The sequence below is a fragment of the Pseudoalteromonas sp. CR1 genome, assembly GCF_019392235.1.
Classification (GTDB): domain Bacteria; phylum Pseudomonadota; class Gammaproteobacteria; order Enterobacterales; family Alteromonadaceae; genus Pseudoalteromonas.
Map to the genome: position 1 here is coordinate 1 of NZ_JAHXRM010000001.1, position 56,598 is coordinate 56,598.

At 39.4% G+C, this 56,598-nt stretch carries 59 protein-coding genes, 1 tRNA gene and 1 other RNA gene (1 of these 61 only partly in view); 33 read left to right on the plus strand and 28 right to left on the minus strand.

The genetic code is table 11. The features are described from left to right. Positions 1-165: 165 nt before the first annotated feature. Positions 166-241: transfer RNA gene (locus KZZ04_RS00005), tRNA-Gly, on the plus strand. A gap of 232 nt (positions 242-473) precedes the next feature. Here KZZ04_RS00005 and KZZ04_RS00010 read toward each other — a convergent pair. The 3 genes from KZZ04_RS00010 to KZZ04_RS00020 form a co-directional block, all read right to left on the minus strand. Beyond that, positions 474-902 (minus strand): secondary thiamine-phosphate synthase enzyme YjbQ, encoded by a 429-nt coding sequence (locus KZZ04_RS00010; RefSeq protein WP_058403267.1) that lies wholly within the window; start codon positions 900-902, stop codon positions 474-476. Next, positions 899-1,366, minus strand: a complete 468-nt coding sequence (locus tag KZZ04_RS00015) for a chemotaxis protein CheX (RefSeq protein ID WP_058403266.1) — start codon at positions 1,364-1,366, stop codon at positions 899-901. The genes KZZ04_RS00010 and KZZ04_RS00015 overlap by 4 nt, the downstream gene beginning before the upstream one ends. A gap of 73 nt (positions 1,367-1,439) precedes the next feature. Beyond that, on the minus strand, positions 1,440-1,877 hold the full coding sequence (locus KZZ04_RS00020; RefSeq protein WP_058403334.1) for a transcriptional repressor: 438 nt from the start codon (positions 1,875-1,877) through the stop codon (positions 1,440-1,442). Between the two features lie 94 nt (positions 1,878-1,971). On the opposite strand from KZZ04_RS00020, the gene KZZ04_RS00025 reads away from it, so the two are divergent. From KZZ04_RS00025 to KZZ04_RS00060, 8 genes are all read left to right on the plus strand, one after another. Further along, the gene (locus KZZ04_RS00025; RefSeq protein ID WP_058403265.1) at positions 1,972-2,592 is read left to right on the plus strand and encodes a MarC family protein; all 621 of its coding nucleotides are present in this window, start codon (positions 1,972-1,974) and stop codon (positions 2,590-2,592) included. A gap of 135 nt (positions 2,593-2,727) precedes the next feature. Continuing rightward, positions 2,728-3,660, plus strand: a complete 933-nt coding sequence (gene dusA, locus KZZ04_RS00030; RefSeq protein ID WP_249310765.1) for a tRNA dihydrouridine(20/20a) synthase DusA — start codon at positions 2,728-2,730, stop codon at positions 3,658-3,660. 242 nt (positions 3,661-3,902) lie between these two features. Continuing rightward, a complete protein-coding gene (locus tag KZZ04_RS00035) occupies positions 3,903-4,583 on the plus strand; it encodes a PspA/IM30 family protein (RefSeq protein WP_219421325.1) in 681 nt (226 codons plus the stop codon). A gap of 8 nt (positions 4,584-4,591) precedes the next feature. Further along, a complete protein-coding gene (locus tag KZZ04_RS00040; RefSeq protein ID WP_219421326.1) occupies positions 4,592-4,807 on the plus strand; it encodes a PspC domain-containing protein in 216 nt (71 codons plus the stop codon). A gap of 1 nt (position 4,808) precedes the next feature. Beyond that, on the plus strand, positions 4,809-5,135 hold the full coding sequence (locus KZZ04_RS00045; protein WP_219421327.1) for a hypothetical protein: 327 nt from the start codon (positions 4,809-4,811) through the stop codon (positions 5,133-5,135). A 78-nt stretch (positions 5,136-5,213) separates the two neighbouring features. Further along, positions 5,214-5,723: a copper chaperone PCu(A)C gene (locus KZZ04_RS00050; RefSeq protein ID WP_219421732.1), complete on the plus strand. Its 510-nt coding sequence runs from the start codon at positions 5,214-5,216 to the stop codon at positions 5,721-5,723. Between the two features lie 8 nt (positions 5,724-5,731). Continuing rightward, positions 5,732-6,718: a DUF2333 family protein gene (locus tag KZZ04_RS00055; protein ID WP_058403261.1), complete on the plus strand. Its 987-nt coding sequence runs from the start codon at positions 5,732-5,734 to the stop codon at positions 6,716-6,718. Between the two features lie 3 nt (positions 6,719-6,721). Next, the gene (locus KZZ04_RS00060) at positions 6,722-7,492 is read left to right on the plus strand and encodes a TIGR04219 family outer membrane beta-barrel protein (protein WP_219421328.1); all 771 of its coding nucleotides are present in this window, start codon (positions 6,722-6,724) and stop codon (positions 7,490-7,492) included. Positions 7,493-7,525: 33 nt separating this feature from the next. Here KZZ04_RS00060 and KZZ04_RS00065 read toward each other — a convergent pair whose 3' ends face one another. Together KZZ04_RS00065 and KZZ04_RS00070 are read right to left on the minus strand one after the other, a co-directional pair. Next, positions 7,526-8,413, minus strand: a complete 888-nt coding sequence (locus KZZ04_RS00065; RefSeq protein ID WP_219421329.1) for a TIGR03899 family protein — start codon at positions 8,411-8,413, stop codon at positions 7,526-7,528. Continuing rightward, positions 8,382-8,963 carry an SRPBCC family protein gene (locus tag KZZ04_RS00070; RefSeq protein WP_138529552.1) on the minus strand — a complete coding sequence of 194 codons (582 nt, stop codon included), beginning with the start codon at positions 8,961-8,963 and terminating at the stop codon, positions 8,382-8,384. Before KZZ04_RS00070 ends, KZZ04_RS00065 begins: the two co-directional genes overlap by 32 nt. A 151-nt stretch (positions 8,964-9,114) precedes the next feature. On the opposite strand from KZZ04_RS00070, the gene KZZ04_RS00075 reads away from it, so the two are divergent. Beyond that, positions 9,115-11,310, plus strand: coding sequence for an EAL domain-containing protein (locus KZZ04_RS00075; RefSeq protein WP_219421330.1), 2,196 nt, complete (start codon positions 9,115-9,117; stop codon positions 11,308-11,310). Between the two features lie 107 nt (positions 11,311-11,417). Further along, positions 11,418-13,604, plus strand: a complete 2,187-nt coding sequence (locus KZZ04_RS00080; RefSeq protein WP_058403256.1) for a YgiQ family radical SAM protein — start codon at positions 11,418-11,420, stop codon at positions 13,602-13,604. Positions 13,605-13,672: 68 nt separating this feature from the next. On the opposite strand, the gene mgtE is transcribed toward KZZ04_RS00080, so the two are convergent. The 12 genes from mgtE to KZZ04_RS00140 all read right to left on the minus strand — a co-directional run bounded on the left by mgtE (position 13,673) and on the right by KZZ04_RS00140 (position 22,956). After that, a complete protein-coding gene (gene mgtE, locus KZZ04_RS00085; RefSeq protein WP_058403255.1) occupies positions 13,673-15,031 on the minus strand; it encodes a magnesium transporter in 1,359 nt (452 codons plus the stop codon). Positions 15,032-15,140: 109 nt separating this feature from the next. After that, positions 15,141-15,413 carry an HPr family phosphocarrier protein gene (locus KZZ04_RS00090; protein ID WP_219421331.1) on the minus strand — a complete coding sequence of 91 codons (273 nt, stop codon included), beginning with the start codon at positions 15,411-15,413 and terminating at the stop codon, positions 15,141-15,143. A gap of 43 nt (positions 15,414-15,456) precedes the next feature. Continuing rightward, positions 15,457-16,302: an RNase adapter RapZ gene (gene rapZ / locus KZZ04_RS00095; protein WP_058403253.1), complete on the minus strand. Its 846-nt coding sequence runs from the start codon at positions 16,300-16,302 to the stop codon at positions 15,457-15,459. 19 nt (positions 16,303-16,321) lie between these two features. Further along, positions 16,322-16,774 (minus strand): PTS IIA-like nitrogen regulatory protein PtsN, encoded by a 453-nt coding sequence (ptsN, locus tag KZZ04_RS00100; protein ID WP_058551044.1) that lies wholly within the window; start codon positions 16,772-16,774, stop codon positions 16,322-16,324. Between the two features lie 4 nt (positions 16,775-16,778). After that, on the minus strand, positions 16,779-17,066 hold the full coding sequence (gene hpf / locus KZZ04_RS00105) for a ribosome hibernation promoting factor (RefSeq protein ID WP_006792096.1): 288 nt from the start codon (positions 17,064-17,066) through the stop codon (positions 16,779-16,781). Positions 17,067-17,092: 26 nt separating this feature from the next. Beyond that, positions 17,093-18,592, minus strand: coding sequence for an RNA polymerase factor sigma-54 (locus tag KZZ04_RS00110; RefSeq protein WP_058403252.1), 1,500 nt, complete (start codon positions 18,590-18,592; stop codon positions 17,093-17,095). Between the two features lie 69 nt (positions 18,593-18,661). Further along, positions 18,662-19,387 carry an LPS export ABC transporter ATP-binding protein gene (gene lptB, locus KZZ04_RS00115; RefSeq protein WP_058403251.1) on the minus strand — a complete coding sequence of 242 codons (726 nt, stop codon included), beginning with the start codon at positions 19,385-19,387 and terminating at the stop codon, positions 18,662-18,664. Continuing rightward, a complete protein-coding gene (lptA, locus tag KZZ04_RS00120; protein ID WP_219421332.1) occupies positions 19,384-19,920 on the minus strand; it encodes a lipopolysaccharide transport periplasmic protein LptA in 537 nt (178 codons plus the stop codon). The genes lptB and lptA overlap by 4 nt, the downstream gene beginning before the upstream one ends. Beyond that, positions 19,910-20,464 (minus strand): LPS export ABC transporter periplasmic protein LptC, encoded by a 555-nt coding sequence (gene lptC / locus KZZ04_RS00125; protein ID WP_058403249.1) that lies wholly within the window; start codon positions 20,462-20,464, stop codon positions 19,910-19,912. Before lptC ends, lptA begins: the two co-directional genes overlap by 11 nt. Continuing rightward, complete coding sequence (kdsC, locus tag KZZ04_RS00130; RefSeq protein WP_219421333.1) at positions 20,461-21,012, minus strand: 3-deoxy-manno-octulosonate-8-phosphatase KdsC; 552 nt, start codon at positions 21,010-21,012, stop codon at positions 20,461-20,463. The genes lptC and kdsC overlap by 4 nt, the downstream gene beginning before the upstream one ends. Continuing rightward, on the minus strand, positions 21,013-21,984 hold the full coding sequence (locus KZZ04_RS00135; protein WP_219421334.1) for a KpsF/GutQ family sugar-phosphate isomerase: 972 nt from the start codon (positions 21,982-21,984) through the stop codon (positions 21,013-21,015). A gap of 3 nt (positions 21,985-21,987) precedes the next feature. Continuing rightward, positions 21,988-22,956, minus strand: coding sequence for a calcium/sodium antiporter (locus KZZ04_RS00140; RefSeq protein ID WP_219421733.1), 969 nt, complete (start codon positions 22,954-22,956; stop codon positions 21,988-21,990). Positions 22,957-23,329: 373 nt separating this feature from the next. Here KZZ04_RS00140 and KZZ04_RS00145 point away from each other — a divergent pair, with 373 nt between their 5' ends. Genes KZZ04_RS00145 through murA form a run of 7 tightly spaced genes read left to right on the plus strand, consistent with a single transcriptional unit; the run spans position 23,330 to position 27,995 of the window. Then, positions 23,330-24,145 carry an ATP-binding cassette domain-containing protein gene (locus KZZ04_RS00145; RefSeq protein ID WP_074210176.1) on the plus strand — a complete coding sequence of 272 codons (816 nt, stop codon included), beginning with the start codon at positions 23,330-23,332 and terminating at the stop codon, positions 24,143-24,145. Beyond that, positions 24,145-24,924 (plus strand): lipid asymmetry maintenance ABC transporter permease subunit MlaE, encoded by a 780-nt coding sequence (gene mlaE, locus KZZ04_RS00150; RefSeq protein WP_006792105.1) that lies wholly within the window; start codon positions 24,145-24,147, stop codon positions 24,922-24,924. The genes KZZ04_RS00145 and mlaE overlap by 1 nt, the downstream gene beginning before the upstream one ends. Positions 24,925-24,938: 14 nt before the next feature. Continuing rightward, positions 24,939-25,487, plus strand: a complete 549-nt coding sequence (gene mlaD / locus KZZ04_RS00155) for an outer membrane lipid asymmetry maintenance protein MlaD (protein WP_006792106.1) — start codon at positions 24,939-24,941, stop codon at positions 25,485-25,487. A 5-nt stretch (positions 25,488-25,492) separates the two neighbouring features. Beyond that, complete coding sequence (locus tag KZZ04_RS00160) at positions 25,493-26,173, plus strand: phospholipid-binding protein MlaC (RefSeq protein ID WP_219421335.1); 681 nt, start codon at positions 25,493-25,495, stop codon at positions 26,171-26,173. After that, entirely contained in the window at positions 26,166-26,459 is a 294-nt protein-coding gene (locus tag KZZ04_RS00165; RefSeq protein ID WP_058403244.1) for a lipid asymmetry maintenance protein MlaB, read from the plus strand. The genes KZZ04_RS00160 and KZZ04_RS00165 overlap by 8 nt, the downstream gene beginning before the upstream one ends. 5 nt (positions 26,460-26,464) lie before the next feature. Next, positions 26,465-26,722 carry a BolA family protein gene (locus KZZ04_RS00170; protein WP_006792109.1) on the plus strand — a complete coding sequence of 86 codons (258 nt, stop codon included), beginning with the start codon at positions 26,465-26,467 and terminating at the stop codon, positions 26,720-26,722. Positions 26,723-26,735: 13 nt separating this feature from the next. Beyond that, positions 26,736-27,995, plus strand: a complete 1,260-nt coding sequence (gene murA / locus KZZ04_RS00175) for a UDP-N-acetylglucosamine 1-carboxyvinyltransferase (RefSeq protein ID WP_219421336.1) — start codon at positions 26,736-26,738, stop codon at positions 27,993-27,995. Between the two features lie 43 nt (positions 27,996-28,038). On the opposite strand, the gene KZZ04_RS00180 is transcribed toward murA, so the two are convergent. Continuing rightward, positions 28,039-28,995, minus strand: coding sequence for a trypsin-like peptidase domain-containing protein (locus KZZ04_RS00180; RefSeq protein ID WP_257903510.1), 957 nt, complete (start codon positions 28,993-28,995; stop codon positions 28,039-28,041). On the opposite strand from KZZ04_RS00180, the gene KZZ04_RS21105 reads away from it, so the two are divergent. After that, a complete protein-coding gene (locus KZZ04_RS21105) occupies positions 28,910-29,239 on the plus strand; it encodes a hypothetical protein (RefSeq protein ID WP_257903527.1) in 330 nt (109 codons plus the stop codon). The genes KZZ04_RS00180 and KZZ04_RS21105 overlap by 86 nt on opposite strands. Here the strand turns inward: KZZ04_RS21105 and KZZ04_RS00185 are convergent. Next, positions 29,223-30,575 (minus strand): DegQ family serine endoprotease, encoded by a 1,353-nt coding sequence (locus tag KZZ04_RS00185; RefSeq protein WP_219421337.1) that lies wholly within the window; start codon positions 30,573-30,575, stop codon positions 29,223-29,225. The two genes, KZZ04_RS21105 and KZZ04_RS00185, sit on opposite strands and share 17 nt — an antisense overlap. Before the next feature lie 131 nt (positions 30,576-30,706). After that, a complete protein-coding gene (locus KZZ04_RS00190) occupies positions 30,707-31,150 on the minus strand; it encodes a YhcB family protein (protein WP_219421338.1) in 444 nt (147 codons plus the stop codon). 133 nt (positions 31,151-31,283) lie between these two features. Here KZZ04_RS00190 and zapE point away from each other — a divergent pair, with 133 nt between their 5' ends. The 8 genes from zapE (at position 31,284) to KZZ04_RS00230 (ending at position 37,788) form a co-directional block, all read left to right on the plus strand. Beyond that, entirely contained in the window at positions 31,284-32,372 is a 1,089-nt protein-coding gene (gene zapE, locus KZZ04_RS00195; RefSeq protein WP_219421339.1) for a cell division protein ZapE, read from the plus strand. Positions 32,373-32,642: 270 nt separating this feature from the next. After that, positions 32,643-33,071 (plus strand): 50S ribosomal protein L13, encoded by a 429-nt coding sequence (gene rplM, locus KZZ04_RS00200; protein WP_002957960.1) that lies wholly within the window; start codon positions 32,643-32,645, stop codon positions 33,069-33,071. Positions 33,072-33,079: 8 nt separating this feature from the next. Next, positions 33,080-33,472: a 30S ribosomal protein S9 gene (gene rpsI / locus KZZ04_RS00205; RefSeq protein ID WP_086007041.1), complete on the plus strand. Its 393-nt coding sequence runs from the start codon at positions 33,080-33,082 to the stop codon at positions 33,470-33,472. Between the two features lie 580 nt (positions 33,473-34,052). Next, on the plus strand, positions 34,053-34,643 hold the full coding sequence (gene petA / locus KZZ04_RS00210; protein WP_006792117.1) for a ubiquinol-cytochrome c reductase iron-sulfur subunit: 591 nt from the start codon (positions 34,053-34,055) through the stop codon (positions 34,641-34,643). Next, positions 34,643-35,908, plus strand: a complete 1,266-nt coding sequence (locus tag KZZ04_RS00215) for a cytochrome b N-terminal domain-containing protein (RefSeq protein WP_006792118.1) — start codon at positions 34,643-34,645, stop codon at positions 35,906-35,908. Before petA ends, KZZ04_RS00215 begins: the two co-directional genes overlap by 1 nt. Further along, a complete protein-coding gene (locus tag KZZ04_RS00220) occupies positions 35,905-36,648 on the plus strand; it encodes a cytochrome c1 (RefSeq protein WP_219421340.1) in 744 nt (247 codons plus the stop codon). The genes KZZ04_RS00215 and KZZ04_RS00220 overlap by 4 nt, the downstream gene beginning before the upstream one ends. Positions 36,649-36,727: 79 nt before the next feature. Next, the gene (sspA, locus tag KZZ04_RS00225) at positions 36,728-37,354 is read left to right on the plus strand and encodes a stringent starvation protein SspA (protein ID WP_006792120.1); all 627 of its coding nucleotides are present in this window, start codon (positions 36,728-36,730) and stop codon (positions 37,352-37,354) included. Next, the gene (locus KZZ04_RS00230; protein ID WP_219421341.1) at positions 37,354-37,788 is read left to right on the plus strand and encodes a ClpXP protease specificity-enhancing factor; all 435 of its coding nucleotides are present in this window, start codon (positions 37,354-37,356) and stop codon (positions 37,786-37,788) included. Before sspA ends, KZZ04_RS00230 begins: the two co-directional genes overlap by 1 nt. Positions 37,789-37,849: 61 nt before the next feature. Here KZZ04_RS00230 and dolP read toward each other — a convergent pair whose 3' ends face one another. From dolP to KZZ04_RS00250, 4 genes are read right to left on the minus strand one after another with little or no spacing between them, the layout of a single operon-like run. After that, the gene (dolP, locus tag KZZ04_RS00235) at positions 37,850-38,419 is read right to left on the minus strand and encodes a division/outer membrane stress-associated lipid-binding lipoprotein (protein WP_219421342.1); all 570 of its coding nucleotides are present in this window, start codon (positions 38,417-38,419) and stop codon (positions 37,850-37,852) included. After that, entirely contained in the window at positions 38,412-39,005 is a 594-nt protein-coding gene (locus KZZ04_RS00240) for an SIS domain-containing protein (RefSeq protein ID WP_058550706.1), read from the minus strand. Before KZZ04_RS00240 ends, dolP begins: the two co-directional genes overlap by 8 nt. A gap of 25 nt (positions 39,006-39,030) precedes the next feature. Beyond that, positions 39,031-39,402 (minus strand): YraN family protein, encoded by a 372-nt coding sequence (locus KZZ04_RS00245; RefSeq protein ID WP_219421343.1) that lies wholly within the window; start codon positions 39,400-39,402, stop codon positions 39,031-39,033. Between the two features lie 24 nt (positions 39,403-39,426). Next, positions 39,427-41,304 (minus strand): penicillin-binding protein activator, encoded by a 1,878-nt coding sequence (locus tag KZZ04_RS00250; RefSeq protein WP_219421344.1) that lies wholly within the window; start codon positions 41,302-41,304, stop codon positions 39,427-39,429. A gap of 61 nt (positions 41,305-41,365) precedes the next feature. Between KZZ04_RS00250 and rsmI the strand changes: the two genes are divergently transcribed. The 3 genes from rsmI (at position 41,366) to KZZ04_RS00265 (ending at position 44,720) form a co-directional block, all read left to right on the plus strand. Continuing rightward, positions 41,366-42,223, plus strand: a complete 858-nt coding sequence (gene rsmI / locus KZZ04_RS00255) for a 16S rRNA (cytidine(1402)-2'-O)-methyltransferase (RefSeq protein WP_219421345.1) — start codon at positions 41,366-41,368, stop codon at positions 42,221-42,223. A 41-nt stretch (positions 42,224-42,264) separates the two neighbouring features. After that, positions 42,265-42,628: RNase P RNA component class A (gene rnpB / locus KZZ04_RS00260), an RNA gene on the plus strand. Between the two features lie 124 nt (positions 42,629-42,752). Beyond that, the gene (locus KZZ04_RS00265; RefSeq protein WP_219421346.1) at positions 42,753-44,720 is read left to right on the plus strand and encodes a site-specific integrase; all 1,968 of its coding nucleotides are present in this window, start codon (positions 42,753-42,755) and stop codon (positions 44,718-44,720) included. Positions 44,721-44,737: 17 nt separating this feature from the next. Here KZZ04_RS00265 and KZZ04_RS00270 read toward each other — a convergent pair whose 3' ends face one another. Then, positions 44,738-45,274: a hypothetical protein gene (locus KZZ04_RS00270; protein WP_008468387.1), complete on the minus strand. Its 537-nt coding sequence runs from the start codon at positions 45,272-45,274 to the stop codon at positions 44,738-44,740. Between the two features lie 462 nt (positions 45,275-45,736). Here KZZ04_RS00270 and KZZ04_RS00275 point away from each other — a divergent pair, with 462 nt between their 5' ends. Continuing rightward, complete coding sequence (locus tag KZZ04_RS00275) at positions 45,737-46,912, plus strand: hypothetical protein (protein WP_219421347.1); 1,176 nt, start codon at positions 45,737-45,739, stop codon at positions 46,910-46,912. A gap of 200 nt (positions 46,913-47,112) precedes the next feature. On the opposite strand, the gene KZZ04_RS00280 is transcribed toward KZZ04_RS00275, so the two are convergent. The 3 genes from KZZ04_RS00280 to KZZ04_RS00290 are packed head-to-tail and all read right to left on the minus strand — an operon-like array spanning position 47,113 to position 53,102. Then, on the minus strand, positions 47,113-48,366 hold the full coding sequence (locus KZZ04_RS00280; protein ID WP_219421348.1) for a GIY-YIG nuclease family protein: 1,254 nt from the start codon (positions 48,364-48,366) through the stop codon (positions 47,113-47,115). Positions 48,367-48,370: 4 nt separating this feature from the next. Continuing rightward, positions 48,371-50,395, minus strand: coding sequence for a DEAD/DEAH box helicase (locus tag KZZ04_RS00285; protein ID WP_219421349.1), 2,025 nt, complete (start codon positions 50,393-50,395; stop codon positions 48,371-48,373). A gap of 28 nt (positions 50,396-50,423) precedes the next feature. Next, positions 50,424-53,102, minus strand: a complete 2,679-nt coding sequence (locus KZZ04_RS00290; RefSeq protein ID WP_219421350.1) for a DNA methyltransferase — start codon at positions 53,100-53,102, stop codon at positions 50,424-50,426. Between the two features lie 607 nt (positions 53,103-53,709). Here KZZ04_RS00290 and KZZ04_RS00295 point away from each other — a divergent pair. After that, positions 53,710-54,606 carry a site-specific integrase gene (locus KZZ04_RS00295; protein WP_219421351.1) on the plus strand — a complete coding sequence of 299 codons (897 nt, stop codon included), beginning with the start codon at positions 53,710-53,712 and terminating at the stop codon, positions 54,604-54,606. Beyond that, positions 54,603-56,598: the 5' portion of an AAA family ATPase gene (locus tag KZZ04_RS00300; protein WP_219421352.1), read on the plus strand. 17 nt of this gene lie beyond the right edge of the window; 1,996 of the gene's 2,013 nt are visible here — the first part of the coding sequence; it begins with the start codon at positions 54,603-54,605; the stop codon falls past the right edge of the window. Before KZZ04_RS00295 ends, KZZ04_RS00300 begins: the two co-directional genes overlap by 4 nt.

A 56,598-nucleotide genomic window follows, 5' to 3' on the forward strand; every position in this document is an offset into this window, starting at 1 on the left:
CGGTACTAGCTCAGTTGGTAGAGCGCGACCTTGCCAAGGTCGAGGTCACGAGTTCGAGCCTCGTGTACCGCTCCAATTTCTAACCAAAAAATTTAGTTAAAATATAAAATACGTTGCTAGAATGTTGAACGCGACCCAACGTAAAATAACTAAAGAAGTAAAAATGCGGTACTAGCTCAGTTGGTAGAGCGCGACCTTGCCAAGGTCGAGGTCACGAGTTCGAGCCTCGTGTACCGCTCCAATACTTTATCCCTTCAAAATATCTATATTAAAAATCATAAATTATAATTCAAACCTTTATTATCTAATTTTTTCTTATTTGTAATATTCAGCATTCAGGCTTTGGTTATTTGAAGCTATCACTTTTCGCGCAGAGCCAGCTTTGCATTAATAAAGCGATATTTTATTATGAGGTCGTATAGTTGAAGCAAGTGGGGTTGATACTTTTTGACTGAGAAGTGTTGAAACTTCAGTTAAAACAGCTCGCCTTGAATAGTCGCTATAATGCGCCTTGCACCGCCAGCATCGCGGTGCTCGCCTAAATAAATACCCTGCCAAGTCCCTAATGCTAAGTATCCATTTGAAATAGGAATACTTAACGCACAACCAAGTGTACTTGTTTTTATGTGGGCAGGCATATCGTCATCGCCTTCATAGTCATGGCGGTAATAAGGTTGTCGCTCAGGTACAAATTTATCGAAGTGACTTTCCATATCCATACGCACAGTCGGATCGGCGTTTTCATTTATAGTCAGGCTTGCCGATGTGTGTTGGATAAATAAATGCAATAAACCTACTTTATAGTGGGCAATTTCGGAGAGATTATTTAAAACGTCGTTATCAATTAAATGGAAACCTCGAGGACGAGGTTTCAATGTGATTGTTTTTTGCTGCCAGCTCATAGCTTGTCGAAACTAACTTCTATATTTGCAGTGCCAGCGTCGCTGCTAAATGGCATTATGATTTTTTTGCCTTGGCTCTTATGCGTTATTGTATGGCCTGCACCCGATACAACAATAGGTGTTGCCATATCGAAATCAAATCCTTTTTCACCTAATAAATTTTTAGCACCACCGGTAACCATGTTGGTGATTTCACCCACCATGTCAGTTACTTCTTCGTTGATAGAGTTAGGGCGCTCGCCTAGCATGCGTTCCATAATTGTCAGTGCCAAGCTTTCATCAAATGTAATTGAAAACGAGCCACGAGTCTGCGGGCCAACCATGCCAATTAAACCAGATACATCCCCACACGCGACCTCGTCAGTTTTAATGCGTGGTTTACCAGGTTTTAATTGTGTTTGTGCCATTGTGCTTAACACATTGATTAATGATGATAAGAAAGGGTTGATAAACTCTACATTCATACTGAATACTCTTAAATTTGTGCTATTAAATGGCTACAACTTACTAGTATAGCCATTAAGAATTATTTTGTTTTTATAAAGCTCTACAAGATTCACATTTACCATGTGCTTCTATTGTTTGCCCTGTTACTACAAACCCACTTTCAGCCGCTAAGTTATTTAGTTCATGAGAAATAACGGTAGAGTGCAGTTCTTTAACAAACCCGCAATTATCGCAAATAAGTAATTGTACCGGATGAATATGATCAAAATGATGACACAACATAAATGCGTTAGTGCTTTCAATTTTATGGATAAATCCCAGTTCGGCTAAAAAATCCAACGCGCGGTAAATAGTGGCTGGTTTAGCACCCGATTCGGTTACTTTTAATTGTTCCAGTAGGTCATAGGCGCCTACACCACCTTGTGCACTGGCTAATAAGCGAAATACTTTTTCACGGATAGGCGTAAAACGAGCGCCACGGTTGTCACATACTTGCTTAGCTTTACTAACTAGTGATTCTATATTCATCATTCTCTTATCCTTACGCTACCGTGATATACTAACATACTGTGTTGTAGTTGCAGTGTTTTTATTAGGCGATTTTTAGTCAGGAAAACTCGAAATGAACGAATTATTAGCCATTTTTATCTTCTTTTTTGCGGTAATAGACCCAATAGGCACTGTACCTGTATTTATAGCTGTGACCCGAGGGGAGGATGATAAATTTAAGCGCAAGGTCATCTTCAAGGCCGTTGGGGTATCGGCTATTGTGCTGCTATTTTTTGTTGTCGCTGGTGAGCTTTTATTAAATGCGATTGAAATTCCATTGTCGGCTTTTCAGATAGCGGGCGGCATAGTACTGCTGCTTTTTGCACTGTCGATGATATTTGGTGAGAGCAAACCCGAAACTGAAATAAAAAGCGTACGAGACAGCACTGAAACAGCCATCTTTCCTTTAGCTATTCCTTCAATTGCAAGCCCTGGTGCGATGTTGGGTGCCGTGCTTATGACGCGAAATGAAGAGTTTACCTGGATTGAGCAACTTATGACGTCGTCGATGATGCTTGCCGTATTAGCCCTAGTACTCATATTACTTTTACTTGCAACGCATGTGCATAAAGTAATTGGCGATAGCGGCGCTAGTATAATAAGTAGAATAATGGGACTTATTTTAAGCTCTGTAGCAGTTACTAATATTTTAAACGGTATAGCGCATTACTTTGGCTTGCAGGTATATAGCTAATATTGCCGCTAGTGGGGGTTTTGTGTAAAATGCGCCTCCCTTAATTGCTTTGCTTTTATACCCACTTGGGTTTTACATTTGGATGAACATATTTTGGATAAACCAACTTTAAACAGACGCTTTTCTGTCGCGCCAATGCTTGATTGGACTGACCGTCATTGCCGTACTTTTCATCGCAAAATGACAAAGCACACCGTGTTGTATACAGAAATGATTACCACAGGTGCTATTTTATTTGGTCGTGGTGATTATTTACACTTTAATCAGCACGAGGGACCCGTTGCATTGCAATTAGGTGGCTCTGATCCTCAAGCATTGGCAAAATGCGCAAAGCTTGCCGGTGAGCGTGGTTATGATGAAATTAATCTAAATGTAGGCTGCCCATCAGATCGCGTTCAAAATGGTCGCTTTGGTGCGTGTTTAATGGCCGAGCCTGAATTGGTTGCACAGTGCGTTGCGGCGATGAAAAGTGAAGTTGCAATTCCTGTTACTGTTAAAACGCGTATTGGGATAGACGAGCAAGACTCGTATGAGTTTTTATGTGCGTTAATTGAAGCAAGCCATAAAGTAGGCTGTGATGATTTTATTATCCATGCGCGTAAAGCATGGTTAAATGGCTTAAGCCCTAAAGAAAACCGTGAAGTTCCACCTCTTGATTACCCCCGAGTTTATCAACTTAAAAAAGACTATCCGCAACTCGATTTAAGTATTAATGGCGGCGTTAAAACGATTGAACAAAGCCTTGAGCATCTTCACTATATTGACGGTGTTATGGTTGGGCGCGAAGCCTATAGTAATCCGTTTATGCTTAATGAGGTTGATGAAAAAATTTATGGTGATGTAGTTAATACGCAAACCCGCCATGATGTGGTTCGCTCTATGTATGATTACATTGAAGAAGAAATGCGATTAGGCGCTAATTTTTGGCATGTTGCACGTCATATGTTGGGTATTTTTCAGGGGCAACCTGGTGCGCGTGGCTTTAGACGTCATCTTTCAGAAAACGGCCATGGTAAGCAGGCTGATTTATCGGTAATGGATAAAGCACTTAGCTTTGTACCTGAATAATTGTTTTTCAAACGTTACATTTAAAGCCACTTATATAGTGGCTTTTTTGATCCTAAAAATTAGTCAAAAACATAATTTATTGGCCAATTATACTTAATGCTGTTCAGCGGATAGTCATTTCAATCTTATCTTTTTTCGTTTTAACTATATGATAATAATTATCTTTTATTAATTTAAAATGACTTGGCATAACTCTTGGAGTCTACTTGTTGTAATCAATTAAAAATCAACAGGAGAATACCGTGGGAATAGTTAATCGCGTAAACGATGTTATTCAATCAAATATTGTAGCACTGCTTGATAAAGCAGAAGATCCTAAAAAACTTGTTAACTTAATGCTTAATGATATGCAGGATGCATTAAACGAGTGTAGAAGCACAGCCGCCGCGCTTTTATGTGAAGAAAAAGCAATAAAACGCCACCTTGATACTAAAAAAGCAGAGCTTGTAGCATGGCAATCTAAAGCTGAATTAGCAATTGAAAAAGGGCGTGATGACCTTGCTAAGTCAGCACTTATATCTAAACAAGCTGTAAGCGAGAGCATTGAAAAAAAGCAAGCCCAACTTGAGACTTTACAAGAGTCTGTATTAAAAATTAGATCTGACTGTGAGCGCCTACAGCAAAAAATAGCAGAAGCAAAGACAAAGCAAGCTCAACTAGCGCAGCGTCACGATGTAGTTGTTGCTCGTTCGCATATAAATACGCAGTTAAATAGCGATAAAGTAGCTCATGCGCTCTCTCGTTTTGAGCAAATAGAGCAACGTGTTGAGAGTATTGAAGCGCAAGTTGAGGCGTATGAGTTAACTGACACAGCTAATTCGACAGCCACTCAAATTGAGTCACTTGTTAAAAACGAAAAAATTGACACAGAGCTGGCTAGTTTAAAAGCACGCTTAAGTGTTAGTTCTAAACAAAGCGCGTAGGAGGAATTATGAGTCGATTTAATCATCAGCGTGGCTGGTTTAAAGACACGTTAAACAAAAAAATATCTGGCGTATGTAGTGGCTTAGCATACCGATTAGATTTTCCGATATGGGCAACACGTTTGGTTACTATTTTACTGTTTTTAAGTTTTCCGTTTGTAGTTGCGCTTGGTTATTTTATTGCGCATTGCTGTTTAGAAGAAAAGCATATTAAGGAGTTTTAAAATGAAAGCTATCGCTGTTTGTATACTCATTTATTTGGTGTTTTTTACTAATTCATTCTCATTTATAAACTTTGACACGTGGCAGTTTCCATTGTGGATTGCAGATATGAGCTGGGTTGGTGTTGAATTAGTGAGTGTACTTATAGCCATCGTAGCCGTTGCCGCAATTGCTGCATTAGTGACGTTAGGTTTAATAGGTGCAGCCGCAGTGGCTGTTATTGGTACTGTTTTGGCTTTGCTATTTGGCTCAGTGATGATTGCATGGCCATTATTATTTATTGCCGTATTATGCTGGTTAGTGGCTGATAATAAAAAAGTGGTTTCTTAATCCTTAATTTAACTCACTATTCCCCGTTAACTATGTTAAATTTAACGTGTGATATTACGTTTTTACAAGGATTAAATGATGGCAAAATTGTGTTTATCTTTTGTGTCTGCATTGGCTTTTAGTTTTTTTTCGTCATCTTTGGCTGCGCACTCTGGCCATAACCATTCAGCCGATACTGCACAACTTGAAGTAAGTAACGCGCAAGTAAGAGAGTTCTTACCTGGCGGTAAAGCCAGTGCCGCCTACTTAACTATTTCAAATCATAGTGATACGAATGCAACATTAACAAAGGCCAGCATTGACGGGTTAGGGCGCGTTGAAATACATGAGCACGCACATGTTGATGGCATGATGAAAATGCAAAAGGTTGAATCGGTGAGTGTAAAAGCACATGACAGTGTCGATTTTCAGCCCGGTGGTTATCATTTAATGGTGTTTGAGCCGCAAGAACCTTTAAAAGCAGGGCAAGAACGCAAACTAACGCTATATTTTAGTGATGGTAATCGCTTGTTTACAAATATTGAGGTGGTTACGCTAGAGTCGCAAATAAATAAAGCTAAGTCATCAGCACAACATTCTCATCATTAGGAGTTTACATGTCGCAACACAAAGGAAAAATAGCAGGCATTTTAGTTTTACTGCTTATTATATTTTACGCCATTGCCGTTTACTGGAGTACTGAGCCTTCACGTTTTGATGTGGTTGAAAATGCAAAAGAGCAAGCGCAACTTCGAAATGAAACGATGGTGACGGGCTATATCACTACATCTACACTTATTACCGTTGCAAATACGTTACTTGATAAGCCAGGTGGGTATTTATCAAATGATGTTATTCCACCTAGTATTATTATGGATGATATGCCTGCTTGGGAGTATGGCGCACTTGAAATGGTCCGTGATTTATCACTTTCTATGAGAAAAGATTTTAGCCGTTCTCAATCTCAATCAACTGAACATGAAGCGCTCAAAAAAGCACAACCGCAATTTAATATAAGCTCTGAAGCTTGGGCGTGGCCAAGTGCAGAAGGTGAGTACCAAAAAGGGATTGATTACTTAATTGTTTATCGTACGCAAATGGCTCATCAGCATGAACGCGACAGCCAGTTTTATGCACGGGCCGATAACTTACGCAGCTGGTTAAAAGAGGCAGAAAAGCGGTTAGGCAGCTTAAGTCAGCGTTTAAGTGCAAGTGTTGGCCAAGATAAGGTTAATACTGACCTAGCTGGTAACTCTTCAAATAAGCAAGCAACGCTTGCGCCATTGCAGCAGCAAGTAAGAACGCCATGGCTTGATATTGACGATGTATTTTATGAGTCTCGTGGCGCAACGTGGGCGTTACTGCACTTTTTACAGGCCGTTGAGTACGACTTTAATGATGTACTTGAAAAGAAAAACGCACGTGTAAGCTTACAGCAAATCATTCGTGAACTTGAGGCCACTCAAGAAACCGTATGGAGCCCACTAATTTTGAATGGCAATGGCTTTGGCTATGTTGCTAATCATTCTCTTGTTATGGCAAATTATATTTCTAGAGCCAACGCGGCTTTAATTGAACTTAGCGAACTATTAGCGCAAGGATAAAAAATGAAAAAGTATTGTTTAGCAGCAGCCCTATCTATGGCTTGTTTAGCTCCAGCAGCGCAAGCTGACACTCTGTTAGGTTTATATGTGGGTGTTGATGGTTGGCAATCAGATAATGAAGGTCAGCTTTCTTATAAAGATAATGCACCTCAAGATTTTAACTTTGAAGACGAAACATACATTAGTTACTATGCTGCACTCGAGCATCCGGTGCCTTTAGTTCCTAACCTAAAGCTTAAGTATACTGAACTTGAATTAAACGGCTCGACAGTACTAAATGATACATTTAGCTTTAATGGTTCAGACTATGTAGTGGGTACAACCGTTAATTCTGTAAGCGATTTAACGCATGTTGATTATATCTTATATTATGAAATATTTGATAATGATCTGATTTCTATTGATTTAGGTCTAAATGCGAAGCAGTTTGACGGTGACATTATTGTTAACGGAACAACGCAAGATGGTGGTGCAAACTTCACTGAAACGGTTGAATTTTCTGGTTTTGTACCACTTGCATACGCGCGTGCAGAAGCAGGCTTACCATTTACAGGTTTAAGTGTGTTTTTTGAAGGTAGCCTTTTGGCAATTGACGATAGTAAAGTGCAAGATTACCAAGTGGGTGTTGCATGGGAGCTTGTTGATAACTTAGCTGTAGATATTGCTGTTAAAGCAGGTTACCGTTCAATGGTATTAGAGCTAGATGATGTTGATGATATTACTACAGATATTGACGCATCGGGTCCGTTTGCAGGTATTCAGGTTCACTTTTAATTAGTACCTTCTAATTAAACAAAGCGTGGCGTTCTATTTTGTAGTGTGCCACGCTAAATCAAATTCTCCTTCTAATGCCGTGTTTACTAGCTGCTTATATATTTTGTTTACAGGAAATCGTATAAGTTTAGATAGCTCATCGCCAGTTTGGGTGAACTTGTAATAACTTAAAACCAAATCACTATTTTTTGCTTTAAGTGTCATTTTTTGAGATAAAAAAGACAGTGTGAGTTCTTGCCCTGCTTTAAGCACAGCTGATTCTATTTCTTTTCTATAAAGTAAATTCAAATCCATTAAAGTTAAAATATCAGGAAAGCTTATTCCTGTTTTTCCTAAATTTAATGACACTCTATTTCCCTTGCGAAGCAGATCAAATAAAGACGGTTTCTTATAAAAACCAAGTAAAATAAAGTGGCTGTCGTCTTTTTCATTGTAGCCAGAAAGCGATACACACTTTTGCAAAGAATCGGCTTCGCGCTGAGTCATATGCTTTAAAGTTTGTAAGCTTTTGATTGAAAATGTACCAGGGTTTAATGTTTCACCGGTTAAAATTTTTGCCCACAAGGCTTGCATAGAGCTATTTGAGGTGTCCTCACATAAAGCAATAAAGTGTTCCACCCAGTCTGCGTCTGGCTGTTTATTGCTTGCTACGTCCGGGCAAAACTCCATTGCCGTGGTTAAAATAGCCTCTATGTTTTGTTGTCGCTTTATAGCCAGTAAATCGTGTCTTTGTTTGGCGCGAGTTAGTAAAGGGTGTTCACTATTAATATGATATAGCGGTTTTACTTGCCCTCTTGTATTGTAACTTTGCTCTGTTATTGGCGATGTGTCGCTGCTGGCCACCTTAGTGACAGGATAGCCAAGTAACGATTCTATTATATTGGCTAAATTAATCCGTGCTTGTGCTGTTTTTACTGTCATGGCTATTTGCTACGCTTTGTATATCGCTTAATTGTGCTACGGTTTTTAAATTATTCAACCCAAGCTCTAGAGTGTTATTCAAAATATACTCATACACGAGTGCCATATAGCCTGATATGAGTAGAGTCGTTGATTGTCCTTCAATATAACAGGTCACGGTATTGGTATTTGCTTGCTGTGAAAAGGTGAGTATACCTTCAATAATATGTTCATTATTTAATAGTATATTAAATGTCATTTTATCTTCACTGAGAGATGTAATGGTCATTTCGCCATGCCCCCATTGTCCTACCCACGATTGATGTGCGCCTACGCCAGCTCCCGGTTCATTAACAATAAATTCAATGGAAGGGTCTACTTGCTGCCAAGGTGACCATGTGTGCCATTGATTAAAGTCAGCAACAAGTGTTTTTATTGTGCTGATATTGGCATTGATTTCTACGTTTTTACTCACACGGTAGTTTTGTGGAAGCAGTAATCCGACTACGACTGTTATAAGTAGTAAAACTAATACGTATTTGAACAGTGTTTTTAATAATTTAATAACCATACCTTTGGTAGTTTTTTAAGTTTATATGTAACAACTTTTTGTTAATCGACTATAGTATGAATTAGATCATAAGCCAAAAACTAAATTTATAGCTTTTTAAACATTACGTTAGAGTATTTATAGCATTAAGCAGTATCTGAAAAGGGTAAATATGTCGTCTGAACAAAATGATTTTCTATTTTTAGACCAACAGCAAGACGACGAAATAGTTGTTGAGCCATCTCGTTATTGGGATATTTTAATTGTAGACGACGACGAAGAAATTCATACGGTTACAAAACTCGCATTATCTGGATTAGAATATGGCGGCGCTAGGCTTAGGTTTCATCATGCATACTCTGGCGCTGAGGCCAAAAATATACTTACCCAGCCTAATGATATATCCGTTATTTTTTTAGACGTTATTATGGAAACTGACGATGCCGGCTTTCAGGTGGTTAAACATGTCAGAGACTCCCTAAATAACAAACGCGTTCGCATTATTTTACGTACGGGCCAAGCCGCTAACATCCCCGAAGAAAAAGCTATTCGTGATTACGACATAAATGATTACAAAACTAAAACAGAGCTGACACGTTCAAAACTTGTTACAACACTTATTGCTGCTATTCGTTCTTATGAACAAATTTGCCTACTTGAGTACCAAGCCCAAGCAATGAATACTATTTTATCTGCATCTAAATACATTTTGGGGCAAACAGATATAAAAGTATTGTGCAACAAAGCAATTGAATTTATGGGAGTCATTTTAGGTTGTAAATCTAACGGATTAATTTGCACCAAGCTTGATGGTGAAAATTTTATTCAGGTCCTGGGTGGATGTGAAAAGTACGAAGAGTATTTTGGTGAAAAGTTAGTTAATGTTAACCAAACTGCATTACCTCAGGTTGAAACCAGTTTTGAACAGCTTACCCATCAATATACTGATAATAGCATCACCTTTATTTTAAAAAGTAAGCACCGCAAAGCTGCTTTATATATTGAGTGTGGTGGAGCGCCTACAGATATTCAATTGCAGTTTGCCGAAATATTTTTAACTAATATCAGTATTGCGCTTGATAATATTCGGTTGTTTGTAAAATTAAGAGATGCAGCCTACAAAGACTTACTCACTGGTATTTCAAATAGAACGGACTTTATTGAACGCATAGATGATTTTCAAAACGTACATGAAAATAAATATGTATTTGTTTTATTAGATGTAATTAACTTCTCAGATATAAACGACGGCTTAGGGCAAGATGTAGGCAATAAGCTACTTATTGCTATTGTTGAGCGCCTACGAACAATTGCACCAACGGCGCAGTTGCTCTCGCGAGTAGGGGCGGATGTATTTGGTTTTTTAATATTAAAAAATGAATTTAACATTGCCGATTTTAACGAAAAACTAAGCCCATCATTTAGTGCTGCAGAACATGTTTTGCCAATTGATTTTAGAATTGGCTTATGCCAACAGCAAGACTTTCAAGGCTCAGGTATTGAAACATTAAAAGTGGCTTATATTGCTTTAAATCATGCTAAAAAAATAAAGCATAAAGAAGGTGTTTATTACAGTATTGATATGCAAGAAAAAATGGAGTGGCGATTAGGCTTAATTAGACAGCTGCGCCATGACTTTGCTAGAGGGAAGCTCGAAGTGTGGTATCAACCACAGTTATCGTTTGATGATTTATCTTTAATTGGTTGTGAAGCCCTTTTACGCTGGCCATTAGAAAATGGCACCTATATTTCACCTGCGGTATTTATACCATTAGCTGAAGATGCTGGTCTTATTGTAGATATAGGGCAGTGGGTGCTGGAGCAAGCTTGCCAACAGCAAAAGCGATTAGAAAATGAAGGAACTGAAATTTGTATTGCTGTTAACGTGTCCGTTCCGCAATTTAAAGTTAAAGGGTATGCGCAAACAGTTAAAAATACCTTACTAAAATACGGCGTGGATCCAAAAAACATTGAGCTTGAAGTCACTGAAAGTGTAGTAATGGATGAATTAGACACGGTTATTAATACTTTAAGAGAGCTGAAGGCGCTTGGTATTGAAGTGGCTATTGATGACTTTGGCACCGGGTTTTCGTCATTAAGTTATATACAAAGCCTTCCTATCGATAGACTAAAGATTGATAGGTCGTTTATTAAAGATCTTAATAATGGTGATACCGGTGCCGTTGCAGGGCTAGTAATATCGTTAGGTGCAAAGTTAGGGTTAAAAACAATAGCAGAGGGTGTTGAAACGCAGGAACAGGCTAAGTTTTTAAAAGACTTAGGATGTGATGAAGTGCAAGGGTTTATGTACGCAAAACCTATGCCTGAAAAAAAGTTACTAGAGTTCATTAGTAAACAAAATACCTAGATAATTATAGGCTTAACGTTATAGGTATTTCATCCCCTGTAATGTTGTATATATAAACAAGGCTATGGTGTATAATTTGCGCCTTTTGTTATTCGACGGTCACATTTATGAGCACACTCAAAGCTAAGCGCGCCTTATTCTCTTACCCAAAGTATTGGGCTGAGTGTTATGGCACCGCACCATTTTTACCCACATCACGCGAAGAAATGGATGCACTTGGCTGGGATAGCTGCGACATAATAATTATTAGTGGCGATGCATATGTTGATCACCCAAGTTTTGGTATGGCCGTAATTGGGCGTGTACTTGAAGCGCAAGGGTTTAGGGTGGGTATAATTGCTCAGCCTAAATGGGATACAAAAGATGCATTTATGGAGCTTGGCAGACCAAACCTATTTTTTGGTGTAACGGCCGGCAACATGGATTCGATGATTAACCGCTACACAGCTGAAAAGCGAATGCGTCATGACGATGCGTATACTCCTGACAACGTAGGGGGCAAGCGACCAGACCGTGCTGTGATGATTTATTCTCAGAAATGTCGTGAAGCATATAAAGGTATTCCTATCGTTATTGGTGGTATTGAAGCAAGCCTTCGTAGGATTGCTCATTATGACTATTGGCAAGAAAAAGTGCGCCGTAGCATTTTGTTTGATTCAAAAGCCGATATATTAATTTACGGAAATGCTGAGCGCCCATTAGTTGAAGTTGCCCACCGAATTGCCGGTGGCGAAACGATGGATACAATTCAAGATATCCGTGGTACCGCTGTTATCCGCAAAGAGCCACTACCTGGCTGGCGTGGCAGTGACTCAACTGCAATTGATAAAATTGGTAAAATAGACCCCATTCCAAATCCTTACGGAGCCGATGATGTTGGCTGCAGTAAATCTGAATTTAAACAAGCCGGTATTGATTTAAAGGCTGAAGCTGCAAAGCCCATTACTGTGCAACCAGCGCGTCCTAAGCCATGGGAAAAAACGTATGTTAAGCTCCCAGCCTACGAGCAAGTAAGTGTTAACAAACCTTTATATGCCCATGCTTCAAGGATATTACACCAAGAAACTAACCCTGGTTGTGCAAGAGCGTTGTTTCAACGTCATGGAGATCGCTCTATTTGGGTAAACCCACCGGCTTACCCGTTAGAAACACATGAAATGGATGCAGTATTTGGGTTACCTTACCAACGAATTCCTCATCCAAGCTATGGCGACGCTAAAATTCCCGCTTACGACATGATCAAAACGTCGGTTAATATTATGCGTGGCTGTTTTGGTGGATGTTCATTCTGTTCGATTACAGAGCACGAAGGTCGTATTATTCAAAGTCGCTCGCAAGAATCAATTATTGAAGAAATTGAACAGATCCGAGATAAAGTGCCTGGTTTTACAGGCGTTATTTCCGACTTAGGTGGGCCAACGGCCAATATGTACAAACTACGTTGTACAAGTAAAAAAGCAGAAAGCACTTGCCGACGCTTATCATGTGTATACCCTGACATTTGTAAGCACATGGATACTGATCACACACCTACTATTGATTTATACAAAAAAGCGCGTGATGTGAAAGGGATTAAAAAAGTATTAATCGCTTCGGGTGTTCGCTATGACCTTGCTGTACGCGATCCTCGGTACGTAAAAGAATTGGTGACGCATCATGTAGGTGGTTACTTAAAAATAGCACCAGAGCACACTGAAGACGGCCCATTATCCAAAATGATGAAACCTGGCATGGGCGCTTACGACCAATTTAAAGAGTTATTTGATAAGTACTCAAAAGAAGCAGGTAAAAAGCAGTATTTAATTCCGTACTTTATTTCTGCCCACCCGGGAACCAAAGACGAAGATATGGTTAATATGGCTTTATGGCTTAAATCAAATGACTTTAAGTTAGATCAAGTGCAAAATTTTTATCCATCACCTATGGCCAATGCAACCACTATTTATCATACAGAGATGAACTCTTTACGTAATATTAAAAATAATAGTGAGATAGTGCCTGTGCCAAAAGGAGCTCGCCAGCGTAGATTACACAAAGCTATTTTGCGCTATCACGATACATCAGGTTGGCCAATGATACGTGAAGCACTTCGTAAAATGGGTAAGGCTAATTTAATTGGTAAAGGGCCAAATTGTTTAGTGCCAGAAGAAGGCCGCGATGAAAAAGCGGGTAAAGCCGTTAATAAAGGCCGCAAAAGTGGTCGCCCAGCGCTTACACGTCATACGGGATTTAGCCAATTTAAAAAGGCCAATACAAAACCTAAAGTGGGTGGAAATAGACAAAAAGCCAGGTAGTTTTTACTGAATAACTAAAAACGCGCAGCTATACATTAACTGCGCGTTTTTTTGTGACAGTTTTATAATTATATTAATAGCCAGGTAGCGGTGCCTAAAAAGGCAAAAATACCCACAATATCGGTCACTGTTGTCAGCACTACACTACCTGCAAGTGCGGGGTCTATATTCATTTTTTTAAGTAAAATAGGGATACTCGCCCCAGCCACGCCAGCTACCACTAAATTCATAAACATAGCAAAAGCAAGCACGCCGCCGAGCATAAAGTCCCATTGCCATAGTGCAATGACACCCGCTATTAATAATGACCATAAAATACCATTAAGCGCACCTATGGCCAGTTCTTTCATCATTAAAAAACGTTGGTTAGTTTGATTAATATGACCGACAGCAATACCACGAATAACAAGCGTAAGCGATTGGCTACCAGCAACACCACCCATAGAAGGTACAATGCCATTAAGCACTGCTAATATAGGTAAAATATCGAGTGTGCTTTCAAAAAAACTAGCTACAAAGGCGGCCGCAAGCGCCGTCAATAAGTTAACTCCTAACCATACTGAGCGTTTTTTCGAGCTTTTTAGGACGGGAGCAAAGGTATCTTCTTCATCATCAAGACCCGCCAAGCTCAGTAAGCTATGCTCGGCGTCTTCTCGTATAACGTCGACAATATCATCGATTGTGACACGACCTAGCAGTTGATCATTATCATCAACAACAGGGGCAGAGATCCAATTATGGCGTTCGAATAATTGTGCAACTTCACTTTCATCCATAGATATTGGAATTGACTCACACTCTTCATCCATTAAGTCGCGAACAATTTTTTCAGGTGAATTAGTCAGTAATGTACTCAGCGATAAAGCACCAATAAAGCAGTTATGTTTATCAACTACATACAGATCATCTGTGCCTTCAGGTAACTCTCCACGAAGTCGAATGTAGCGTAGTACTACATCAATGGTAACGTCTGGACGAATAGTTACCGTATCGGTGTTCATGAGCGCGCCAGCAGAACGCTCTTGATAAGACAACGCCTGTGTTGCGCGCTCTCTGTCTTGAATATCCATGGCGCTAACAACGTCTTTATAAACGGTGTCAGGCAAGCTACGTAACACTTCGCCTAAGTCATCGTGCCCCATATCTTCAGTAGCGGCAGCAATATGCTCAGGTTCCATTTGGGCTATGATGCCTAAACGTACGTCTTCTGATAACTCTTCTAGTACGTCACCTTGAACATCAGGGTCAACAAGTTGCCAAAGTAATCGACGAATTTTATGAGGAGACGACTCTAATAATAAAGCAGTATCACATGGGGCGGTTTTTGCGAGCATGCGTCTAACTTGAACAAACTGGCCACTATTAAGTGACTTAGTCACTTGTTTTAGTTGTTGTAGTGGGTAGTCTTGTTCAAAAGCTTCGGGCATTGGCGTCCTTTATTTATATTGTAACTGTTACTTAGTGGGTGGGAGAGTACGAACTATTAGCCAGTTATTTTTGATTATAGTTATTTTATTTAATTGTTAAAAATTAACGTTACTCTTGCTCGTTAAATCGTTGCGAAATAAGCTCTCCAATGGCATTTAAAGCTTGTTTTGCATCAGGCCCTTCACATACCACTTTAACTTCTTTACCTTGGCTACTTTCAAGTAGCATCAGTGCTAATACACTATCACCAGCAGCTTCTTTGTCATCTTGAAATAAAGTGATTGAAGCATCAAATTTAACAGCAAGTTGAGCCAATACTGTCGCAGCTCTGGCATGTAGCCCTAATTTATTTTGTATTAAAAAAGTGTCTTCTATACGCATACATTACTCTATCAAAGCTGAACAGGTTATTAGTTTATATAAATTATTTTTCTTGTTCTCTGTGGCGTATTTTTACATTAGGATGCGTAACTGCAAAGCTTTCACCAATTGTTTGCGCTAAATATACAGAGCGATGTTGTCCGCCAGTACAACCAATAGCAATCGTTAAGTAGCTACGGTTATTGCGTTCTAAATGAGGCAACCAGGTTTGCACAAAAGTTTGTATTTGCCATGTGAACTTTTGAACTATGCTGTGGCTAGCTAAATAATCTTTTACTGGCTGGTCTAAACCATTGAGTGGTTTTAGTTCAGGCTCCCAATGTGGGTTAGGTAAAAAACGTGCATCAAATACGTAGTCTGCTTCTTTAGGTATACCATGTTTAAAACCAAATGATTCAAATGTGACAATCAGCTGCTTGTCTTTTTTACCTAATATTTTTTCACGAATCGATTCAGCGAGTTGATGAACACTCAAGTCGCTGGTATCTATCATGTAATCGGCACGAGTAGTTAGCACGTCAAGTAGTTCTTTTTCTTTTTTTATGGCTAAATCAAGCGGAAGCGAATCGATTGATAGAGGGTGCAAACGTCTTGTTTCTGAAAAACGTTTTATTAATGTTTGATCTTCACTGTCTAAATAAAATAGTGTTGGTTTTGTAAAACCCGGTAAATATTCAATAATGTGATTAAATTCATCTTGTTCTTTTGGCAAGTTTCGCACATCGATGCTAACGGCGATTTTATCGTAGTTATCAGAAACGCTTCTTACCAAAGAAGGTAATAAATTTACAGGGATGTTATCTACGCAATAATAACCTAGATCTTCAACAACGCGTAAAGCAACCGACTTACCAGAACCAGAACGGCCACTTATGATAATCAACTCCATTAATCACCCTTTAAATTTATTACGATTGGTCAACAATAATTTGATACAGCTCGGCGTCCGATTTAGCACAGCGTAGCTGTTTGCAAAATTCTTTGTTTTTTAGTTTATCAGCTATCGTCGCTAGCGTCTTTAAGTGTTGCTGGTTATCACCATCAGGTACGATGAGTGCAACAAAAATATCAACTGGTCGATTGTCTATAGCATCAAAGTTAATCGGTGTTTCACTTACTAATACTAATGCTAAAGGTTCTTGTGCGCCGCTCATTCGACCATGTGGAATAGCTATGCCTCTTCCTATTCCTGTGCTACCTAGCTTTTCGCGAGTTAATAAAGCGCCCAAAATATCTTGTTGAGACAAATACGGTAATTTATCGTGAGCAAGCTCGCTAATAAACTCTAAAATTCTTTTTTTACTATTAAAAAGGACCGCAGCTTTGCTGCAGTCCTGGCATATAAGTGAACTTAGTTTCATCATATTAGTGTCGAGCAAGCTTCTCTTTGTGTTTAATTACTTGACGGTCAAGCTTATCAATCAATGAATCAATCGCTGCATACATATCTTGATGTTCAGTGGATGCGAATAATTCAGCGCCACTTACATGAATAGTTGCTTCTGCTTTTTGATTTAATTTTTCTATATCAAGAATGACATGAACATTATTAATATGATCAGAGTGCCTTTCTAGCTTCGCAAATTTGGTATTTATATAGTCTCTTAATGAATCAGTTAGTTCTACATGACGACCAGTTAAATTTAGTTGCATAAGCATTACCCTCTTTGTTTAGCGTCTTAGATCAGACTCTTTCGCTGATTTGACGGTGGAATAGCAAGAGATTCGCGGTATTTTGCGATTGTACGTCTTGCTACTTTAATTCCTTGCTCAGCCAATATATCCGCAATTTTGCTATCACTCAATGGTTTTGCTGAGTTTTCTGCTGCGATTAGTTTTTTGATAAGTGCTCGTATCGCTGTGGATGAACATTCTCCACCATTTTCGGTGCTTACATGGCTTGAGAAAAAGTATTTAAGCTCAAATATTCCACGCGGTGTGTGCATGTACTTTTGAGTCGTTACGCGCGAAATTGTCGATTCGTGCATTTCTACCATTTCGGCTACATCATTTAAAACCATAGGTTTCATGGCTTCTGGACCGTGTTCAAAAAAACCTTGTTGTTGCTTTACGATACAGTTAGTTACTTTTAAAAGCGTGTCGTTTCTGCTTTCTAAACTTTTAATAAACCATTTAGCTTCTTGTAAATGTGAGCGAATAAACTGGCTATCACCGCTCGACTTAACTGTACGCGACATTGCAGCATATTGGCTGTTTACACGAATTTTTGGCATGCTGTCTGGGTTTAGTTCAACCACCCAGCGGCCTTTAATTTTCTTAACTGACACATCTGGTATTACATATTCAGACTCTTCTCGCACTATTGTGTCTGCAGGCTTTGGGTTAAGCGTATGAATAAGTGTCATTACTTCTTTAAGCTCATCTTCTTTGAGCTTCGTTTTTTTCATTAATGTACGATAGTCGCGAGCAGCTAACAAATCTATGTGCTCGGTTAAAATCATTTTTGTTTCGTCAATAAAAGGGGTGCCTTTATCAAATTGATTTAACTGAATACATAAACATTCTTGTAAGCTTCGTGCTGCAATACCAACAGGGTCAAATAATTGAATACGCTTTAAAACTGCTTCTATTTCATCAAGTTCAACCTCAACGTCATCGTCGTTATCTTGATTAAAGCTCTCTAAAATTTCTTCACAGCTGAGGGTTAATATGCCTGAGTCGTCCACGGCTTCAACTATTGCAATAGCAATCGCTTCATCCGTAGGGCTAAATGGCGTTAGTTGTAATTGCCACATTAAGTATTCGTGAAGCGTTTCAGTCGATGCACCTTGATAAATAGACTCATCTTCAGGCATGGGGCCTGAAGACGATGCTGGGGCGGCACTCATGTACTCATCCCAGCTAACGTCCATTGCCATGTCGTCACTGACGGTATCTTTTGCAAGGGCTTCACCACTGTCTTGTTCATACTCACTGGGGGCTTCATCGGCAGATGCACTTACTGTCACTTCATCATTATCTGCTTTTTGCTCATTTTTGCCTGCTAGGTCATCGGCATAGTCTTGCTCCTCAACCTCAAGTAATGGGTTGCTGTCGAGCGCTTCTTGTATTTCTTGCTGAAGATCCAATGTGCTTAATTGCAGCAAGCGAATAGCTTGTTGCAACTGAGGTGTCATTGTAAGTTGCTGGCCCATGCGCAGCTGTAGTGATTGCCTCATGTATCTCTAACAATCCTTTTAAGTTGTTATAATTAATACTAGCAGATGCATACAAATAAGGCGTAAATGTTACAGCCTAAATTGCTCGCCTAAATATACATCGCGTACAGTTTTATCGTTTAATACGTGTTCAGGGGCACCAGAAGCAATCAGTTCCCCATGAGAAACAATGTAGGCTTTTTCGCAAACATCAAGGGTTTCTCTTACATTATGGTCTGTTATTAATACACCAATACCACGGTTTTTAAGGTGTTCAATAATTTTTTTAATATCCAACACTGAAATAGGGTCAACGCCGGCAAACGGTTCGTCTAATAAAATAAACTTTGGATCTGCAGCTAAAGCACGTGCAATCTCTACTCGGCGACGCTCTCCGCCCGATAGTGCCATACCTTTACTGTCGCGAATGTGTTGAATGCTAAATTCATCCAATAGATTATTAAGTGTATCTTCTCTGGCTTGCTTAGTGAGCTCCTTTCGAGTTTCTAAAATAGCCATTAAGTTTTGATATACGGTTAACTTTCTGAATATAGACGACTCTTGCGGCAAGTAGCCAATGCCTAATCTAGCACGACTGTGCATAGGTAAAAGAGTAATATCGTTCTCGTCGATAGATATTTTACCTTTATCGCTAGGGACTAAGCCTACAATCATATAAAACGTGGTGGTTTTACCCGCACCGTTTGGACCAAGTAAACCCACTATGCTACCGGCTTTAACTTCTAAGCCTACATTTTTAACGACTTCTCGGCCTTTGTAGCTTTTGGCTAATAGCTCTGCTTTTAATGTACTCATGGCTGACCTTTATCGCTTTTTTTTGGCTCCACAGGTACTAAAATGGTGTGCACGCGGTCAGTTGAGCTTTCATCTTTTTCGGCGCTAATGAGTTGTTGCTCAATATCGTAGGTAATGCTTTTTGCATTCATTTTTTGCCCAGCTTGAGAGACCTGTGCATCTCCAATTAATGTTAAAAAACGTTTAGAAACATCGTATCTAACTTCATTAGCGCTGGCGCTCATTATTGTGCCGTTGGCTTGTTTTTCTTCAAAATAAGCGGGTGTACCTGTGGCAATTAACAGTTGCTTGTTATCACCCAATTCATCGCGTTTATGCACTTCTAGGCGGTCAGCAGTAATTTTTCTGTCGCCGTGAATAATTTCAACGTTTTTTTCGAATATACCTACATTTTCTTTCAGTTGACCTTCTTGCTTATCTGCACTAATCGAAATTTGATTTGCAGCAAGTGGCGCCGTTGGTTCAGCAGCATTTGCACCGAGTGCAAGTATAAATGTTGGAATAATAAAGAGTGTTAATAGTTTATTGGTCATAATAAATAGTTCGCGTATGGTTAATTAGTTTTATCACTTCGGTTTTTAAATCGGCTTCGAGGCCTTTACCGGTGATCTTTAAATTGGGTCCTGTAACAATGACAGGTTGTTCTGATTGCATCGTTAGTAATTTTATATCTACCTGAATATTATCAGCATTTATTTTATCTATCATTGCGTTATCAGTTAAATTACTAGCAACAACGTTACCTTCTAGTATTAATTGTCTGCCTTCGTATAGTGTTGCTTCGTTAGCGTTAATTCGCCACGTTTGTTTGTCGTTATAAAGCGTAAAAATGGGTTTATCAAAAAAGGTAAATCCTAATTCTTGATATAACTCCATTCGCGCTGCCGTTACTTTATGGCTAATTTTCCCATTCTCGTCATACGCTGTTTGTTTTAGCTCTATGGCAGTGTAATCGGGCTTTGCAATTATGTCTGCTTCGGTTTGCTGCGGTAAACTTACTTGTGTGAAATAAGGGTACCAAAGCCAAACCATACAGCTGATGAATAAAACGCTTAATATGATGCGCGCAGCATTCATGAACTCGTACCTTTGGTGGTCAAGGGTTTGTTGTTTTCAAGCATTAGCAGGTCGGTAAGCTCTCTCACTGCACCAAATCCACCAAGCATTTGTGTGGTGTAATGCGCTAAACGTTTTATCAGCGGATGCGCGTCGTTTACTGCAACAGCAAACCCTACTAACTCCATTACCGGCATGTCGGGGCCGTCATCGCCAATGTAGGCAATTTGCTCATCAGATAAGTTAAGCTTTGATTTTAGCTCCTCATAAGCGAGGAGTTTGTTTTCTTGACCTTGGTAAATGTGTTGTACTGTTAGGCTTGTCATACGCTGTTGTACTATTTTTGAGTGTCGTCCGGTAATAACCGCAACGTCAAAGCCGCTGTTAATTAGCGCTTTAATGCCAAAGCCATCTTTTGTATTAAACGCTTTGAGCTCTTCACCTTGGTTACCCAGATAAATACGACCATCAGAAAACACACCATCGATATCACAAATAAGCAGCTTTATTTTTTTAGCACGGGCTTTTGCGTCTTCGCTTAGAGGTTGGTAGAGCTCTTCAAATTGCATTTATAGTACTCCTGCTTTTAATAAGTCTTGCATATTTAATGCACCAATAGGGTGATTTTGCTCATCAACAATTATTAAGCCATTTATACGTTTTTGTTCCATAATATTTAACGCTTCAGCGGCCAAAATATCTTGTGTTGCAGTGGTGCAGGACTTAGTCATCACAACATCTATTTGTGTTGTATGTATATCAATTCGTTGTTCTAAAATACGGCGTAAATCACCGTCAGTAAATAGCCCTACAAGTTGCTGCTGAGAATCAACTATGGCCGTCATACCTAACCCTTTGGCCGACATTTCTATTAGCGCATCTTTTATAGTTTGAGTAACATTAATAATAGGTGTGTTTTTACCGCTATGCATGACATCTTTTAAGGTCAGCAGCAAACGTTTACCTAAACTACCGCCGGGGTGAGATAGTGCAAAGTCATCAGCTGTAAAACCGCGGGCTTCTAAAAGTGCAACCGCCATGGCATCACCCATTGCAAGTGTTGCTGTTGTGCTTGCGGTTGGAGCTAAGCCTAACGAACAGGCTTCTTTTTGTACTTTTATGCAAATATGTACGTTGGCAAGCGTGGCCATCGTTGAGCTGGCGTTGCCTGTCATGGCTATTATTTTGGCGCCAAGGCGTTTTAAAACAGGAATTATATTGAGTACTTCGCTTGTTTCACCTGAGTTAGAAATGAGCATAACTACATCATTTTTAGTGATCATCCCCAGATCGCCATGACTGGCCTCACCCGGATGTACAAAAAAAGCAGGGCTGCCAGTACTTGCTAATGTTGCTGCTATTTTATTACCAATATGACCTGATTTTCCCATACCTATAACGATAGTTCGGCCTTGGCAATCATATATTAATTGACATGCTTGATGAAAATTTTCATCCACATATTGTGTAATATCACTCAAAGCTTGGCGCTCTATATCTAATACACGTAAGCCTTGTTCAATAAAATTTAGCGTTGCCATTACTTACCCTACTTGACTAAAAATATACCCTTGGTAGCCCAAAAACGCGATTAATAATAAGCCGCCTTCTACTCTATTGATGCGTTGAGCACCCCTAAAGTTCAATGACATGATAATAAGCGCAACAGTGGCACCAATCATTATTAGTATGTCGCGGTTAGCAACCGACGGGTCAATAACTGAAGGGTTAATAATGCCTGCAAAAGGCAATACTGCAAGAATATTAAAAATATTAGAGCCAACAATATTACCCAGCGCTAAATCATCTTCATTTTTAAGTACGCCCGCAATCGAGGCAGCAAGCTCAGGCAGGCTAGTTCCTATTGCAATAATTGTTAAGCCAATCACTAAATCGCTTAAGCCAAAGTATTTAGCAATATCCACCGCTGAATCAATTAAAAAATGTGCGCTAATAGGGAGTAAAATCATACCAATAACCAACCAAAGTATAGCCTTGTTAGTGGGTACGTCGTTTGGTACTTCGTCACATGCTTCTGATACAAATGGGTCTGTTTGATTTTTAGCACGCAGCGAGACAATAATTAGCCCGCCAATAAATACAACAAAACCAATTAATAACGCAACGCCCTCGGTGAACGAAAAGTAGTTATCTGAAAATATATACCAGGTAGCCAGCGATATAATAAGCACTAACGGGATTTCACGTTTTAATGTGCTTGAAGAAACGCTAAGAGGCCTAAATAAAGCGGTAATACCTAACACCAGCAAAATATTTGTGATATTTGAGCCAATTGCGTTACCTACCGCGGTGTCGGTTTTTTCTGCTAATGCGGCAGAGGCCGACACCATCATTTCAGGTGCTGATGAGCCCATGGCTACAACGGTTAAACCAACAATTAAGGTTGGTACACCAAAGTTTTTAGCCAGTGCCGCAGCACCATAAACAAACCTGTCAGCACTCCAAACTAGGGCTGCAAAACCAAGAATCAAAATAACAAACGAGGTAACCATTGTATTAAGCCAGTTGTTCAAAATAGGAATGGCGCGAATAGTAACAAATGCCACGATGAAAGTATAAATAAAAGAGTAAGGTCAACTACGTAGACTAATTCATTTTACTAAAATTAATTAGTAGAAGCTGGCAGCCTTTAAGTATCAATTTATAGGAAGTAATCACTCTTCAATAGCTCAGCCTTACCTACATACTAAACAGTTTACTTTAAATTTGATTTCGACAGGGTTACAGGTCCTATTTTAAGTGTTGGTTAAGTGAATATAAGTGAGTCTTAATGTGTGTTTTGCACGTACATTACAAAATCTTACGAATTGTTTTTTCCATATTGGATCAAAAAGATTTAAAATAGGGGCACTAGTGAACATTTTTATGGAGAGCGACTTGTCGCAATCAATAGTAGAAGTCAAGGATGTTAGCTTTTCCAGAGGCGATAGGGTCATATATAAAAATATGAGCTTTAGTGTGCCTAAAGGCAAAATCACTGCGATTATGGGACCAAGCGGCATTGGTAAAACTACGATGTTGCGTTTAATTGGTGGTCAATTAAAACCTGACTCGGGTGATATTTTATTTGAAGGTGGCAGTATTCCTTCCATGACGCGCTCAGAATTATATGAAGCGCGTACAAAAATGAGCATGCTATTTCAAAGTGGTGCTTTGTTTACTGACATGTCTGTGTTTGACAATATTGCTTTTCCGATTCGCGAGCACACAAAACTAAGTGAAGACCTTATTCGATTAGTTGTGCTAATGAAGCTGCAGGCTGTGGGTTTGCGTGGTGCTAAAGATTTAATGCCCTCAGAGTTATCTGGCGGTATGGCAAGGCGTGCAGCTCTTGCGCGCGCAATAGCGCTCGATCCAGAGCTTATTATGTATGACGAACCGTTTGCTGGCCAAGATCCTATTTCAATGGGCGTGCTTGTAAAGTTAATTAAATCGCTCAATCAAGTATTGGGTTTGTCGTCTTTAATTGTGACCCATGATGTGACTGAAGTCATGAGTATTGCCGATCACGTTATTATTATTGCCGATCAGGGCGTAATAGGCTCAGGTACACCAGATGAAATGCGCAATCATGAGTCTGAGCTAGTTCAGCAATTTTTAAAAGGTTTGTCTGATGGCCCTGTTCCATTTCATTTTCCCGCGCAAGCCTATGCAGATGAGCTGCTTGGAGAAAAAGCCTAATGTTGGATCTGTTTCAAAAGTTAGGGCATAAAACGCTTGGGCGCTTTGCTGCCCTTGGCCGCTCAGCTTATATGTTGTTTAGTGCACTTGCGCATGTTCCTAATTTTAAAAAAGGCACACCGCTGCTTGTGCGCCAGCTTTATATGGTGGGCTCGCAATCACTACTAATTATCATGGTTTCTGGCTTGTTTATCGGTATGGTACTCGCATTGCAAGGCTACACCGTATTAGTAGGGTATGGCGCTGAAGATAGCTTAGGGCCGCTTGTTGCGCTGAGTTTATTACGCGAGTTAGGCCCCGTAGTTACTGCACTATTATTTGCGGGGCGTGCTGGTAGTGCACTTACCGCAGAAATAGGCTTAATGAAAGCCACCGAGCAACTCTCATCGTTAGAGATGATGGCAATTGATCCACTTAAACGTATTATTGCACCCCGCTTTTGGGCTGGCTTTATTAGCATGCCTTTACTTGCAATTATATTTTCTGCCGTTGCAATTATAGGTGCTCATTTAGTTGGGGTTGATTGGTTAGGTGTAGATACTGGTAGTTTTTGGTCAATTATGCAATCGCAAGTGTCGTTTCAGGCTGATGTGCTAAACGGCATAATTAAAAGTTTTGTATTTGCAATAGTTGTAACTTGGATTGCACTTTACAAAGGCTATGACTGTGTTCCAACATCGGAAGGGATCAGCAAAGCAACCACCGAAACAGTTGTACATTCGTCATTGGCCGTTTTAGGTTTCGACTTTATTTTGACAGCGGTAATGTTTACTAGCTAATTAGGGTATAAATAATGAATTCACGGAAATTAGAAATTTTAGTTGGCTTTTTTGTAGCGCTTGGCATTTTAGCTTTTGCTATGTTAGCGCTTAAAGTAGCGAATGCGGGTATTAGTGGCTCAGGCGAAACCTATTCACTTAATGCAAAATTTGAAAATATTGGCTCATTAAAAGCACGTGCCCCTATAAAAGTGGGTGGTGTGGTAATTGGTCGAGTTGAGTCGATTTATGTTCATCCAAAGGAGTTTTTACCTGTGGTTGATATGACCATTGATGCGCAATACCTATGTCGTTTTTCAGATACAAGCTCTATATCAATACTTACATCGGGTATTTTAGGCGAGCAATACTTAGGTATAAACCCTGTTATTGCTTCTAGTTCAGCGGAACAGCGCTGTTTAGGTGAAACAGTAACTAACAATGAACAAGATACAGCAATTGATGATTTATTTGGCGTAGAAAGTAAAGCGCTAGGCAATGGAGATTCAATTATTGATACTAAGTCTGCCATTGTATTAGAAGAATTAATTGGGCAGTTTCTATTCAATCAAGGTAGTGAGTAATTATTATGTTGAAAAAGTATTTAACTATTATAACACTTAGCGCATTGAGCCTAGTGCAAACGGTGAGTGCTGCAGAAGTAAAATTAGACGATCCAAATAAAATGGTACGAAAAGTATCGGAATACACATTTGACCGTATAAAAAAAGATCAACAATTGATTGTTAAAGATCAAGAGTACCTTCGCGTTATCGTTGAAGAAGAGTTGATGCCCTATATTGATTATAAATACGCAGCACTTCGTGTACTAGGAAGTGAAGTATCTAAAGTACGCGCAATTACTGATGATGCTGAAAAGGCACAAGCAATTAAAGATATTCAGCGCTTTATTGGCGTGTTTAGAGAGTATTTAGTTGCGACCTACGCTGGTGTATTTACCCAATATACTAATCAACACGTTGAATTTGGTGCACCACAACCATTTAAAGGTCAGGATGTAGTTGTAGTAAAAACAAAAATAATTGAAGATGGTAAGCCAGATATCCGCATTGATTTTAAAGTTCGTGAAGATCGCAGTGGGCAGTGGCGTGCATACGACATGATTGCTGAAGGCATAAGCTTGTTAGATGCCAAGCAAAGTGAACTGCAAGGTATTTTACGTCAACAAGGTATCGACAAGGTAAGTGATCTTTTAGAGCAAAAAAGTCAGCTTCCAGTTCAATTTAGAGGTAACAGCTCGAATGACTAAATTGGCCATAAGCCAAATTGACGAGCAACAGTTTCGAGTGAGCGGCGAGCTCTCTCGAAATTCAATTGGCGATGAACAACTTCTGAACAAGCAGCTACAAACTAAGCATAAAACCATCTATTTTGACCTAAGTGGGGTGTCAAGGGTTGACACAGCCGGCTTAGCTTGGTTAATTCACTCTTTTGCAGAATTAAAGCAACAAGGTATTCGCCTTGAATTGCAAAATCCACCTGAGCAATTGCAAAATTTAATGCAATTGGGTCAAGTTACAACCCTATTTGAGTGAGAGTTATGGAAACTAGCCAAGTCGAAACATTATTACGCGAAGAACTTCAATTAGCAGAAGTTCATGTAAAAGCCAATGGAAGCCATTATGAAGTTGTTGCCGTGGGTGAGTGCTTCGACGGTTTAAGCCGAGTTAAAAAGCAACAGCTAGTATATGGCCCATTAATGAATACTATTTCAGACGGTACTATTCACGCAGTTTCTATTCGTGCTTTTACACCGACTGAGTGGAAACGCGAACAAAAATTTATCTTACCGCAATAAATAGGGCCCCCTAATGGATCAATTTGTTATTCAAGGTGGCACTTCACTTGCTGGTGAGGTGACTATCTCAGGTGCTAAAAACGCAGCACTGCCTATTTTATTTGCCTCACTTTTGGCCGATGGTAAAAGTACATTTACTAATGTGCCGCGCTTACGCGATATTGTTACTACCGAAGCTTTACTAAAAACATTAGGTGCAGATGTAAATTGGCAGGGTGATACACTTATAATTGACGGTGCAACCGTTGATAAAACCTTGGCTCCATACGATTTAGTGAAACAGATGCGCGCGTCTGTATTAGCATTAGGGCCTTTAGTTGCTCGCTTTGGTGAAGCGCAAGTTTCATTGCCTGGCGGCTGTGCTATTGGTGCACGTCCTGTTGATATTCATATTCAAGGTATGGAACGTTTAGGTGCGCAAATTAGCGTTGAAAATGGCTACATTAATGCAAAAGTGGATGGTCGTTTAAAAGGCGCTGAAATCTTTATGGAGATGGTCAGTGTAGGCGCAACCGAGAACTTGTTGATGGCAGCAGCATTAGCCGATGGTAAAACAGTACTTGAAAACGCAGCACGCGAGCCTGAAATTACCGACTTAGCTAACTGCTTAATTGCAATGGGCGCTAAGATTACGGGTGCTGGAACAAGTCGTATTGAGATTGAAGGTGTAGAGCGCCTAGCGGGTTGTGAACATAAAATTTTACCGGATCGTATTGAAACAGGGACTTTTTTAGTTGCTGCCGCAATGGCTGGTGGTGAAGTATTGTGTAAAAATACAGACTTCCATTCACTAGAACCTGTTATTGAAAAACTTCGCGCTACAAATGCCTTACTTGAAGTAAAAGACGATTCTATTTATCTAGATATGCGTGGTCGTGAGCTTAAATCGGTGAATGTTAAAACTGCGCCACACCCAGGGTTCCCAACCGATATGCAAGCTCAGTTTACTGCACTTAATGTAGTGGCTAACGGCAGTGCAACAATAACAGAAACCATTTTTGAGAACCGTTTCATGCATGTGCCTGAGTTACAGCGCATGGGCGCAAACATCCGCTTAGAGGGTAATACAGCGATATGTGGTGAGACTAAAAGTTTGTCGGGTGCTCAAGTTATGGCGACTGATTTACGTGCATCAGCCAGCTTAATCCTTACCGGTATTGTTGCCCAAGGTGAAACCGTTGTTGACCGTATTTATCATGTTGATAGAGGGTATCAGCGTATTGAGGATAAACTCAGCGCGCTCGGCGCGAACATAAAACGTAAAACAAACTAATACGTTTAAGTGCAGGTCGGTGTAAACACCGACCCTTCTTTATTTAGAGTTTGGTTTCAAGCTCAGCCACAGTAACCATTATTTTTTCGATTTTCCCATCTCTATACAATTCAAATTCTATTTTTTTACCTGGTTCAGTATTGCCAATTTTTTCGAGTACCTTTTGCGGATTAGCCACTGAAAGCCCAGCAATTTTTATTATAATATCTTGTTCTTCAATTCCCGCTTGCCACGCCGGCCCTAATGGATCTAAATTTGTAATACGCATACCGCTTACAGGGGTTAAGTTATCATTTACTTCTTTGCCTGTACTGTCTACTGCAGTGCCTTCAAATCCTAAGTAACCACGGACTACACGGCCATGGCGAATTAGCTTAGCCATGACCTCCTTGGCTAGGGTGTATGGGACAGCAAAAAATATACCTTGAATATTTAAGTTTTCGCGAGTCTTAAATTGCGCCGAAGTAATACCTACTAAATCACCATTTGAATTAACAAGTGCGCCACCGGAGTTTCCTACGTTAATTGCGGCATCCATTTGGAGTAGGTTATTAAACGGACTATCGGTAATTTTTTGTTTACCTGTGGCACTAACAATGCCTTGTGTGATTGTTTGCCCTAGATTAAGTGGGTTGCCAATAGCGAGTACAACATCACCCACACTTGTTGTGTAGTCATCGTTTACAGGGATAACAGGAAGGTGTTCTGCATTTATTTTTAGCAGTGCTAAATCAGTAATTGTATCAAAACCAATAAGCTGAACATCAAAAAAACGTCGGCCGTCAGTCAAAATCACCATAATCACATCAGCGTTATTAACAACATGATAATTAGTTAGAATGTAACCATCTTGCGACATAATTACGCCTGAGCCTAGCTCCTGAACGGTGTTTTTTCTTTTATAGCGGGGCTCTTTGGAAATACTTTCAGAAAAAATAGTGACGACAGACGGCGCTGCGCGTTTAACTGCATCAGAAAAGCTTAAATGGTTAGCGCTCATTGCACTGGGTATAGGAACATTAGGCAGCAATGCTGCTCTCATATTTGGGCTGAAAAACACCACCAAAAAAGCAATACTGAGGCCTGCAAATAGAGGGGGGAGAACAAATTTAATGAATTTCAGCACAAGTTTCTTATTATTAAAGGAGCAATCCCTTTATGATGGCACAAAAAAAATAACAGCGGCAAGTGCCACTGTTATTTTTATTACACATATACCGCGATTAATTACTGAATTAGAATAAATATAGACTCGCGTCCACGCTTAACGCCTAATACAATATTGCCTTTGGTGTTTTCGATGATTTTATTCATATCGCGAATAGTCTCAACTCGTTGGCGGTTCACTTGTACTATCATGTCGCCTTCTTCTAGGCCTACACGCGCAGAAGGAGAGCGAGGGTCGACAGAGGTAATCTCAATGCCCTTAGCATTATTCTTTTGAACATTCTCTAACTCAGCGCCTTGAAATGCAGGATGTAATTCTTCACCAACCGCCTTAATACCAGATGCGCCATCAAGTGTGACTTTAAGCGTTTTTATTTTACCATCACGGTAAATACTTAGCTTGATTTCTCGTCCTTCCCCTAATGTGGCAATTTTGCTGCGTAGTTCATGGAAGCCACTTATATCGCTACCATTAATGCTTACAATTACATCCCCGGCTTTTATGCCTGCTTTACTTGCAGCGGTATCATCCATTACCTGCATTACATAAGCACCTTGTTTTACATCAAGTTGTTGTGCTTTAGCTAACCCGGCATCAAGTGGGCGACCGGATATGCCTAAAGAGCCACGACGAACCTCACCATGCTCAATAATTTGATCAACCAAGTTTTTCATCATATTAGATGGAATAGCAAAACCAATTCCAACATTACCACCCGATGCACCTAAGATTGCGGTGTTAATGCCAATCAGCTCGCCATTTAAATTCACTAAAGCACCGCCTGAGTTACCTTGGTTAATTGCGGCGTCGGTTTGAATAAAATCTTCGTAACCTTCAATGTTCAAACCACTGCGTCCAAGCGCACTGACAATACCTGAGGTTACAGTGTGGCTTAAGCCAAACGGGTTGCCGATAGCAACCGCAAAGTCACCGACTCGTAATTGGTCTGAGTTAGCGAGTTTGATTTCTGTCAGGTCATCAGCCTCTATTTGCAGTAGTGCAATGTCAGACTCTTTATCTGTACCAATTTTAGTGGCTTCAAATTCACGGCCATCTTCGAGAGTAACGATCATTTTTTCTGCATCTTGGATCACGTGATTATTAGTAACCACATAACCTTCATCCGCATCGATAATCACACCTGAACCTAAACCACTAAATTGGCGCTTTTGGCTGCGAGGTTGTTGCTGGCCAAAAAAGAACTCAAGCGGGTCTGCGCGGCGGCGAACTTCTTTAGAGCCTGATACCTGAATACTCACAACACCCGGGGAGATTTGCTCAAGCATAGGTGCAAGAGTAGGTAGTTGTTGCCCGTTAACTGCTATTGGTAACTTTGCATAAGACGCTACCGGGCTCATTAATAAGCTTGTAGATAAAATAGCAGCACTGATAAGTGATAATTTCATTTTCATAGTCAGGGTTTACTCCACTTAGGAAAAACAAAAATTAAAAAAGGCTGCATAAGCAGCCTTTTTTAATTTGTTAGTAAGATAAAACAACAAAGCTGTTATATCTAAAGACTATGGGGTCAAAAAAAAGTTCATCAAGATGCTTTAGAGCGTTCCTGTACTTTATTTTCACCAGCAAATAAACCAGACTCACCCGACACAAAGTCTGCAGGTTGCGCCTCTGCTGAAGAGCGATCAGAACGGCGTTCTTTTAAAGATGCTTGTAATTGCTCTGTTGTTTCTTTTGAGAAGTATGGAGCTGCAGGTTCTTTATTTCTATCTTCTAAAAGTAATTGATTTGTTTCTTCAACGTGGCTAAGAAGCTGGTTGTAGTTATCTTTCATTTTATTTACAAGCTTGCTGGTACTGGCTAAATGGTCAGCTACGTCTTGGCGATATTGCTCAAGTGCATTTTGCGCTTGTTCCGCTTGCTCTTTTAATTCATCTTGTTTGAACTGTTTTTTAGTAACAAATGCACCAATAAAAAATGCTATAACCGCTACAATAACAATTAAACCTAACCATATCACTGTGCCCATAAAACTACCCCTTTGGGAAAATAACGAAAGAATGCTGATTCATTTATAAATCATATTAAGTGTAATATACCCCGAGTTATGATGCGTGTTAATATGCTTTACAAATTAAACTGCGTTTTGACAGAAAATACATATGACTCCTTGGCAAACATATCAACAAGATTTAAAACGAGATGACTTTGTACACGACGCAGCACAAGAAAATGCTGTGCGCCACTTGCAACGTTTATACGACGACCTCACACAAGCAAAACCAAAATCAACAGGTTTTTTCGCTAGTTTATTTAGTAATAATGAACCCGAACCTATAAAAGGGCTTTATTTTTGGGGCGGAGTTGGACGTGGGAAAACGTATTTAGTTGATACTTTCTACGAAGCATTGCCAAGTGAACGAAAAATGCGCGTGCATTTTCATCGTTTTATGCACCGTGTGCATGACGAATTAAAAAAACTTAATAACACGGCTAATCCACTGGAAAAAGTTGCAGACATATTTAAATCAGAAACAGACATCATTTGTTTTGATGAGTTTTTTGTTCAAGACATAACGGATGCCATGTTGCTTGGTGGTTTAATGGAAGCATTGTTTGCACGCGGAATTGTTTTAGTCGCTACCTCTAATATAGTGCCTGACGATTTATATCGAAACGGCCTACAACGTGCTCGTTTTATGCCTGCCATTGAGCTGGTAAAACTCAATACTGAAGTAGTGAATGTTGACTCGGGTATTGATTATCGATTGAGAACGTTAGAACAAGCTGAAATTTTTCACAGCCCACTTGATGAGCAAGCGGATAAAAACCTGTTTGAATATTTTGATAAGTTGTCAGCTGAACCGGGCCAGCTTGATAAACCTATAGAAATAGAAGGGCGCTTAATAAAAACACGCAAAGTAGCCCAAAATGTTGTGATATTTGAATTTAGTGAATTGTGTGAGACCGCTCGAAGCCAAGTCGATTACATGGAAATTAGTCGTTTATATAACACGGTCATTATTTCTAATGTAAAACAGCTTGGTCAGAACAATGATGATGCAGCAAGGCGTTTTATTGCCTTAGTCGATGAATTTTACGAACGCCACGTGACGTTAATTATTTCAGCCGAAAAACCAATTACCGAACTTTACACGCAAGGCAACTTAAATTTTGAATTTAAACGCTGCATAAGCCGTTTACAAGAAATGCAGTCGTTAGAGTATTTAGCGAGAGAACATTTAGCTTAATAAACATTAGAATGCCGGTCGTTTTACTTTCTTAACACTTATTTGTAAATAGCGATAATTTTCTTGTGGGAAAAACAACCGATCGGTAGCAATGTGATTTAAGTGCTGGTATACTCCCGCGTCTGCCACGTTGCGTTCTATGCCTTCATATAGTTTAGCCACTAATGAGCGGCGCAAAAGTCTAAAACTCGAAGGGGTTATAGCAAACTTAGAGCAGTAGTTAATATTAACTACTTGTGGTTTTAATTGAAAAACATTGGATTTTTATAAATGAAAACGTTTGTTGCTAAACCAGAAACAGTAAAACGTGACTGGTACGTAGTTGACGCTGAAGGTAAAACTTTAGGTCGCATCGCTACTGAAATCGCTCATCGCCTACGCGGTAAGCATAAAGCTGAATACACTCCACACGTAGATACTGGTGATTACATCATCGTTATCAACGCTGAGAAAGTTACTGTAACTGGTAACAAATTCAAAGATAAAGTGTACTACGCTCACTCTGGTTTTCCAGGTGGCCTTAAGTCTACTACTTTTGATAAACTTCAAGCTGCAAAGCCTGAAATGATCATCGAGAAAGCAGTTAAAGGCATGTTGCCACGTGGTCCTTTAGGCCGCGCAATGTACCGTAAACTTAAAGTTTACGCAGGTACTGAGCATAACCATGCTGCACAACAGCCTCAGGTTCTAGACATTTAAGGAGCACTATCATGGCAAATCAATACTACGGTACAGGTCGTCGTAAAAGTTCAAGTGCTCGCGTATTCTTACGCCCAGGCACTGGTAACATCGTAATCAACAAGCGCTCTTTAGAAGAGTACTTTGGTCGCGAAACAGCACGCATGGTTGTTCATCAAGCTCTTGAGCTTGTTGATATGACTGAAAAATTTGACCTTTTCATCACTGTTTCTGGTGGTGGTACAACTGGTCAAGCTGGTGCTATCCGTCACGGTATCACTCGTGCACTTATGGAGTTTGACGAGTCACTACGTCCACAACTTCGTAAAGCAGGTTTCGTTACTCGTGATGCACGTAAAGTTGAACGTAAGAAAGTGGGTCTTAAGAAAGCGCGTAAGCGTCCACAGTTCTCAAAACGTTAATCTATACGTTATCAAGAATTCAAAAACCCAGCTTATGCTGGGTTTTTTGTTATTGGCGTAAAATTTCTTCAGATTCCTTTCCATTTTGATAAATTATTAGTCTAAGCTGTACATTGCAAATTACCGTTTATGATGATCACACTGTGCAATAAAGGCGTATTAATTGTACGAAAGGAAGTAAATAGTCAGATCGCTGCAAAAAAGTTAAATAATTATCGTAATTAGTTTAAATCCATCAGTTAATTGATGGAATTTTTTGCTACAATTGGCGTGGAAGTAAAACGATCAAGTTTTATAACACTATGTGTAGTCTTAAAACTTCCGCTTAGTGGAGTTGATCTTGGTCACTACATCGTTTTTACAGAAGTGATATTATTACTTTTCCAGCTCGTGCTCGAACTAGCTTAATCAAACCATTGGTGAAATTAATATTTTTCAAGACCCGAGTTGCTAATAACCTTGTTTTAAACAAGGGTTTTAATTATGATCATTTCTATTTTAAAAATTTCGAATAATTAACCTGCTGTAACTGATGTTCTCAATATAGCAAGTGTTGAGAATCGTAAGTGGAGATAAGTGGATGAGCAATGCGCCTGTAGACAATGGCCGACGTCGCTTTTTAACCATAGCTACCTCTGTTGTTGGTGGTGTTGGTGCGGCTGGGGCTGCTGTTCCTTTTATTGCGTCTTGGAATCCAAGTGAGCGAGCTAAATCTGCGGGTGCGCCTGTAGAAGTAGATATCAGCAAACTTGAACCTGGACAATTAATACGTGTCGAGTGGCGTGGTAAACCTGTATGGGTTGTATCACGAACCCCAAAAATGCTTGAGCAAATGAAAGAACATGAAGGTCAACTTCGTGATCCGCAATCGCAAGAGCCACAACAATTAGAATCATCAACAAATGATTACCGTTCATTACGTCCAGAGATTTTTGTCGCTGTAGGTATTTGTACGCATTTAGGATGTTCACCTAGCTTTTTACAAGGTGGCTTTGGTGAAAAAGTGGAAGGGACTGATGATGGTTTTTATTGTCCATGTCACGGTTCTAAATTTGATATGGCTGGCCGTGTTTTTCAATCGGTTCCAGCACCATTAAACTTAGAAATTCCACCATATACTTTTCTTGATGAAACTACTATTTTAGTGGGCGAAGAACAAGGGGTGGCCTAATGTTTGGTAAGATTATTGGTTGGATTGACGACAGAATCCCAATGACACGTGTTTGGAACATGCATATTGCACAGTATCCAGCACCTAAAAACTTTAATTTTTGGTACTTCTTTGGCTCATTGGCAATGTTAGTACTAGTGAACCAAATACTGACCGGTATTTGGCTAACAATGAACTACGTACCGTCTGCTGAAGGTGCATTTGCATCAATAGAATATATCATGCGTGATGTAGATTATGGTTGGTTACTGCGCTATCTGCATTCAACCGGTGCGTCTGCGTTTTTCATTGTTGTTTATCTGCATATGTTCCGTGGCATGATCTACGGTTCTTATCAAAAGCCACGTGAGCTACTGTGGTTGTTTGGTATGTTTATTTTCTTAGCACTGATGGCTGAGGCATTCATGGGGTATTTACTACCATGGGGTCAAATGTCATTTTGGGGTGCGCAGGTAATTATTTCATTGTTTGGTGCAATCCCTGTTATTGGTGATGACCTTACACTTTGGATCCGTGGTGACTACGTAATTTCAGGTGCAACGCTTAACCGCTTCTTTGCATTACACGTTATTGCACTACCATTAGTTATTGTAATTCTAGTGTTCTTACACATTGTTGCACTACATGAAGTGGGTTCTAATAACCCAGACGGTATTGATAACAAACGTAAAAAAGGCACGGTTCCTGAAGAAGATAAGCCTAAATTTAAGTTCCATGAATATTACACTGATAAAAAAGACATTATTGATGCGATTCCGTTCCACCCTTATTACACAGTAAAAGATATTGTGGGCGTGGTTGGTTTCTTAATCCTGTTTTGTTGGGTTGTGTTCTTTATGCCTGCTATGGGTGGTTTCTTCTTAGAAGCGCCAAACTTTGAAGCGGCAAACCCACTTAAAACACCGGAACATATATTCCCTGTTTGGTACTTTACGCCATTTTACGCAATCTTGCGTGCAATCCCAGATAAACTAATGGGTGTTGCAGCAATGGGGGCGTCAATTGTAGTACTTGCGTTATTACCTTGGATTGACCGTGGTTCAGTTCGCTCTGTTCGTTACCGTTGTGGTTTCCACAAATGGAACATTGCAGGCTTTGTTGTTACTTTTGTTCTTTTAGGTTGGGTTGGTGCTACACCGCAAACTGACTTTAAAACGATTGTCTCGCAAGTTTGTACTGTGACTTACTTTATGTTCTTCGTGCTGTTATTTGTTTACAGTAAGAATGAAAAAACTAAGCCATTGCCTGAGAGGTTAACGAAATGATGAAAAAACTAATTATTGGTTTATTCGCTTTATCAGTAAATATGTTACCTGCAATGGCAGCAGGTCCGTCGGTTCCTTTAATGGAAGCGGGTAACGATATATCTGATCAGCCATCTTTGCAGCGCGGTGCTAAGTTGTTCATGAACTACTGTCTTGGTTGTCACCAAATGCAGTACCAACGTTATGAACGTACTTTCCGTGATATTGGTATTCCAACGGAAGTTGGCCAAGAGCAACTTATTTTTGATGGTTCAAAAGTTGGTAGCCATATCAAGAACTCAATGGCTAAAGATGATGCAGCGAAATGGTTTGGTGCGGCTCCGCCGGATTTAACCAATGTTGCACGTGTACGCGGAAGTGATTGGATTTACACGTACTTGAAATCATTTTATAAAGATGAGTCTCGCCCGTTTGGTGTAAATAATACGTTATTCCCATCAGTAGGTATGCCACATGTTCTACAAGAACTTCAGGGTGTTCCTACTCCTATTACTGAAGAAGTAACTGTTGACGGTGTAACAACTGTACATATCACAGGTACTGAAACAGATGGTTCAGGTGAAATGAGCGTAGATGAGTATGACCAAGCAGTTCGTGATTTAACGAACTTCCTAGAGTACGTCGGTGAGCCGACTCGACTTGAATCGGAAGCGCTAGGTATTAAGGTAATCGGATTTTTAATTATCCTATTTATCTTGGCATTTATGCTTAAGAAAGAATACTGGAGAGATGTTCATTAATTTTGAACATATTTAAAGGTAATTTTGCAATAGGGGCTTAAGCCCCTATTGCTGTTTTAGTTATTTAATGGAGGTAGGCATGGCCGTAGCTGCCAATAAGCGCCCTGTAATGACCCTTTTCTCTGGGGCTAACTGTATGTATAGCCACCAAGTACGCATAGTACTTGCAGAAAAAGGTGTAAGTGTAGATATTCATTTGGCTGAAAAGGACAATCTGCCAGAAGCACTTCACGAAATTAACCCTTACGGTACAGTGCCAACACTGATTGACCGTGAGCTTGGTTTATATCAGGCAAATATCATCATGGAATACCTTGATGAACGTTTTCCTCACCCTCCACTAATGCCTGTATATCCGGTAATGCGTGGCCGTAGCCGTTTAATGATGCACCGTATTGACACTGATTGGTACAGCCTTGCTGCTAAAATCAGCAATAACACATCAGATGCAGCACAAGCTCGTAAAGAGTTAACTGAGGCATTACTTGCGGTAGCTCCTATTTTTAGCGAAGCGCCTTACTTTATGAGTGAAGAGTTTAGCTTAGTAGATTGTTACTTAGCCCCACTACTATGGCGTTTACCTGAGTTTGGTATTGAGCTTAATGGTGCTGGTTCTAAAGAGATGAAAGAGTACATGATCCGTTTATTTGAACGTGAATCATTCCAAGCTTCGTTAACTGAAGCTGAGCGTGAGATCCGTTTATAATGACGCCTAATCGTCCTTATTTATTACGTGCTTTTTTTGATTGGATAGTCGATAACGATTGTACGCCGCATATTGTGGTGGACGCTGGTTTTGCAAATGTGCAAGTGCCTACACAGTTTGTGCAAGATGGACAAATTGTGCTGAACATTAGCCCATCTGCAGTTACACAGTTTTCGTTAGACTTAACTCAACTTAGTTTTAACGCGCGTTTTGGCGGTCAGCCAATGCAAGTTTATGTACCTTTAGGTGCTGTGCTTGCAATTTACGCTCGCGAAAACGGCGAAGGTACAGTCTTTACTGCAGACGAGTTTGTAGAGGACGAAGACGAGTTTGATGAAGGTCTAAAAAGTGTTGATTCATCAGAGTATATAGATGAAACACCACCAGAAAAACCTGAAAAGAAAAAAGGCTCGCATTTACGTGTTATAAAATAATATGTAGATTACAAAAAAACCGCTTAAAAGCGGTTTTTTTATTGCTGTAATTTAGTGACTTTTAATTAATATATTCAAATACCTTTACAACGCGCTCAACGCCCGACACATTACGTGCAATATTAACTGCGCGATTAGCTTCATCTTGAGACACCAAGCCCATTAAATACACCTCAGCGTTTTCTGTAACCACTTTAATGTTATTGCTGCTAATATCTTTAGTTGCTAGTAACTGCGCTTTTACCTTGGAGGTAAGCCATGAGTCGTGTGTTTGAGTGGTTATACCAATATTTGAACCAATACGAAGTTGGTTATGAATTTTACGAATGCCAGCAATTGACTCTACGGTTATTTGTGCTTCGTTTTTCATTTCCTGATTAGCAACTTGACCAACAAGTAGAACAATACCATTAACACTTATGGCGTTAACTCGAGCTGATTTTTCTAGGCGTTCAACTTCACTAATAGCAATACTGGCTTTAATTTCTATATTGTTATCATCAATTTGTGAGCCAATGGTGCGACGGTCATTTGCAGCGGTTACTGCACTGGCTGTACCGGCTACAACAGCTGCGGCGCAGCCTTGTAATAAAACAACGGTGCCTAATACGATGAGAGAGCGTTTAAACATAATTTTCATCCTGAGGGAAAAGCGTTAAATCTATGAGTTCACTTAAACAGTGTAAGTTAGTTAAATGCGACTCTATAATTCGGCTAGGGCGTTTAGACGGTGTTCTTATTTCAACATCATTAGGGCCAAGTAAACCCACTAATTCACCCCCGTCGTCACCCACCATAACAATGACCTTCATATCGCGTGTGAGTGCAGCTTCAACGGCTGAAATGACTTGTTTTTCATTGCCATTAATTGCTAATACCAATAGTAAGTCACCTTGCTGAGCAAAAGCACGGATTTGGCGAGCAAATGTGTCGTGATCATCACTGTGATTGTTTTGCCCAAGATTTATATTTTCTTGTGATAAAGCAATAGCAGGTAAGCAAGGACGCTCTGTTTCATAGTGATTAACCAATATCCCCGCCATGTGTTGCGCAAGCATATGACAGTTAGCTGTTCCGCAACAAATTAACTTATTACCATTAATTAGGCTTTGTGCAATTGTAAATGCGGCCGATTCAAGTGCACTGGGTAGGACTTCTCCAGCAGCTATTTGAACTTGAATACTTTCTGTAAAAATTTCTTTTATTGTGTCTTGCATAGCCTACCAATTTATTTTTAGTATTTTAAAATACGTTTTTAAGCCAATTATATGTAGGAGATGATTCTCCAGTTATGGCTACATAGTCAATTCTTAATGCCTGATTTGTTAAGTTTTTAGCCGCTAAGTAATGATAAATACTGCGTTTAAGCCGTTCTTGCTTTTTTGCACTGAGCGCATAATTAGCACCGCCTCGAGCGTTATTTTTGCGAAACTTTACTTCTACAAATACGAGGGTGTTTCCCTCTTTCATAATAATATCGAGCTCACCAAAGGGGCAGTAATAATTACGCTCTATAGGCTTTAACCCTTGCGACACTAAGTATTTTTGCGCTTGTAGCTCGTAGTACTGACCTTTTTCACGACTATTTTGCCACAGCTCTTTAAACCACGACATGTCGCCCCCTTAACTTAATAAAGTCTAATTTAAAGTTTGCACACCACTGGCTGACTGCATAAACAAGGGCACAGGGCGCTGTGTTTTAAGCTGAACGGGCTTAATTTGGCGATTAGTATATTGCGCCCAATCAAGCACTCGTTGTATGTGGCCATTACTATTAACTGATAACTTACCGCTCAAACCACTAAATTGATTACCAGGCATTAAGCTCAATTGCCTAATATCATTAATAACTAGTACTGCATCGTATGCCATAGCGAATAAGCGTTGGCTTATGTCGGCTTGCTCAGGCCAAAGGGTATTGTACTGCTCACGTAAATTATGTTGTTTTATTTGCGAGTTAAGCATCCAAGGTAACTCTGTAAAGTAGAGTCCATCTAGGTCGCCTTTATCGGTCGAATCTATCTGTTTACTATGACTTTTAGAACTGGCATAAAGCGGGATCCGTTGTGCAAACGTACTAATGTTAACGTCAAGATAAGGCTTAATTAAACGGGTCTCTGTAGCATCACCTAAAATATAAATGACATCAATATCACTGCGTGAGCGTGTTTCACTCTCAACTTCTTGCTTAAATAATGCTTTGATTGTTTTTATACGCTCTTTAGATTTGTCCACTTCTAATAAGTTAGTAATGGTTTTAGGCATGTCTTGGTTGTTTTCATAAAAACCAATTTGAGGTTTAGTCTCGCTATAGCGTTGCCATTGCTGATTAAAAAAATCAACTAAACGCTGGCCATTATTGTTTTCTGGGGCAAGTAACATAGGTTTTTGGTATCCCATAGCCAGAAAATGCTCTAATGCTTGTTCTACCTCATGCTCAGGATTTAACGCAAAATAATAATGTTGAAGCGAAATAGTGTTTCCGTCGAATGTATTCAAATGTAGTGTTGGAATGTTAATCAGTGTTTCAGCAGCTGTTAGCTTATCTATATTTGCTTTAAGTAGTGGGCCAACTACAAAATCAGGATTTATTTGATCAAGCTTTGCAGCAATTTCTGCAGTACTTAAATTCTCATCAATAAAAATAGCTTCATTAATGTTTTGTTTGTCTAAGGCCGCCAGAGCACCAGCTTTTAATGCATTTCCTAGTCTTTCGTTTGGGCCAGACTGAGGAAATAAAAGAACTAGACGATCAATATTCAAAGGTGCTAACTCAACAAGACCTCCGTCTTGTTTAGGTAAAACAGTACCAGCAGGGTGCCCTACGTAACGACGTCGCCAGTTATTAATTGCTTGGTCAAGTTCTACACCGCTACCTGCATATACTTGGTGATATAGAGCAAGGTTGACCCAGCCTTGTTGAATAACAGAGCCGCGGTTAAAACGCTCCAATGCATAGGAAGACAACTGTTTTAGGTTATCCCATAACTGTTGCTCGAGTTGCGGGATGTCAATTTTACTTTTTGCAGATGTTTCAGATGCTCTAAAAAAGTAGGGAGCTGCTTTTTTTGGAAAATTTTGTGAGGCGTAAATGCTAGCTGTTAAAAACTGATGCCATGCAAAGTGCTCAGGCTGTGTTAGTTGCCCATCTAACGATTGTAAAATAATTAAAGCCTGGTCATTTTTATTTTGTTGTTTTTGCGCGTATGCAATATAAAGACGATTTTGAGTTTGATCGACACTTGCTGTTAGCTCAAGGTCGCTACCAATTTGCTCTAATAATGGCCAGTTTTTTTCAGAAATAGCGGCATCACGTGCGCTATACAATAATTGTATTTTGTCAGCACCTTGACGATTTACGGCTAATTGATAGATAGATTGCGCACTGGTTGCTTGATTTTTTAGCGCATTAGCACTGCTGCTGAAGTTATCGCTTTTTTTAATTGGTTTTTCGGTTGTGCTACACGCCGATAACCCTGACAATATAATTAATAGACCAACTAGTTTAAGTCGCACAATGATTTCCCAATACGTTAACGCGATTTGCTTATATTACTGACTGACGCAGGAGACCTCAATGTTAAATGAGGAGAATTCACATAAAATTGGCACTCTTTACATTGTTGCCACCCCAATTGGCAATTATGACGACTTAAGTCAGCGTGCAATCGCGACATTATCGCAAGTTGACTTAATCGCTGCTGAAGATACTCGCCACACCGGCAAGCTGCTCAGCCATTTTGGTATTAAAGCAAAAACATTTGCATTACATGATCACAACGAAAAACAAAAAGCGCAGCAAATTATTGATCAGCTTAATCAAGGTTTAAATATAGCCTTGGTGTCAGATGCCGGTACACCGCTTATTAGTGACCCAGGATATGCGGTTGTAAACTTATGCCGTGAACAAGGCGCAAGCGTAACCCCTGTGCCTGGTGCATGCGCTGCTATAACCGCAGTGTGTTGTTCAGGTTTACCTACTGACCGCTTTCAGTTTATTGGCTTTACGCCCGCTAAAAGTAAAGCGCGCCAAGACTTTTTTACTGACGCGGTAAATTCAGGTATTACCAGCATTATGTATGAAAGCACACACCGTATTATGGCAAGCCTTGACGATTTAGAAACTGCACTTGGCAGTGAACAGCAGGTGGTGTTTGCTAAAGAACTCACCAAAACCTTTGAAACCTTTTTTAATGGAACGGTAACTGAGCTTAAGCAGTTTTTAACTGACGATCCTACTAAGCAACGCGGCGAAATTGTACTCATGCTGGCGGGCAAACCCAAGCTTGTAGACGATATTCCACCTGAGGCTCGTAAAATGTTGGCTCTACTTGAAAAAGAAATGCCAATGAAAAAAGCGTGTGGTGTTGTAGCCGACTACTTTGGCATGAAAAAAAATGCACTATACAAAACAATTATTGAAGAAAAAGAGTAAATATTACTGCGCTTGGCTTTAGCGTCATGTATACTGCGCGCCGAGTCAGCCAAGATAATCGCTGCCTGTGACGAAAATGATCAGGGGGAGGAAAGTCCGGGCTCCACAGGGCAGAGTGCCAGCTAACGGCTGGGGGGCGTGAGCCCACGACAAGTGCAGCAGAGAGAAGACCGCCAACCTCGGTTGGTAAGGGTGAAAGGGTGCGGTAAGAGCGCACCGGGCCGCTAGTAATAGTCGGTTGCAAGGTAAACTCCACTCGGAGCAAGACCAAATAGGGTTCCTTATGGCGTGGCCCACGTTGGAACCGGGTAGGTTGCTTGAGCCATAGAGCGATTTATGGCCTAGACGAATGATTATCACTTTCTTCGGAAAGGACAAAACCCGGCTTATAGGGTGACTCATAAATTTCCATAACCGCCTGATTTTTCAGGCGGTTTTTGGAAACTTATTATAAGAAAAAGCAATTGTGACACCTAGTGTGCCACCGAGTTGTGCCACCGCAAAGCAACGACCTCACCAAGAGGCCATTATGAAATCAGTTGCAGGTGCCGAATATTTATATATCCGCAAAGGTACATTTTACTTTCGATATAAACTTCCAAAACCCTTCTTAAAAAAAGATATTCGAATCTCTTTAAATACTCAGGATTTAAACCAAGCCCTTGTTCTTATTAAATATTTAAGTCCTACCGTCAACAACTTAATCTCTTTACCCCTATATCACAAAATGTCTGATAAACTACAAAAAGAACAAGTAATTAATGCGATTAAGCTGGATATGAAGAGACGACTTGAGCAACATCATATAGATCAAATTTTAGCTTCTGAAGAGGTGCTTTTTAAAGATAACCTCAATATTACTAACGCTTTAAGTCGCGTCCACCTTACTTCAGACACTTTAAGTGATCCAAGTATCAGTACAATTGGCGCAGAAACTAGGCAAATTTTCTTTGATTTGTGTCAGAAGTATGAAAATTTAAGCGATATGATTCAAAACGAACCTATTGAGTCTGACCCTGAATTACTCATCTTGGTTTCCTATGTATCTAAATTACTTCTGCTAATGAACAAGCGAAGCTTAAAAGAAGTCCATACTGATAAAAATATAGATGTTGAAGTACGCCACATGGCTCATATGATGCATTTATTCAATGGCGGTGAGTTAGAAGTAGACTCTCTAGATAAAGGTAGTTTTAACCACAATAATGACGATGAAACCTACTATGGAGGGGCTGCTATTGAGCGGAATAATAATATTTTTAAGATAAACCATTTAGCTGATAAATATGGGTTTGAAATCCCACTAAGCGCTATTAATTATAAAATATTCAATGAGAAGCTCATCAGCTCAGAACTATTGCTTAAAGAGTTAGCTGATGCTGTCTTTAGCAAAGATACTCTTAAGGTCAGAGAGATTGAGGGGTTGATAAAAAGTAATCTTATAAGCAACCCTGTAATCCTTCCTGAGCCTGAATTAACACAGAATAAAGAAATCAAACCATTTAGCAGTGTTTACCAAGAATTTTTAAATTTTAAAATTGAAAAAGAAAACCTCAGTGAGAAAATGCAAAAGGATTATGAGCGGTGCCATACTGTTTGGCAATTATTAACTGAAGATGCCGACATTGCTTCATATGAACCTAAGGATATCGGTATTTTTATTGATCAATGTTTTGATTTGCCAAAAATGAATGTAGCTCCGTTTAACAAAATGACTATGTCAGAGCGTGTAGCAGCAGATGTACCCGAAGATAAGCGTATTGCACCAAAGTCAGTGCAGGGCTATTACAAGTGGCTACAAAGTGTTTTTGCGTACGCAAAAAGGGATACGATTAGTTATATCAAACAGTCCCCTTGCATCATAAAAAGAGACTTTACTCAAAATAAGCGCGGGCCTTTTACTGATACAGAGCTGAATTTATTTCAAGAATTTGCCTTAAAAGAAACGACAAGCTGGAAAAAATGGAGCCTATTACTTGCTATCTACACGGGTGCTAGAAGGGGGGAGCTTTTTCAGCTACGAGCAGAAGACATTAAAAAAGACCAAGATAGTGGTTTACATTATATATTGATTACTGATGAGCATGAGTCACAGAAGGTGAAAACTGACAATGCCCGCAGAAGAATACCTGTCCATTCTAAACTTATTGAATATGGCTTTTTAGATGTCATCAGCAGCACTAAAGGGCGCATACTTAATGGTATTGATAATAGAAATACTATCACATCTTGGTTTGGGAGATTAATGTCACAATTAGATATTGATTCAAAGACAGAATTAAATCATATCCGCTCTTTTCATAGCTTCAGACACTCATTCATTACAAAAATCAGAAATGAAAGCCGTGAAAACTTAGACTTATATATACTTCAGCAGATCGTTGGCCATGAGCTATCTAATGGTGGTATTACAGATAATTATACACATCACACCGCGTCAATAATCAAGCTTAGTAGTGTTATCGAAGGTTACAAGATTAATCCAACTTCTTATTAGTTAATGTTAATCATTATTTATTCTAGGGACTTAAGCTTTTTTAGTTCGGCTTTATTCTGGCTCATATGGATAAAAATTTTATTCATAGCTTTTTTAAAGTTAACTCTATCTGCAACTTTTGGGTTGAATTCAAGTGTTTCATTTGGAGAGCCATCTTCGCCTAATTGATTAACAAGGCTAGATATAAGGTTTAAGGTGTCATTATCTACAAAGATGGTTTTTCCATTTTTATTAGAAGCTAATTTACGACAATTATTTTTCCATTTTCTATAGGAGTCTGTAGGTAAGCTTAAAACAAGTGATCTAAGCTCATTTAGATAAACAGCTAAAATTTCTTTATCTCTCTTGCGCTTACAACCGACTATTTGTATCACCTTTCTATCTTCTTCATCATAGTCTTTTAAAGTTAATTTAGTTTTCGTTTTTACTTTTTTCGCTAATATTGCCTCTAAAGATTTTACATGGACTTCGTCTGAAGATGAGCGCTTTAGCTGCGCTAATAATTTGTCCGAAAAAAGAATTAAATGTGCATATGGTACGTTTCTCTTACTCATAGTTTCCCTAAATTTATTTGTATCATTAGGCACTATTCTACATGTGTATAATAAAATTTTAACTATTTATCTAATGTATATTTATTGAATTATTAGCGCGTAAATTCAAAACTTTACACATGAATTCACACGTCTTTTTATTGCGTTAAACCAGTGAATTCACGTGTCCTCTTGTTGCTTTTAAACATGTGAATTCATGTGTCTATTAATGTTTTTAACCAATGAATTCATGAGTTTTTATTGCTTCTAATTAGTAAACTTAAAAGTGTAACTAGTGATTTTATATTTTATTGGTTATTGAAATTACCAGTTAAAACTCTGTATTTAAAGGCTCATGATAAAAGTGTAAACCCTAATATAGATATTGCGTTACAAATACATGTATGTGGATTAGTGCTTATGTAATACAGCAGAGCATCATTAATCAATACATAACTAACAATACATTATATAGAGTGGTTTATGAGTATTAAAAACACATCATTAGCAAATGAGAAAAGTCATCATTATCAGAAAAACATACAGAATATAGACCTGTTTTTAAAGGGTAATCATTATAAAGATAATGCCATAGTAAGTGATATTCTTGTGCAAAAAGAGTTTGCAATGGCGCAAGATAAATTGCTTTTTGCTATGACTAAATTTCCTGAAAAATACTTAGAACTTGATTGCGATAAGCTAAGCTTCAATTTCAAAGTTTCTAATGCTGATTATAAACAATTATCCAATCAGATATGTAAAATTAAAACTGCGAAGAGGCAGGAGATACTTAGGATTAAGCTCTATCCAGTTGATGATAACAGCCCCACTAAAAAACTTGGAAACTTACTTGTATACAAAAGATGTGACTTGTCTTTAGTGACAAATCTTAAAAATAGCGTTAGCGTTTTTTTAGGGATGCGAACAGGTAAACAATATGGGTTGAGGGTAGATTTCACGCCATCAAAATTTAGTGATGATGAGTTAAATACAATCTTTTATCATATCCAAACTGTATTGGGTAAAACACGATACAAGCAATTGATGATCTCAGCTAAAGTAAGTAGAGTTGATATTGGTTGTAATCTAGTTGGGATCTATAAACCTATCATAGCACTGCTCCCAAAGTACAAATCTATTAGGACTTGTAATAGCTACCCCAATAGAGATAAATGCCCAGTTAGGTATCGTGTAAATAGTTTCATTGTAACTGAAAGCTATTACTGCGGCTCAATTAGATCAAGCCATTGTGTTGTTTATGACAAAGGTTTAGAAAGTGGGAAAAAAGTAGTAGGCCATACAAAGCCTACGACTAGAATAGAATACCGTTATTTAGTGCATAAAAGTGGGAAATCATTAAAGCTAAATGGTTTGGCTTCGCTTGAACCCAAACTGCAAAATTATTGGTTTATAGCCCCTTGGGTTTATAAGCGTTTAACCAAAGACACAGTTAATATTCTAATATGTAACCAAGGGCTCAGTTCGATTAAAGAGGGTTGGCTGCTTGCGAGGTATGAGCTTATAGAAACCTCATCACAGTTAAAAGGTGTAACAAAAAAGCGTAAAGCAAGGTACTCAATTAAAAATAGTTGGCTTAAAGAAAATCAAGCAAAGATCTTAAATCGATATCGAGATATTTTGATTAATCCAAAAAGGTAACTTTTACTGAAATTAGGCTTAATATAGACTGTCAGTTTTAATCAGCGGGAGCAATTAAATCTTTCAGTCGTATTTGTTCATAAAAGGCTTTGCATCATACCCTGTATTACACGTAAAACAAGCATTTACCGGTCAGCGACATTTACTAAATTCATTGCTTTTTTTGCTAAGGGAATAGAACTTTTGATGATTGCCGCTGTTTACTTTTTAACTAGCTTGCCCACTGTATTGTCCATTCGGTATAGAGAAATCGTCCCATCAAGAATATATTTGATCACCTCTAATACGGTATTCAATGGAATATGAAACCACTCTTTCGGGTTGTATGTCTGCCCTGTATGACCCTTGAGAGTGATGTTCAATCTTCGATGCCCTAAGAAACCATGAATTAGCGTCTCTAGCTTATGCGCATCAATGTTGTAGCACTCAGTAGTCATAACTACTCGGACAGGAGCTTCTAAGAATGTCCTATCCTTTTCTGCATACTTGATACGATCTTCTACCCTGCCATCAGTAAATCCAATTTTATAAAGATTTGATTTATATTCCGCTAAGGCAACCTCTGTGCTTTTTGTTGCTAACACATAGACGAGTCCAGTTGGAACAGGGGTATCGGCTGGAATAAGAGGAGTGCCTTGTCTTATAACCTTAGAGCCTTGATCATCACGAACTAAGCCATGAGTTAGTGACTGAAACAACATGTTCATTTCAGTTCCGTTCGCAAAAATCAGATGCAGTCGAGCATTGTAAGAACTGTAGCCCTCTAAACGCTCACCTGCTGAATGAACGTAACCCATTACACCATTGAGGATAAATGTGTCCCCAACATTGATTTTTAGCTCATGGCGAAACCGCTCTAGCGATGCAGAGCCAGACTTCAACTCTTGTTGCACGAGATCGAATATTGGAGAGTAGCGATGGAAGTCTGCACAAGGCTGGCGTTTTGCGATATCATCCGGTTGCTCTTTTCTTTCTACTGGTACATGGCGCATTGTGAAAAGTTCAGGCGCATCAAACTCTAATAAGTCGTCGTCGTCATCAAAGATATCATCAAGTGATGTGACTAGTTCAGCTTTATCTAGTTCAGGCTCGGTCGGCTTAGGTTGTTCGCTGATAAGATCATCAGACATATTAATCTGAGCCACTAAATCGCCCTTTAATAAACTATAAGGATCATATTCAGATAATGCTACACATTGCTCTGGATTAGCTTTAAACGCCTTTAAACGACGCGCAAGGCGCTTCTCATCAAATGTTTGACCATCACAGCTTGGTATGCAACCATTCTGTTCGAAAAAATCTGAAATTTCTTCAAATTGGCTAGCTAATATATTCCCAGCTGGAGCTTTAACCTTTAGAGGGGCGACATCAAGCAGCCCGAAATCATCTTCTTGAGAAAAGATATCATCCAAGTTGATCTTTTCTACTGCTTTAGAAGCGCGTAATCGGATCATTAGATTACCCCTGCTTAGCCATTCGCTGTTGCTTCATTTTACGAATGTAGGCAAGCACCTCGGCATAGCGTTGTTCTATAGGATCTGAAGAATTCAATGATGGCTCACGTTGATGATCAACTCTAAATGCCTTAATTCGAGGCCAAAGCATAACTGCCTCTTCCTCAGACACATTAGCTTGGCTCGCTCGTACAGTTTGTTGGATAGTCTTTAGGACATCAACATCAACAGACTTCGACAAGATTTCATAAGCTCCGTGGAAAGGGTTCACAGAATCAATCAGGTCAATATTTAAATTTTCAATGTTAACAAATTTATTACCCATCTTTATAAACTGATTATTAGGCCCTGATTCACTGCTTTCTGAAGATTCATTACCTTGGTCATAAGAGCTGTCACCATCTGCAATTACTGCATCATCTGGAAGATCTTTACCATCAATTAAGCCACCTTGCTGGCCGATATAAAGACTCTGTAAAACCCCTGATCTAACTTGCTCTACCTCATGTTCTTCAAGGTCTGGGTATAAAGTTTGAATGACTGATGGTAGTTCAATTTCATTGATGACTTCAGCAGGCGCTGTTTCTGTAATTGCTTCCTTGATCACAGACTCTTTAGCAACCAGAGCTGATAAGATCTCACCTTTATCACCATTAAGAATGTCTAGCACCTTTTGTGAAACAGGTGTGGTGGTGTCATCAACAATAACAGTATTAGTAGGCAGATCTTTTCCGTCCCACTGAGAGCGAGGCTTGAACTGGATACTTGGAGCTAATATTTGCTCCATTAAAAGCGATGTTGTGATAGCTTTAAGCATATTGTTTACAGATACCTTCACGTCGTCATCCTGTGCATCAGGTTGTGCAATAAGGTTCGTAAACTGAGCATGACTTTTCTCTTCGCTGTCACGAGTCGCTCGACCAATAATTTGAACAATTTCCGTCATAGAGCTACGATAACCTATGGTTAAAACATGCTCACAGTAAGGCCAATCAAAACCTTCTTTTGCCATACCTAACGCAATAATAACGTCCATTTGTTCAGCGGACTCAATATCACGCAAGTAGGCCTGAACCTTAGGGCGCATATCGCTATCATCAACTAAGTTGGCAACCAATATTGTTCTGCCAGACTGCTTGCACTTGACTTGATAAATGCCAGTATCAGGATCTTGCATGATTACATCACCGAGTACCTCAAGAATCGAGTCAACCTCTGTATATTTATCTTTGGTAGACTCGCCAGAGTTAACATTTGGAATATGGACAATGGTCTTCTTGGTTGGGTCTAGTACCGATGGTAGAGCGTTGATATAGGTGCCTTGATAAAAGTGATATCCAATCCCCAAGGTCTTTAAGTGCTTGTAGCCATTAAGCTGTTCATAATAGGTGTATGTTACCTTAGTAAACAATGCTTCGTCTTCAGGAAGCAAGATAGGAACAGTGTCACCTCTAAAATAGGAGCCTGTCATAGCAAGAACATGAGCTGATGAATGCTTCATTAAATCATCGATTAATCCACCCAAGCGGCTATTTTCATCAGCTGAAACATGGTGAAACTCATCGATAGCCACAAGGCAGTTATCAAAATCACTACTAGATAGTTTACCGAAGACACTCCTCAGCGTTGAATGAGTACAAACTAATGTTTGATCATCACTTTCCATGAAGCGCTTGAAAGCATTCGCTTTGCCACTTTCGCTACCACTGATACATAGGTTGTTTTCAGGCTTTACTGTCCAGTTAGCAAAGAAGCCAAACTTCATCAAGTCAGTGTCTTTGAAAGAACCACCAATAGACATTTCTGGTACAGCAACAATAACTTTGCGAACGCCTTGATTAATGAGCTTATCCAAACCCAAAAACATTAATGCCCTTGACTTCCCCGATGCAGGGGGAGCTTTGATCAGCAAGTATTGACTAGCACGTTCAGTAAATGCACGAGCCTGCATCTCTCGCATTCCCATATTATTGTGAGAAGCGCTTTGACCCGTTTGGCTATAGCTAACCTGTAAGATGTTATTTTTCATTATTCAAACCTTCGCCAACTTGATTTCATTAACTTGTAACCATTTCTTCGTAGCGTGCTAAAAGAAAACTTAAACGCTCTGAAGTGTCTTTAAATGCTTTAGAACGATACAATCTGTCTACTACACAATCTAACTGTTGATGAGCTTTCAATAATGCTAATGGCATAGTGTCTGGGTTATATAACTCCGCCAATGTTTTTCCGAGAAAATCTTCTCGAACAAAAAGTATGTTCTCAGCCAAGCTTTCAACTTCTTGCTTTTGGCTTTCAGTGACATCAGGCCATGGAAATGTATTGTAAACAATTGAGGCTGAATAACGGTAATCGCTTTTCAAGCGCCCAGCGACAAGACGCATCCAGTCATTGTGAGCAAGTGAAGTTAGTACACCAAACTCATACATTGTACCGTTAGGTATTATGAAGTTGAGATTGGTTGAAATGACCTCTGACTCAAGAAAACCAATAGGAACGTACTTTCTTCGTTCTGAAGATACACTCGGAACTAGAATATAACTGCCGGATGTGGGTTGACGTATTTCATCGAACACATGGGAAAGTATCGCCTTTTTCCTTGTTGCTTCTTTGGTACTTGCTAACCTAAAATTTCTAACCGCATTTATTCTTCTTTTTATCTCTTCAAGCTCTATGTATTCAGACTGTTCGACTCCATCAAGCCAGATACACCAACGTTCTTTTGAATTTAAGAATTCGGCTGAACCAAGGACCTTTCTTATCCATGTTTCTGCTTCTGGGCACTTTTCTAATAGCTGGTCTCGCTCAACGCGATTCAAGAAAAAATTCCCATCATCGGTAGCTTGATTTCCTTTCATCATGATTGGAGCATTCGGATCTAATGGCTTTTTCTTTGATGACACTACTTCGGTTGATGCTTCTACTAAATAAGGGCTAATAGACTTCACTGATTTGCTGTGCCATTCTCCGCTAACTTCTTGAAATAAAATCGAGTGTCTAGTGTTACTTGATAAACCAACTATAACCACGTGAACCGCAGCTTTATCTCTGGCATTATTATTCCAAGGGAAAGTGGGGTAAGCAAAGTGAATGTTTAGCCCTAAAGCGAAAATAGGTAGCCAAAGTGTAGCCGCTTGCTCACCTTGACAAATTGAATTAGTTGATACTAAAGCCATTGAAGCTCGGCTGTCCCGAATATATTCAGCACCCTTCCAAAACCAACAAGCCACGTAGTCAAGGTTTCCAAGCGACTTAAACCCATGGAAGACTGATTTCATATCTGAGCGTTGTATATCATTACGTCCATTTGTACCTAAAAAAGGTGGGTTTCCGATAACATAGACTTCATTATCAATCTTTTTCGGACAAACTATATTCCAGTCAAGAGCTAAGCTGTTCCCACAAACAATTTCACCTGTAGCTTTCAAGGGTAAAGCTGGTTCAGCAGGGCCAATGTGCTCTTCCCACTGTTTATTAATTTGGTGCTCCGCTAACCATAAAGAAAGACGAGCTATTTCACAGGCAAAATCATCGATCTCAATACCGTAAAACTGATCCAAATGGATACTGCTGATAAAGAAACCTTGATCGATCTTCATCAGTGCTTGAATGACTTCAATTTCCAGAAGCCGCAATTCTTTGTAAGCGATGATAAGGAAGTTACCCGAACCACAAGCTGGGTCAAACACTTTAATTTCACCTAGTCGAACGAGTAATCGCTTAAGCCCATTAACACTGTTACGCTGCTTATCAAGTTCCACTCGTAACGGGTCAAGAAACAGAGGTTGAATCACCTTCATGATGTTGCTGTAAGAGGTGTAGTGCTGTCCTAACCGAGCCCGCTGATCTACATCAATAACCGCTTGGAACATACTACCGAATATATCGGGGTTAATTGCGCTCCAATCTTCTAAGCCACACTCAATGAGGATACGGCGCCCTTTTTTTCCTAATTCGGGGATAGGTTCATCAGCTTCGAATAACCCACCGTTTACATATGGGAAGTCAGTAAGGTGTTGCGGTAGATGTGAGCGTAAGTCACTGTCTTTAGGGCTCTTGAGAATAGAGAATAAATCGTGAAGAAATTGATCTAAATCGCTACCATCTTCTGATGTCACACTCTTGATCGTTGAGGTGAACAGCCCCTGTTGCGGGAAGATCCCTGTATCCTCAGCAAACAAACAAAATAGCAAACGGGTCAGGAAAACATTTAAGGCATGGATATCTTCTGGAGTGTTTAGGTCATTGTGAACGCGAATAAGATCGAAGAGCTTACCCATTTTCACCGCCGCTTTTACATCGGCAGGCTTTTCACTATTCAAGATCGCTTTTTCAAGACCAACTAATGGCAAAAAGAAGCTGTAGTTACGATGTAGAACCTCAAAGTCGATGTCTAATCGTTCTCTAGTGGCAGTATCCCACGCTAAAAATCGTTCAAAATCGGTAGTTAGAATATAACGAATCTTATTCTTAGCGATCATTGGATCAGCGATGACTTCATTCAGAGCTGCATCTATATCTTGAGCTTTATTAACCGGAAAGTAGTACAGTTTATTTTTCAGTCCGACATGGCCTTCAAGCTTAGCAACATTACGGTTACCACCTTGACGGATTTGGGTAATCGTAGTCTTGGGAAACTGAAATGCAGTAAGGAATCCATAAATGAATTCATCGGGGTCTGAGACTTCAATGATTTGTTCAAGCTGTTCAAAAATTTTGGCTTGATTGACAGCCATGGTTCTTCCTTTTTCCGAGGTCACTGCTAATTAGATCTAGCATACCCATAAAATCAAACTGAGTCATTGATTTAAAGAAAAAATTGGATAGAAATTATTTTAAGGAACATACGTTCTAGCGACGATATCATCCGTGTTTTGTTATAGCAGAGATGAGGTAATCCATTGTTAACATCAATTGATGTCGATCAAAACGGTTTACAATTTTCTGCATGTGAGATATCAGTGTTTTAAGGTAACGAAAAGGACTGGATTAACCTCTTGCTTTGCTCAGAGCTGCTTGTCAAATGTGAGCAAATATACTCTTGCATCTCATGTAACGCATTTTGATTGCACTTATCGAATAATATAAAAAGGTCATGTTAATCTCTATTAACATGACCTTTTCAGTTTTAGCTAAGTGTTGAATAAAACATGTTCCAAATCACAAAGTCGATTCAGTATGGGCACGACACTGTAAGCATGTTCATTATCGAGTTGAATAAACCAGATAGTTAAATCTATACCTAACATTATCAAAGCTTAAATCAGTACAGGTGCAAAAAATAAGGTTAACTTTTAAAGTTAGTTGTTGCTAACTATATAGCTCATTAAATTGGAGCTATATATGAGCAATACAAACCCAGTAAAAGTATATCTTAATAGATTGTCCGTTTCTGGTCGAAGATCAGCAATATCTCAATTGAATGAAGCTAAGAAAGCATTCGGGTGGAATGAACCAATTGATTTATTGCCATTTCACTTATTGACTTATGCGCAGCTTGAAAGCTTAAAGTTGCATTTTAGTGAACAAGGCAAGTCTGCTAGAACGATAAACCATGCTTTACAGATAATAAAAGGCGTTGCAGATACAGCATTTAAATTAGATGTGATTGACCATAGAGCCATTCTGCGTATTAAATCTGTGCCTAGTATTAAAGGCAAAGTGATTGAAAAGGGTAAGGCTCTTACTCATGCTCAGGCTAACCTATTATTAAGTAGCCTTTCAAAGGTTGTCTCAAAAGTAGGGGTAAGGAATCATGCTGTTATATCCATTATGCTAGCCACAGGCTTACGCCGTTCGGAGTTGTGTAGCCTCCAGCTAAACAATTATTGTCCCGAATCCCACAGCATTTTAATCGAGAAAGGTAAGGGGGCAAAGGGCAGACAACAATTTTTGCCTGATTGGGCTGAGTCAGTTTTAGATAAATGGCTTAGCTTACGAGGCAACAAAAAGGGGCCCTTATTTACTAAGCAAGGCAAAGGTATTCAGTCTCTTACCTCAGATGCCTTATACCTCATAGTTACCAAAAAAACGAAAACGATTCTAGGCCAAGTTTTTACACCCCATGATTTACGTCGGACTTTTATAACACGGTTATTAAACTTAAATGTAGATCTCCTTACTGTCAGTAAAATGGCGGGTCATGCAAATGTAACTACTACTCAACTATATGACAAAAGAGGCATTGAAACTCAGAGGCAAGCAGCATTGGCTTTAAGCTATGGAGCTTCATCATTATGAGTTTCGAGCGAGAGTTATATGAATTAGGTTCGAATTTTTCGTTTAGGCTTTTGAATAGCTCACTATTTGATAAAGGCGTGTTGATAGGTTTGAAGCCTATTACGGTTCGTTGCATCACTGGTAAGGCATTTAGCTATCCTCAAAGTAACTCACAGGAATATACAGAAGCAGTATACACACACTTTAAAAATGTAAACTCTAAGGTAAGGGCTATGACATTACTAGAGAGGAATTGTCATATACTAAGGAAGACATTTCAGTTACCTAAAGAGTCTGTAAACCTTCTAGCCTTAATAGTAGTAAACAGCCTCAACCCTGCATTCAATGAGTTACTGGAAACACACCAAGGCCTAAGCGACAACGTACTACATCAGTTGCTCTCTGAGGCTTTAAATGTTGACTACCTTACATTGAAGAGTACTTTTGAAAATCTGGCTGAGAGCGGATTATGGAGCAGTTCAATATACGATAGTGAAGATATGCTCCAAATACATAGTGGCTTTGCAAAAGCATTAGCTGGCAAGCACGCCCGTGATTTCTCTGACTTGATTTCAAATGTCGTGACCCTATCAAGCAAGCCTGATTTGAGGCTATCAGACTTCGAACATTTAGATTCTGATGTGCCTTTTACTTTCAGTCGCGGTATTGATGAGATGCCTAAGAGTGGGGTAAATATTCTATTACATGGGGCTGCTGGAGTAGGTAAAACTCAATATGCAAAACTGTTAGTGAATCAAATAAATGCTAATTTATACGAAGTAAAAGCAAAGGGTGGAGATTTGAGTAGCCCTGACGATGAGCTAGACTCTCGCCGAAGCAGTACTCAGCTTAGACTACAGTATTTAAAGATGGCTTATCGCTTATTTGAATCTCAAAGTGATGCTTGGCTACTTATTGATGAATGTGAAGATATTTTTGCATCATTTAGTTTAAGTACACGAATCTCAAAAGATAGGTTACATCAACTTCTTGAGGTTAATGCTGTTCCCACTATATGGATAACTAATCACCCTGAGAATATACCCATTAGTTGCTTAAGGCGATTTAGTCTTGTTGTTGAATTGCCTAACCTACCGACTGATGGGAAGTTTGATATGGTTTCAAATTGCTTTAAAGGATTGAGGTTATCCAAGGGATTTAAGGAAAAGCTAGCTCATTCAGAAGCAGCTACCCCTGCATTATTAGAGAATGCGGCAACGCTGTGCAAAACTTGTAATGTTAAAGGGGCAGTGGCTGAAGAGTACACCAATACTTACCTAACAGAAGTTTTGAAGTTAACTAATGAGCCTTTAGAAGCCCTAGTTTATAAGCCCGAATTAGAATTTGATCCAGCCTACTGTAATTTAAAAGGCGATCTTCACTCATTAATTGATATCACTAAAACGATTGAAAGACACCCTGAAGCTCGTATTTTATTATTTGGTCCGCCAGGCACTGGTAAGTCAGCTTTTGTAGACTATGTGTGTAAGGAGAACGATTTGGGCTTAGTAACAGTTAAGGCATCTGACGTGTTAGGCAAGTATGTCGGCGAGAGTGAAGGAAATATTGTTAGGCTTTTTGAAAAGGCTAGTAATGAAGGTAAGGCATTATTGATAGATGAAGCTGATAGTCTTTTAACATCACGTGAGGGCGCTACTAAGTCATGGGAAGTGAGCCAAGTAAATGAGCTACTAATGCAGATTGAGCGATTCCAAAATCCTTTATTTATAGCTACTAATCATTTCAAGGCACTAGATAAGGCGTTGCTCAGGCGTATTGACTTTAAGATCGAATTGCAGGCCCTGAGGTATGAACAGGCTATTAGTTTGTTCGAGGAGATCGCGGGAGTTAAGCTAGGCATAGGTAGTAAGAACCAATTAAAGGATATGGAAAATTTAACTGCCGGCGATTTTGCTATATTAGCGAGAAGGCTCCGTTTTAAAGGCAAAAATGTAGATTCAGTGAGAGCCTTTGAAATATTAAGAATTGAGAGTGAGATAAAAAAGCCTAGTA

Excerpts from the sequence above, each read along its gene's own strand:
- KZZ04_RS00070 (WP_138529552.1), bottom strand. The coding sequence starts at position 8,963 with ATGGTTATTAAATTATTAAAAACACTGTTCAAATACGTATTAGTTTTA.
- mlaD (WP_006792106.1), top strand. The coding sequence starts at position 24,939 with ATGAATTCACGGAAATTAGAAATTTTAGTTGGCTTTTTTGTAGCGCTT.
- KZZ04_RS00230 (WP_219421341.1), top strand. The coding sequence starts at position 37,354 with ATGACGCCTAATCGTCCTTATTTATTACGTGCTTTTTTTGATTGGATA.
- sspA (WP_006792120.1), top strand. The coding sequence starts at position 36,728 with ATGGCCGTAGCTGCCAATAAGCGCCCTGTAATGACCCTTTTCTCTGGG.
- KZZ04_RS00045 (WP_219421327.1), top strand. The coding sequence starts at position 4,809 with ATGAAAGCTATCGCTGTTTGTATACTCATTTATTTGGTGTTTTTTACT.
- KZZ04_RS00280 (WP_219421348.1), bottom strand. The coding sequence starts at position 48,366 with ATGATCCGATTACGCGCTTCTAAAGCAGTAGAAAAGATCAACTTGGAT.
- lptA (WP_219421332.1), bottom strand. The coding sequence starts at position 19,920 with ATGACCAATAAACTATTAACACTCTTTATTATTCCAACATTTATACTT.
- rplM (WP_002957960.1), top strand. The coding sequence starts at position 32,643 with ATGAAAACGTTTGTTGCTAAACCAGAAACAGTAAAACGTGACTGGTAC.
- KZZ04_RS00265 (WP_219421346.1), top strand. The coding sequence starts at position 42,753 with ATGAAATCAGTTGCAGGTGCCGAATATTTATATATCCGCAAAGGTACA.
- kdsC (WP_219421333.1), bottom strand. The coding sequence starts at position 21,012 with ATGCAATTTGAAGAGCTCTACCAACCTCTAAGCGAAGACGCAAAAGCC.
- KZZ04_RS00190 (WP_219421338.1), bottom strand. The coding sequence starts at position 31,150 with ATGGGCACAGTGATATGGTTAGGTTTAATTGTTATTGTAGCGGTTATA.
- KZZ04_RS00220 (WP_219421340.1), top strand. The coding sequence starts at position 35,905 with ATGATGAAAAAACTAATTATTGGTTTATTCGCTTTATCAGTAAATATG.
- ptsN (WP_058551044.1), bottom strand. The coding sequence starts at position 16,774 with ATGAAACTAAGTTCACTTATATGCCAGGACTGCAGCAAAGCTGCGGTC.
- KZZ04_RS00160 (WP_219421335.1), top strand. The coding sequence starts at position 25,493 with ATGTTGAAAAAGTATTTAACTATTATAACACTTAGCGCATTGAGCCTA.
- KZZ04_RS00065 (WP_219421329.1), bottom strand. The coding sequence starts at position 8,413 with ATGACAGTAAAAACAGCACAAGCACGGATTAATTTAGCCAATATAATA.
- rapZ (WP_058403253.1), bottom strand. The coding sequence starts at position 16,302 with ATGGAGTTGATTATCATAAGTGGCCGTTCTGGTTCTGGTAAGTCGGTT.
- lptB (WP_058403251.1), bottom strand. The coding sequence starts at position 19,387 with ATGAGTACATTAAAAGCAGAGCTATTAGCCAAAAGCTACAAAGGCCGA.
- KZZ04_RS00075 (WP_219421330.1), top strand. The coding sequence starts at position 9,115 with ATGTCGTCTGAACAAAATGATTTTCTATTTTTAGACCAACAGCAAGAC.
- KZZ04_RS00165 (WP_058403244.1), top strand. The coding sequence starts at position 26,166 with ATGACTAAATTGGCCATAAGCCAAATTGACGAGCAACAGTTTCGAGTG.
- KZZ04_RS00110 (WP_058403252.1), bottom strand. The coding sequence starts at position 18,592 with ATGAGGCAATCACTACAGCTGCGCATGGGCCAGCAACTTACAATGACA.
- KZZ04_RS00025 (WP_058403265.1), top strand. The coding sequence starts at position 1,972 with ATGAACGAATTATTAGCCATTTTTATCTTCTTTTTTGCGGTAATAGAC.
- KZZ04_RS00285 (WP_219421349.1), bottom strand. The coding sequence starts at position 50,395 with ATGAAAAATAACATCTTACAGGTTAGCTATAGCCAAACGGGTCAAAGC.
- dusA (WP_249310765.1), top strand. The coding sequence starts at position 2,728 with ATGCTTGATTGGACTGACCGTCATTGCCGTACTTTTCATCGCAAAATG.
- mlaE (WP_006792105.1), top strand. The coding sequence starts at position 24,145 with ATGTTGGATCTGTTTCAAAAGTTAGGGCATAAAACGCTTGGGCGCTTT.
- KZZ04_RS00295 (WP_219421351.1), top strand. The coding sequence starts at position 53,710 with ATGAGCAATACAAACCCAGTAAAAGTATATCTTAATAGATTGTCCGTT.
- KZZ04_RS00060 (WP_219421328.1), top strand. The coding sequence starts at position 6,722 with ATGAAAAAGTATTGTTTAGCAGCAGCCCTATCTATGGCTTGTTTAGCT.
- KZZ04_RS00170 (WP_006792109.1), top strand. The coding sequence starts at position 26,465 with ATGGAAACTAGCCAAGTCGAAACATTATTACGCGAAGAACTTCAATTA.
- KZZ04_RS00215 (WP_006792118.1), top strand. The coding sequence starts at position 34,643 with ATGTTTGGTAAGATTATTGGTTGGATTGACGACAGAATCCCAATGACA.
- KZZ04_RS00145 (WP_074210176.1), top strand. The coding sequence starts at position 23,330 with ATGGAGAGCGACTTGTCGCAATCAATAGTAGAAGTCAAGGATGTTAGC.
- KZZ04_RS00050 (WP_219421732.1), top strand. The coding sequence starts at position 5,214 with ATGGCAAAATTGTGTTTATCTTTTGTGTCTGCATTGGCTTTTAGTTTT.
- petA (WP_006792117.1), top strand. The coding sequence starts at position 34,053 with ATGAGCAATGCGCCTGTAGACAATGGCCGACGTCGCTTTTTAACCATA.
- zapE (WP_219421339.1), top strand. The coding sequence starts at position 31,284 with ATGACTCCTTGGCAAACATATCAACAAGATTTAAAACGAGATGACTTT.
- KZZ04_RS00290 (WP_219421350.1), bottom strand. The coding sequence starts at position 53,102 with ATGGCTGTCAATCAAGCCAAAATTTTTGAACAGCTTGAACAAATCATT.
- KZZ04_RS00240 (WP_058550706.1), bottom strand. The coding sequence starts at position 39,005 with ATGCAAGACACAATAAAAGAAATTTTTACAGAAAGTATTCAAGTTCAA.
- hpf (WP_006792096.1), bottom strand. The coding sequence starts at position 17,066 with ATGCAACTAAATTTAACTGGTCGTCATGTAGAACTAACTGATTCATTA.
- mgtE (WP_058403255.1), bottom strand. The coding sequence starts at position 15,031 with ATGCCCGAAGCTTTTGAACAAGACTACCCACTACAACAACTAAAACAA.
- dolP (WP_219421342.1), bottom strand. The coding sequence starts at position 38,419 with ATGTTTAAACGCTCTCTCATCGTATTAGGCACCGTTGTTTTATTACAA.
- murA (WP_219421336.1), top strand. The coding sequence starts at position 26,736 with ATGGATCAATTTGTTATTCAAGGTGGCACTTCACTTGCTGGTGAGGTG.
- lptC (WP_058403249.1), bottom strand. The coding sequence starts at position 20,464 with ATGAATGCTGCGCGCATCATATTAAGCGTTTTATTCATCAGCTGTATG.
- KZZ04_RS00015 (WP_058403266.1), bottom strand. The coding sequence starts at position 1,366 with ATGAATGTAGAGTTTATCAACCCTTTCTTATCATCATTAATCAATGTG.
- KZZ04_RS00135 (WP_219421334.1), bottom strand. The coding sequence starts at position 21,984 with ATGGCAACGCTAAATTTTATTGAACAAGGCTTACGTGTATTAGATATA.
- KZZ04_RS00090 (WP_219421331.1), bottom strand. The coding sequence starts at position 15,413 with ATGCGTATAGAAGACACTTTTTTAATACAAAATAAATTAGGGCTACAT.
- rsmI (WP_219421345.1), top strand. The coding sequence starts at position 41,366 with ATGTTAAATGAGGAGAATTCACATAAAATTGGCACTCTTTACATTGTT.
- KZZ04_RS00010 (WP_058403267.1), bottom strand. The coding sequence starts at position 902 with ATGAGCTGGCAGCAAAAAACAATCACATTGAAACCTCGTCCTCGAGGT.
- KZZ04_RS00080 (WP_058403256.1), top strand. The coding sequence starts at position 11,418 with ATGAGCACACTCAAAGCTAAGCGCGCCTTATTCTCTTACCCAAAGTAT.
- KZZ04_RS00180 (WP_257903510.1), bottom strand. The coding sequence starts at position 28,995 with ATGAGCGCTAACCATTTAAGCTTTTCTGATGCAGTTAAACGCGCAGCG.
- KZZ04_RS00270 (WP_008468387.1), bottom strand. The coding sequence starts at position 45,274 with ATGAGTAAGAGAAACGTACCATATGCACATTTAATTCTTTTTTCGGAC.
- KZZ04_RS00020 (WP_058403334.1), bottom strand. The coding sequence starts at position 1,877 with ATGAATATAGAATCACTAGTTAGTAAAGCTAAGCAAGTATGTGACAAC.
- KZZ04_RS00275 (WP_219421347.1), top strand. The coding sequence starts at position 45,737 with ATGAGTATTAAAAACACATCATTAGCAAATGAGAAAAGTCATCATTAT.
- KZZ04_RS00185 (WP_219421337.1), bottom strand. The coding sequence starts at position 30,575 with ATGAAAATGAAATTATCACTTATCAGTGCTGCTATTTTATCTACAAGC.
- KZZ04_RS00055 (WP_058403261.1), top strand. The coding sequence starts at position 5,732 with ATGTCGCAACACAAAGGAAAAATAGCAGGCATTTTAGTTTTACTGCTT.
- KZZ04_RS00140 (WP_219421733.1), bottom strand. The coding sequence starts at position 22,956 with ATGGTTACCTCGTTTGTTATTTTGATTCTTGGTTTTGCAGCCCTAGTT.
- KZZ04_RS00040 (WP_219421326.1), top strand. The coding sequence starts at position 4,592 with ATGAGTCGATTTAATCATCAGCGTGGCTGGTTTAAAGACACGTTAAAC.
- KZZ04_RS00245 (WP_219421343.1), bottom strand. The coding sequence starts at position 39,402 with ATGTCGTGGTTTAAAGAGCTGTGGCAAAATAGTCGTGAAAAAGGTCAG.